This is a genomic window from Streptomyces sp. NPDC058525, from assembly GCF_042719495.1.
Lineage (GTDB): Bacteria > Actinomycetota > Actinomycetes > Streptomycetales > Streptomycetaceae > Streptomyces.
Window position 1 is genome coordinate 4,547 of record NZ_JBHXNP010000059.1, and the last position, 51,220, is coordinate 55,766.

The 51,220-nt window shown below is 72.1% G+C and carries 41 protein-coding genes, 2 tRNA genes and 1 riboswitch; of the genes, 20 read left to right on the top strand and 23 right to left on the bottom strand.

Annotation, left to right across the window (positions count from 1 at the left end; all coding sequences use genetic code 11):
* Positions 1-486: 486 nt before the first annotated feature.
* Complete coding sequence (locus ACFWP3_RS25415; RefSeq protein ID WP_384225224.1) at positions 487-1,317, top strand: hypothetical protein; 831 nt, start codon at positions 487-489, stop codon at positions 1,315-1,317.
* On the opposite strand, the gene ACFWP3_RS25420 is transcribed toward ACFWP3_RS25415, so the two are convergent.
* Positions 1,301-1,636, bottom strand: coding sequence for a hypothetical protein (locus ACFWP3_RS25420; protein WP_384225132.1), 336 nt, complete (start codon positions 1,634-1,636; stop codon positions 1,301-1,303). The genes ACFWP3_RS25415 and ACFWP3_RS25420 overlap by 17 nt on opposite strands.
* 101 nt (positions 1,637-1,737) lie before the next feature.
* Here ACFWP3_RS25420 and ACFWP3_RS25425 point away from each other — a divergent pair, with 101 nt between their 5' ends.
* Complete coding sequence (locus tag ACFWP3_RS25425; protein ID WP_069920555.1) at positions 1,738-1,968, top strand: DUF4287 domain-containing protein; 231 nt, start codon at positions 1,738-1,740, stop codon at positions 1,966-1,968.
* Between the two features lie 144 nt (positions 1,969-2,112).
* On the opposite strand, the gene ACFWP3_RS25430 is transcribed toward ACFWP3_RS25425, so the two are convergent.
* Complete coding sequence (locus ACFWP3_RS25430) at positions 2,113-2,967, bottom strand: Bax inhibitor-1/YccA family protein (RefSeq protein ID WP_384225135.1); 855 nt, start codon at positions 2,965-2,967, stop codon at positions 2,113-2,115.
* Positions 2,968-3,112: 145 nt separating this feature from the next.
* Positions 3,113-3,194, bottom strand: a tRNA-Leu gene (locus tag ACFWP3_RS25435).
* Between the two features lie 441 nt (positions 3,195-3,635).
* Here ACFWP3_RS25435 and ACFWP3_RS25440 point away from each other — a divergent pair.
* Positions 3,636-4,409: an ABC transporter ATP-binding protein gene (locus ACFWP3_RS25440; RefSeq protein WP_384225138.1), complete on the top strand. Its 774-nt coding sequence runs from the start codon at positions 3,636-3,638 to the stop codon at positions 4,407-4,409.
* Between the two features lie 56 nt (positions 4,410-4,465).
* Positions 4,466-7,018 (top strand): ABC transporter permease, encoded by a 2,553-nt coding sequence (locus ACFWP3_RS25445; RefSeq protein ID WP_384225141.1) that lies wholly within the window; start codon positions 4,466-4,468, stop codon positions 7,016-7,018.
* 99 nt (positions 7,019-7,117) lie between these two features.
* On the opposite strand, the gene ACFWP3_RS25450 is transcribed toward ACFWP3_RS25445, so the two are convergent.
* From ACFWP3_RS25450 to ACFWP3_RS25490, 9 genes are all read right to left on the bottom strand, one after another.
* The gene (locus ACFWP3_RS25450) at positions 7,118-8,452 is read right to left on the bottom strand and encodes a class I SAM-dependent methyltransferase (RefSeq protein ID WP_384225143.1); all 1,335 of its coding nucleotides are present in this window, start codon (positions 8,450-8,452) and stop codon (positions 7,118-7,120) included.
* 136 nt (positions 8,453-8,588) lie between these two features.
* A complete protein-coding gene (locus ACFWP3_RS25455; RefSeq protein WP_384225145.1) occupies positions 8,589-9,974 on the bottom strand; it encodes an NAD(P)/FAD-dependent oxidoreductase in 1,386 nt (461 codons plus the stop codon).
* Positions 9,975-10,410: 436 nt separating this feature from the next.
* Positions 10,411-11,352 carry an exopolyphosphatase gene (locus ACFWP3_RS25460; RefSeq protein WP_384225148.1) on the bottom strand — a complete coding sequence of 314 codons (942 nt, stop codon included), beginning with the start codon at positions 11,350-11,352 and terminating at the stop codon, positions 10,411-10,413.
* Positions 11,349-11,894, bottom strand: coding sequence for a DUF501 domain-containing protein (locus ACFWP3_RS25465; protein ID WP_384225151.1), 546 nt, complete (start codon positions 11,892-11,894; stop codon positions 11,349-11,351). The genes ACFWP3_RS25460 and ACFWP3_RS25465 overlap by 4 nt, the downstream gene beginning before the upstream one ends.
* Positions 11,895-11,997: 103 nt before the next feature.
* Positions 11,998-12,489 carry a septum formation initiator family protein gene (locus ACFWP3_RS25470; RefSeq protein ID WP_384225154.1) on the bottom strand — a complete coding sequence of 164 codons (492 nt, stop codon included), beginning with the start codon at positions 12,487-12,489 and terminating at the stop codon, positions 11,998-12,000.
* A gap of 90 nt (positions 12,490-12,579) precedes the next feature.
* Complete coding sequence (gene eno / locus ACFWP3_RS25475) at positions 12,580-13,866, bottom strand: phosphopyruvate hydratase (RefSeq protein WP_030156501.1); 1,287 nt, start codon at positions 13,864-13,866, stop codon at positions 12,580-12,582.
* Positions 13,867-14,148: 282 nt separating this feature from the next.
* Positions 14,149-14,853: a transglycosylase family protein gene (locus ACFWP3_RS25480; RefSeq protein ID WP_384225157.1), complete on the bottom strand. Its 705-nt coding sequence runs from the start codon at positions 14,851-14,853 to the stop codon at positions 14,149-14,151.
* Between the two features lie 3 nt (positions 14,854-14,856).
* Positions 14,857-15,029: riboswitch (cyclic di-AMP (ydaO/yuaA leader) on the bottom strand.
* A gap of 276 nt (positions 15,030-15,305) precedes the next feature.
* Positions 15,306-16,352: a transglycosylase family protein gene (locus tag ACFWP3_RS25485; RefSeq protein WP_384225160.1), complete on the bottom strand. Its 1,047-nt coding sequence runs from the start codon at positions 16,350-16,352 to the stop codon at positions 15,306-15,308.
* Positions 16,353-16,455: 103 nt separating this feature from the next.
* Positions 16,456-17,742, bottom strand: a complete 1,287-nt coding sequence (locus ACFWP3_RS25490) for a cytochrome P450 (RefSeq protein ID WP_384225163.1) — start codon at positions 17,740-17,742, stop codon at positions 16,456-16,458.
* Positions 17,743-17,863: 121 nt separating this feature from the next.
* Here ACFWP3_RS25490 and ACFWP3_RS25495 point away from each other — a divergent pair, with 121 nt between their 5' ends.
* Positions 17,864-19,084 carry a globin domain-containing protein gene (locus ACFWP3_RS25495; protein ID WP_384225166.1) on the top strand — a complete coding sequence of 407 codons (1,221 nt, stop codon included), beginning with the start codon at positions 17,864-17,866 and terminating at the stop codon, positions 19,082-19,084.
* Positions 19,085-19,116: 32 nt separating this feature from the next.
* Here the strand turns inward: ACFWP3_RS25495 and ACFWP3_RS25500 are convergent, their stop codons facing one another.
* Both ACFWP3_RS25500 and ACFWP3_RS25505 read right to left on the bottom strand, forming a co-directional pair.
* Entirely contained in the window at positions 19,117-20,178 is a 1,062-nt protein-coding gene (locus ACFWP3_RS25500) for a MazG family protein (RefSeq protein WP_384225169.1), read from the bottom strand.
* 28 nt (positions 20,179-20,206) lie between these two features.
* Positions 20,207-20,830 (bottom strand): SurA N-terminal domain-containing protein, encoded by a 624-nt coding sequence (locus ACFWP3_RS25505; protein ID WP_384225172.1) that lies wholly within the window; start codon positions 20,828-20,830, stop codon positions 20,207-20,209.
* 192 nt (positions 20,831-21,022) lie between these two features.
* Between ACFWP3_RS25505 and ACFWP3_RS25510 the strand changes: the two genes are divergently transcribed.
* The gene (locus tag ACFWP3_RS25510) at positions 21,023-23,371 is read left to right on the top strand and encodes a YfhO family protein (protein WP_384225175.1); all 2,349 of its coding nucleotides are present in this window, start codon (positions 21,023-21,025) and stop codon (positions 23,369-23,371) included.
* On the opposite strand, the gene ACFWP3_RS25515 is transcribed toward ACFWP3_RS25510, so the two are convergent.
* Together ACFWP3_RS25515 and ACFWP3_RS25520 are read right to left on the bottom strand one after the other, a co-directional pair.
* A complete protein-coding gene (locus ACFWP3_RS25515; protein ID WP_384225178.1) occupies positions 23,359-24,873 on the bottom strand; it encodes a protein kinase in 1,515 nt (504 codons plus the stop codon). The genes ACFWP3_RS25510 and ACFWP3_RS25515 overlap by 13 nt on opposite strands.
* Positions 24,870-25,502 (bottom strand): hypothetical protein, encoded by a 633-nt coding sequence (locus ACFWP3_RS25520; RefSeq protein ID WP_384225180.1) that lies wholly within the window; start codon positions 25,500-25,502, stop codon positions 24,870-24,872. The genes ACFWP3_RS25515 and ACFWP3_RS25520 overlap by 4 nt, the downstream gene beginning before the upstream one ends.
* A 207-nt stretch (positions 25,503-25,709) precedes the next feature.
* On the opposite strand from ACFWP3_RS25520, the gene ACFWP3_RS25525 reads away from it, so the two are divergent.
* Positions 25,710-25,883 (top strand): antitoxin, encoded by a 174-nt coding sequence (locus ACFWP3_RS25525; RefSeq protein WP_384225182.1) that lies wholly within the window; start codon positions 25,710-25,712, stop codon positions 25,881-25,883.
* 64 nt (positions 25,884-25,947) lie between these two features.
* Here ACFWP3_RS25525 and mfd read toward each other — a convergent pair whose 3' ends face one another.
* Positions 25,948-29,487, bottom strand: coding sequence for a transcription-repair coupling factor (mfd, locus tag ACFWP3_RS25530; protein ID WP_384225227.1), 3,540 nt, complete (start codon positions 29,485-29,487; stop codon positions 25,948-25,950).
* A gap of 209 nt (positions 29,488-29,696) precedes the next feature.
* On the opposite strand from mfd, the gene ACFWP3_RS25535 reads away from it, so the two are divergent.
* Genes ACFWP3_RS25535 through ACFWP3_RS25545 form a run of 3 tightly spaced genes read left to right on the top strand, consistent with a single transcriptional unit; the run spans position 29,697 to position 31,784 of the window.
* On the top strand, positions 29,697-29,966 hold the full coding sequence (locus ACFWP3_RS25535; RefSeq protein ID WP_384225185.1) for a type II toxin-antitoxin system Phd/YefM family antitoxin: 270 nt from the start codon (positions 29,697-29,699) through the stop codon (positions 29,964-29,966).
* Positions 29,963-30,337: a type II toxin-antitoxin system VapC family toxin gene (locus ACFWP3_RS25540; protein WP_384225188.1), complete on the top strand. Its 375-nt coding sequence runs from the start codon at positions 29,963-29,965 to the stop codon at positions 30,335-30,337. Before ACFWP3_RS25535 ends, ACFWP3_RS25540 begins: the two co-directional genes overlap by 4 nt.
* Before the next feature lie 25 nt (positions 30,338-30,362).
* Positions 30,363-31,784 carry a DUF2079 domain-containing protein gene (locus tag ACFWP3_RS25545; protein WP_384225191.1) on the top strand — a complete coding sequence of 474 codons (1,422 nt, stop codon included), beginning with the start codon at positions 30,363-30,365 and terminating at the stop codon, positions 31,782-31,784.
* 101 nt (positions 31,785-31,885) lie between these two features.
* Here the strand turns inward: ACFWP3_RS25545 and ACFWP3_RS25550 are convergent, their stop codons facing one another.
* Both ACFWP3_RS25550 and ACFWP3_RS25555 read right to left on the bottom strand, forming a co-directional pair.
* Positions 31,886-34,411, bottom strand: a complete 2,526-nt coding sequence (locus tag ACFWP3_RS25550) for an ABC transporter permease (protein WP_384225229.1) — start codon at positions 34,409-34,411, stop codon at positions 31,886-31,888.
* Positions 34,412-34,464: 53 nt separating this feature from the next.
* On the bottom strand, positions 34,465-35,271 hold the full coding sequence (locus ACFWP3_RS25555; protein WP_384225232.1) for an ABC transporter ATP-binding protein: 807 nt from the start codon (positions 35,269-35,271) through the stop codon (positions 34,465-34,467).
* 397 nt (positions 35,272-35,668) lie between these two features.
* Here ACFWP3_RS25555 and ACFWP3_RS25560 point away from each other — a divergent pair, with 397 nt between their 5' ends.
* Complete coding sequence (locus tag ACFWP3_RS25560) at positions 35,669-37,372, top strand: MFS transporter (RefSeq protein WP_384225194.1); 1,704 nt, start codon at positions 35,669-35,671, stop codon at positions 37,370-37,372.
* Positions 37,373-37,454: 82 nt separating this feature from the next.
* Positions 37,455-38,372 carry a hypothetical protein gene (locus ACFWP3_RS25565; RefSeq protein ID WP_384225197.1) on the top strand — a complete coding sequence of 306 codons (918 nt, stop codon included), beginning with the start codon at positions 37,455-37,457 and terminating at the stop codon, positions 38,370-38,372.
* 71 nt (positions 38,373-38,443) lie between these two features.
* Here the strand turns inward: ACFWP3_RS25565 and ACFWP3_RS25570 are convergent, their stop codons facing one another.
* From ACFWP3_RS25570 to ACFWP3_RS25580, 3 genes are all read right to left on the bottom strand, one after another.
* Positions 38,444-39,316 (bottom strand): cellulose-binding protein, encoded by an 873-nt coding sequence (locus ACFWP3_RS25570; RefSeq protein WP_384225200.1) that lies wholly within the window; start codon positions 39,314-39,316, stop codon positions 38,444-38,446.
* 124 nt (positions 39,317-39,440) lie between these two features.
* Positions 39,441-41,885 (bottom strand): SUKH-4 family immunity protein, encoded by a 2,445-nt coding sequence (locus ACFWP3_RS25575; protein WP_384225202.1) that lies wholly within the window; start codon positions 41,883-41,885, stop codon positions 39,441-39,443.
* Positions 41,886-41,892: 7 nt separating this feature from the next.
* Positions 41,893-42,900: an SMI1/KNR4 family protein gene (locus ACFWP3_RS25580; protein ID WP_384225204.1), complete on the bottom strand. Its 1,008-nt coding sequence runs from the start codon at positions 42,898-42,900 to the stop codon at positions 41,893-41,895.
* Between the two features lie 230 nt (positions 42,901-43,130).
* On the opposite strand from ACFWP3_RS25580, the gene ACFWP3_RS25585 reads away from it, so the two are divergent.
* Together ACFWP3_RS25585 and ACFWP3_RS25590 are read left to right on the top strand one after the other, a co-directional pair.
* Positions 43,131-43,763 (top strand): YwqJ-related putative deaminase, encoded by a 633-nt coding sequence (locus ACFWP3_RS25585; protein WP_384225207.1) that lies wholly within the window; start codon positions 43,131-43,133, stop codon positions 43,761-43,763.
* 2 nt (positions 43,764-43,765) lie between these two features.
* Positions 43,766-44,275, top strand: coding sequence for an SUKH-3 domain-containing protein (locus ACFWP3_RS25590; RefSeq protein WP_384225209.1), 510 nt, complete (start codon positions 43,766-43,768; stop codon positions 44,273-44,275).
* A gap of 273 nt (positions 44,276-44,548) precedes the next feature.
* On the opposite strand, the gene ACFWP3_RS25595 is transcribed toward ACFWP3_RS25590, so the two are convergent.
* Complete coding sequence (locus ACFWP3_RS25595) at positions 44,549-45,814, bottom strand: sensor histidine kinase (protein WP_384225212.1); 1,266 nt, start codon at positions 45,812-45,814, stop codon at positions 44,549-44,551.
* Between the two features lie 131 nt (positions 45,815-45,945).
* Between ACFWP3_RS25595 and ACFWP3_RS25600 the strand changes: the two genes are divergently transcribed.
* The 6 genes from ACFWP3_RS25600 to pth all read left to right on the top strand — a co-directional run bounded on the left by ACFWP3_RS25600 (position 45,946) and on the right by pth (position 51,098).
* Entirely contained in the window at positions 45,946-46,854 is a 909-nt protein-coding gene (locus tag ACFWP3_RS25600; RefSeq protein ID WP_384225214.1) for a hypothetical protein, read from the top strand.
* A 12-nt stretch (positions 46,855-46,866) separates the two neighbouring features.
* Positions 46,867-46,938, top strand: a tRNA-Gln gene (locus tag ACFWP3_RS25605).
* A 109-nt stretch (positions 46,939-47,047) separates the two neighbouring features.
* The gene (glmU, locus tag ACFWP3_RS25610; RefSeq protein ID WP_384225217.1) at positions 47,048-48,517 is read left to right on the top strand and encodes a bifunctional UDP-N-acetylglucosamine diphosphorylase/glucosamine-1-phosphate N-acetyltransferase GlmU; all 1,470 of its coding nucleotides are present in this window, start codon (positions 47,048-47,050) and stop codon (positions 48,515-48,517) included.
* A gap of 134 nt (positions 48,518-48,651) precedes the next feature.
* Positions 48,652-49,629, top strand: a complete 978-nt coding sequence (locus ACFWP3_RS25615) for a ribose-phosphate diphosphokinase (RefSeq protein ID WP_030716976.1) — start codon at positions 48,652-48,654, stop codon at positions 49,627-49,629.
* A 194-nt stretch (positions 49,630-49,823) separates the two neighbouring features.
* A complete protein-coding gene (locus ACFWP3_RS25620; protein WP_384225218.1) occupies positions 49,824-50,408 on the top strand; it encodes a 50S ribosomal protein L25/general stress protein Ctc in 585 nt (194 codons plus the stop codon).
* Positions 50,409-50,507: 99 nt separating this feature from the next.
* Entirely contained in the window at positions 50,508-51,098 is a 591-nt protein-coding gene (gene pth / locus ACFWP3_RS25625) for an aminoacyl-tRNA hydrolase (RefSeq protein WP_384225220.1), read from the top strand.
* The last annotated feature ends 122 nt before the right edge of the window (positions 51,099-51,220 follow it).

Genomic DNA, 51,220 nt, shown 5'->3' on the forward strand with positions numbered 1-51,220 from the left:
GAGCCGGAGCGGAGGGTAGGGGTCGCCCGAGGAACGAGGGCGGCACCTGCCCGCAGCGGTGGCGAGGCTCAGCGCGACCGAAGAAACGAGCGGCTGAGCTGAGCCGGAGCGGAGGGTAGGGGTCGCCCGAGGAACGAGGGCGGCACCTGCCCGCAGCGGTGGCGAGGCTCAGCGCGACCGAAGAAACGAGCGGCTCAGCTAGTTCGGGTCCTAGGCGCCGCAAGGGATCCTTCTTGATCCCTTGCGGCGTACTGACGGCGAATCTAACCCCGTCGCGGCCGACCTGTGACCGAATCTCCCCCAGGATGTGACCTATCTCCTGGGGGATCGGCATTTGTGCAGGTCAGACGATATGCGGACCGGACCTTCGGGACGAAAGGCCTGTCCAATTCATGACGTAATGCACTGCATGCCATTCCCAGGTCGGGTCAAGCTGATGTAGGAAGTCGGGGGATCGAATCAATCAGGAGTTAGTCAGTGAGCGCCATGTCTCTTGCCCTGCTGCTGACCACGGCCGCTGCCACGGCCGTGGGCGCTGCTGCGCTGCACGCCGTCCACGGTCTGCGTAAGCAGGTCACGGCCCTGCGCAGCGAGCTGGCGATGCCGGTCCACCCTCGCGGTGCGACCGTGCCCCACGCCCGCAGCGCCGTGCAGTCCCCCGCCGCCGAGATACGAGCCGCCGTGGCCGAGGCCCTCGCCGAGGAGCGCGAGCGCGAGCTGGCCGAGGCGCGGGCCTTCTGGGCCGCCCAGGAGGCCCGTGACGCCGCCGACGCCTCTCCGCGCCTCGCCGGGGAGACTCCCGGCGCCCTGCTGGGCGGTCTGCCCGGCCTGGGCGAGGACAGCCCGGTCTTCCTGCCCCGGCAGGCCGACCTGGTGGGTCTGGAGCCGGTGCTGGGCGAGGACGCGGCCGACGACTACCCGGAGGATTCGGCCGAGCTGGCCGCCGCCCGCCGGCGCCACCCCTCGCACCCCGACTTCGTACCGGTCCAGCCGCACCCCGGCGCGGACCACGAGCGCACCGTCAGCCGCCTCGAGGAGCTCGCCGAGGCCCGTACGGCCCTCGCGGACGTCCGCCCCGGCCCGCTGGGCACCCTGGACGTGTACGTCTTCACGGACGGCACCACGCTCTGCATGACCCCCGGACACCGGGAGACGGCGGAGCGGCTCGCCGAGGCCCTGCGTTCGGGCACCGCGCCGGTACTGCTGGGCGGCTCGGGCATCTCCGGCGCCTACGCGCTCACCTTCTCCTGCGGCGACGCCGAGGACCCGGACAGCAACGTCTACATCCTCGCGGACCGCGTCATCGCGTCGCTCTGACTTCCGCCCGCTCCACCAGCCGCACGGCCTCGTCCAGCATCCCGGACGGGGCCTTCGCGCTGTCCGGCTCCCGTACGGAGCGCAGCGCCTCGGCGAGGTCCCGCCCGGCCACGGCCACCTGGTCCCCGACGACGAAGATCCCCGCGTCCGGCATCTCCCGAGGCGGGAGGCCCTCCAGGCGGCGCGCCCGCGCCGCGAGCTCCCGGGCCAGCTCCAGCCCCGCGGCCGCGGCTCCCTGCCGGAGGCGGCTCTGCGGCGCGGCCCGCAGCCGGTCGGCGAAACGTTCCACGGCGGCGGTCAGGGGCGAAGTATCAAGCACCCGGCCGACCTTACGCGCCGTCCCGGCACCATTGCCAACGGGCGAACTCTCCGGCACGGTGGCGTGAAGAGAACAGCACGGCAATCCCTCCGGAGGCGCCCATGTCCGTAGAGTTCTCCGAGCAGACACACCGGAACATGATCGACAGAATCCCCCAGGCCACCGGTCGTGAGCTCTCCGACTGGCTCCGTACCGTGGACGAAGGCCCCTCCCTCGTCCGCTTCGAGGAGAAGGTCAGCTGGCTGCGCGGCGCGCACGAGCTGTCCTACGGCCAGGCCAAGGCGATCATCCACGAGTACGACCTGCGCAGAGCCGCCCGCCGCTTCGGCTGAGCTCCCCCACGATCCCTGTCCCCCCGAACGCGGGAAGGCCCCGCGAGCAGCTGCTCGCGGGGCCTTCCCCATGCTGTGGACGGACGGCCCGCGGACGGGCCGTGCACGTGCCGTGGCGGCAGCCCGAGGGGGCTGCCGGTCCTGCTAGTCGTCGCCCGAGAGGATCTGGAAGATGCGGAGCATCTCGAGGTAGATCCACACCAGGGTCAGCGTCAGGCCGAAGGCGGCCAGCCAGGCCTCCTCGCGCGGGGCGCCGTACGCCAGGCCGTCCTCGACCTGCTTGAAGTCCAGGGCGAGGAAGCACGCACCGAGGATGACGCCGATGGCGCCGAACAGCAGGCCGAGGCCGCCGCTGCGGAAGCCGAGGCCGTCACCGCCGCCGAAGATCGCGAACAGCGAGTTGGCGACCATGAGCAGGATGAAGCCCATGGCGGCGGCCATCACGAAGCCGGTGAAGCGCCGGTTGACCCGGATCCAGCCCATCTTGTAGGCGAGGAGCACGGCGGCGAAGACGCACATCGTGCCCATCACGGCCTGGATGACGACACCCGGGCTCAGGTAGGTGCTGGTGGCCGCGCTGATGACGCCGAGGAAGACACCCTCCAGCGCCGCGTACCCCAGGATCAGGGCCGGGACGGGCTTGCGCTTGAAGGACTGGACCATGGCCAGGACGAACGCGACGAGGGCCGCGCCGATGCCGATGCCGTACGACTTGCCCAGGTTGGCCGGGTCGACCGGCAGCAGGATCCAGGACAGGGTCGCCGTCAGGATGAGCACACCGAGCGTCATGCCCGTGCGGCTCACGACGTCGTCCATGGTCATCGCATTGGCACGCACCGGCGCCTGCGGCATGCCCGTGGCCGGGTCGGTCGCATACGGGTTCGTCGCATACGGGTTGGTCGCGGTCCCGGCCTGCTGGTGCTGCGCGTCAAACCCCGCGTAGCCACCGTTGTCGCGGCTGAACCCCCGTCGCGAGAAGACCGGGTTACTGCTCCTCATCTCACTCCTCCATGGCCACCGAGCGCGGCCTTGCATCAAGAGTAATGCGCTCGCAAAGAAAGCACCCTACTGCTGGAGGAGGATCTTAGGAGAAGGCACGGCAAAGCGCAGGGGATAAAGGGACCGGCCCGCGCGGCCTACGGAGTGCCCGGAGCCGGACTCGAACCGGCACGGCCCGAAGGCCAGCGAGGTTTAAGCTCGCCGTGTCTGCATTCCACCATCCGGGCAGGGCGTGGCGGCCCCCGTGGAAAAAGCCTTGAACGCTGCGCCGAGCCTATCCGGAACGACCTCGCCGACAACGGGGCGTCTATCCGATGTTGTCTGATTTTATTGGCGCTTGAGGGGTCGTCAGGCCCGAGAACGCACGGTCGGCCCGTTCTGGGAGACGATCATCCCCGAGCTGGGAATGACGGGATTTCGATGGCCCGCCACGGGCCCGCGCCACCCCGCGCGCCACCCGCTCCGCCACCCCGCGCCTCCACCCGGTCGTCAGGGCCCTGTCATACCAGAGGAGGAGACGGACGAGCCCCCGGTCAGACTCCAGTGGGCCAGTGAACGGGCACCTCGGCTGATCCCTGGCGGGGGTGGGCACGGCGACGATGGAAGCGTCCCGCAGACGGACGGCCCGCAGCCGTTCTCCCAGCCCCGCCCCGACAGGAGTCGCTTCCGTGACCACCACGAACTACGCCCCGCACACCACCCAGGCCGTGGCCGCCCGCGCCACCGGCCTCTCCAAGGTGTACGGCCAGGGCGAGACCCAGGTGGTCGCCCTGGACAACGTGTCCGTCGACTTCGCGCAGGGCCAGTTCACCGCGATCATGGGCCCCTCGGGCTCCGGCAAGTCGACGCTGATGCACTGCGTCGCCGGCCTGGACACCTTCTCCGCCGGCTCCGTGCGCATCGGCGACACCGAGCTGGGCTCCCTCAAGGACAAGCAGCTCACCCAGCTGCGCCGGGACAAGATCGGCTTCATCTTCCAGGCCTTCAACCTGCTGCCGACCCTGACCGCCCTGGAGAACATCACGCTCCCCATGGACATCGCCGGCCGCAAGCCCGACAAGCAGTGGCTGGACGCGGTGATCAGCATGGTCGGCCTCTCCGAGCGCCTCTCCCACCGCCCCACCCAGCTCTCCGGCGGCCAGCAGCAGCGCGTGGCCGTGGCCCGCGCCCTGGCCTCCCGCCCCGAGATCATCTTCGGCGACGAGCCCACCGGAAACCTGGACTCCCGCTCCGGCGCCGAGGTCCTGGGCTTCCTGCGCAACTCCGTCCGCGAGCTCGGCCAGACCGTCGTGATGGTCACCCACGACCCGGTCGCCGCCTCCTACGCGGACCGCGTCATCTTCCTCGCCGACGGCCGGATCGTCGACGAGATGATCAGCCCCAGCGCGGACGGCGTACTGGACCGCATGAAGGCGTTCGACGCCAAGGGCCGCACCAGCTGACCCGGGGTCTCCCCGAAGCCCTCCACCAGACTTCCAGCCCCAGGACTGAGACCCCCATGTTCCGTACCGCCCTGCGCAACGTGCTCGCGCACAAGGCCAGGCTGCTGATGACGGTGCTCGCCGTCACCCTCGGCGTCGCCTTCGTCTCCGGCACCCTCGTCTTCACCGACACCCTCGAGAAGTCCCTCTCCAGCCAGTCCGCCAAGAGCTACGACGGCGTGGCCGTCTCGGTCACCTCGTACGGCCAGAGCCGCGACGAGAGCGGCCAGAAGGAGGGCGAACCGGGGATCAGCCAGGCCACCCTCGACAAGGTCAAGGCCCTCGGAGGCGTCGACTCCGTCTCCGGCCGCGTCTCCGGCTTCGCCGGCGTGGGCGACGAGAACGGCAAGCTGATCGGCTCCGGCTGGTCGAACCGCGGCGCGAACTACACGCCCGTCAAGGACGGCAAGGACCCGCGCTACGCCTTCGTCCAGGGCGCCGGCCCGGTCAAGGCCGACGAGATAGCGCTCGACAAGGCCACGGCCGACGCGGGCTCCTACAAGGTCGGCGACAAGGTCCGCGTCGCCACCAACGGCCCGGTCAAGGAGTACTCCCTCGCCGGCGTCTTCACCACCGAGGACGGCGCCGTCCAGGCCGGCGGCAGCCTGGTGCTCTTCGACACCAAGGTCGCCCAGGAGCTCTACCTCAAGCCCGGCTACTTCCAGGAGCTGTCGGTCGGCGCCAAGGGCGGCGCCTCCGCCGACCAGCTGCTCGCCGAGATCAAGCCGCTGCTCGACGGCAAGAACACCAAGGCGCAGACCGGCGCCGCGCTCGCCGCCGAGCAGGCCAAGGACATCGAGAAGGGCCTGGGCCAGCTGGGCACCATGCTGCTCGTCTTCGCCGGCATCTCGCTCTTCGTCGGCGTCTTCCTGATCTACAACACCTTCACCATGCTGGTCACCCAGCGCACCAAGGAGCTGGCCCTGCTGCGCGCCGTCGGCGCCAACCGCGGCCAGGTCATGCGCTCGGTGCTCGCCGAGGCCCTGGTCGTCGGCGCCGTGTCCGCCGTCGTCGGCCTGATCAGCGGTGTCGGCCTGGCGGTCGCCATGCGCTCCGTGATCGGCTCCTTCGGCGCCAAGCTGCCGGGCGGCGACCTCGTGATCGCCCCGGGCACGATCATCGCGGCCCTGGTCATCGGCATCCTGGTCACCACGGTCGCCGCGGTGCTGCCCGCCTGGCGCACCGGCCGGATCGCCCCGGTCGCGGCCATGGGCAGCGCCCACCTGCCGGCCAGCGCGAAGTCCCTGGTGCTGCGCAACGTCATCGGCTGCGTCATCGGCGTCCTCGCCGTCGGCCTGGTCCTGCTCGGCGTGTCGATGGGCAAGAGCGAGGGCCGCATGGTCATCGGCGCGGGCGCGTTCTTCATCCTCATCGGCCTGATCGTGCTGCTGCCGCTGCTCTCCCGGCCGGTCATCGCCGCCGTCCGCCCGCTGCTCCAGAAGGTCTTCGGGGTCCCCGGCAAGCTGGCCGCGCAGAACGCCGTCCGCAACCCGCGCCGCACCGCCGTCACCGCCGCCTCCCTGGCGATCGGCCTGACCCTGGTCACCACCCTGTCGGTGCTCGGCATCACCGTGGGCCAGGTCGTCGACCGCATGAGCACCGAGAAGCTCAAGGCGGACTACCGGGTCTCCATGGCGGGCGACATGGGCAGCCTGGACAAGTCGGTGGCCGAGACCCTGGCCAAGGCCCCCGGGATCAAGGCCGTCTCCCCGCAGGCCGCGGGCTACTTCATGGTCGGCGAGGACTTCCGGTCCGCCTCCGGCGTCAACCCCGCCACCATCGGCCAGATGCTGAACATCGAGGTCACCGGCGGCTCGCTGGACAGCCTCGGCAAGGGCGAGATCGCGGTCGCCGAGAAGACCGCACAGAAGCAGAACCTGAGCGTCGGCTCCACCCTCGACGTCCGGTACGACGACGGACAGACGGGCTCCCTGAAGGTCGGCGCCGTCTACAAGGACATGGACGGCCTGCTCTCCCCGTACGTCATCGACAACAAGATCCTCAGCGAGCACAGCGAGGAGCAGTACGTCCGCGAGGTGTACGTCAACGTCGACGGCGGGGCCTCCGCGGCCGGCCAGCAGAAGGTCGTCGACGCCCTCGGCAAGAACCCGGCCATCACCGTCGCCACCCAGCAGGACATGCGCAACGAGATGGGCGGCATGATCAACACGATGCTGAACATCATGTACGGCCTGCTCGGCATGGCGCTGGTCATCTCGGTGCTCGGCGTGGTCAACACCCTGGCGATGTCCGTCTTCGAGCGGACGCAGGAGATCGGCATGCTGCGGGCCATCGGCCTGGACCGCGGCCGGGTCAAGAACATGATCCGCCTGGAGGCCGTGGTGATCTCGCTCTTCGGCGCGGTCCTGGGCGTCGCCATCGGCGTCTTCCTCGCCTGGGCCGTCGGCACCACGCTGGCGAACTCCATGCCGAACTACGAGCTGGTCCTCCCGTACGACCGGATCGGCATCTTCCTCCTGCTGGCCGCCGTGGTCGGCGTCCTGGCCGCCATGTGGCCGGCCCGCAGCGCCGCCCGGCTGAACATGCTCACCGCCATCAAGACGGAGTAGCACGCCAGGCCCCCCGACGGGGGACACCGCGGCCGAGGGGCCCGGGGCACACGCCCCGGGCCCCTCGGCCGTTCCGTACCCGCCCGCGGGTACGCGCGCCTACGCGCCCCAGGTGCGCAGCCGCAGCGGCAGCCCGGAGTCGCCGCCCGCGCCGGAGCGCACCGCGAGGACCTGGTTGACCCCGAGCCGGCCGTGCTCGAAGCCGAGCGCGGAGGCCGCCATGTACAGCAGCCACACCCGCGCCCGGCCGGGCGAGGTGAGGCGTACGGCCTCGTCCCAGTGGGCCTGCAGCCGGGACACCCAGGCCCGCAGCGTCAGCGCGTAGTGCTCGCGCAGCGCCTCCACGTCGCGCACCTCGAAGCCGGCCCGCTCCAGCTCGCCGACGGTGCTGCCGAGCGGCGAGAGCTCCCCGTCGGGGAAGACGTACGCGTCGATGAACTCGTCGATCCGGTGCGCCTCTTCGTCGGGCTCCGGGGGCCGGGCGATCTGGTGGTTCAGCAGGCGGCCGCCGGGGCGCAGCAGGGCGTGCAGGGTGCGGGCGTACTCGCGGTAGCGGTCGGAGCCGACGTGCTCGGCCATGCCGATGGACGAAATGGCGTCGTACGGGCCGTCCTTGACGTCCCGGTAGTCCTGGACGCGGATCTCGATCCGGTCGGCCAGGCCCTCCTCCGCGACCCGCTTGCGGGCGTACGCGGCCTGCTCGCGGGAGAGCGTGATGCCGGTGGCATGGACCCCGTACTCCCGGGCCGCGTGCAGGGCCATGGAGCCCCAGCCGCAGCCGACGTCCAGGAGCCGCGCTCCGGGCGTCAGGGCGAGCTTGCGGCAGACCAGGTCGAGCTTGTCGCGCTGGGCCTCCTCCAGGGTGGCCCCGGGGCTCCAGTAGGCGCACGAGTACACCATCGACGGGCCGAGGACGTGCCCGTAGAACTCGTTGCCGACGTCGTAGTGGTGGCTGATGGCCGCGCGGTCGCGGACCTTGGTGTGGACGGCCCCGCTGCGGCGGGGGGCCTCCTCGGGCGGCGGGGCGGGCGCGGGCCACGGCCGGGCCAGCGCGGCGAGGTCGCGTACGGCGGCCCGCGCTGCGGGGTCGCGCAGCAGCTCGAAGGTGCTGGTGGCGCGGGCGAGCCGGGCGTGCTTGACGGGCGCGGTGGGCTCGGTGGCGGGCTCCCGCTCCCAGAGCAGCCCCGCCACCCGGTCCAGCAGTTCGAAGAGGTCGCCCTCGACGGTCAGGTCCCCGGCGACCCAGGCGCGCGCCAGGCCCAGCTCGCCCGGCTTCCACAGCATGCGGCGCAGGGCCCGGCGGTTGGCCAGCACGAGGGTGGGGCCGGTGGGCGAACCGGCCTCGCTGCCGTCCCAGGCCCGTATGCGGACGGGCAGCGGGGAGCCCAGCAGGGTTTCGGCGAGTGCGGCCAGCCGCGGCGCGGCGTCGGTCATCGTAGGCACCTCCAGAAAGCTCCGACGCATCGGCCTACCCATTCCGGGGCCCGGACATGCCGAAGGGGCCGCCCGCACCACGGATGGCGGGCGGCCCCTTCGGGGACGTGCTGGGGGTGTCGCGGTCAGACCCGGGTCAGGAGGCCTTGGCCTTCTGGGCGGGTGCCGCGGCGGCGGCCGGAGCCGGAGCCGGCTTGGCGGCCTCGTAGAACTCCTCGCGGGGGGTCTCCAGCGCACCGAGGGAGACGACCTCGCGCTTGAGGAACATGCCGAGGGTCCAGTCGGCGAAGACGCGGATCTTGCGGTTCCAGGTCGGCATGGCCATGCCGTGGTAGCCACGGTGCATGTACCAGGCGAGCCGGCCCTTGAGCTTGATCTTCATCTTGCCCATGACGATCATCGCGACGCCCTTGTGGAGGCCGAGGCCCGCCACCGCACCCTTGTTGGAGTGCGAGTACTCCGACTGCGGGAAGCCGCGCATGCCGGAGATGACGTTGTCGCCGAGGACCTTGGCCTGGCGCAGCGCGTGCTGGGCGTTCGGCGGGCACCAGGCGTTCTCGATGCCGGCCTTGCGGGAGGCCACGTCCGGGACCTGGGCGTTGTCGCCGGCGGTCCAGATGTAGTCCGTGCCCGTGACCTGGAGGGTCGGCTGGGCGTCCACGTGGCCGCGGGGGCCGAGCGGCAGGCCGTAGCGGGCCAGCACCGGGTTGGGCTTGACGCCGGCGGTCCACACGATGGTGTTGGAGTCGACCTCGAGGCCGTTCTTCAGCACCACGTGGCCGTCCACGCAGGAGTCCATGGAGGTGTTGAGGTAGATCTCGATGCCGCGGGACTCGAGGTGCTCCTTGCCCCAGGTGCCGAGCTTGGGCCCGACCTCGGGAAGGATCTTGTCGGCCGCGTCGACCAGGATGAAGCGCATGTCCTCGCGCTTGATCGTGGCGTAGTACTTCGCGGCGTCGCGGGCCATGTCCTCGACCTCGCCTATGGTCTCCGCGCCGGCGAAGCCGCCGCCGACGAAGACGAAGGTGAGGGCCTTGCGGCGGACGTTCTCGTCCGTCGTGGACTCGGCCTTGTCGAGCTGCTCGAGGACGTGGTTGCGCAGGCCGATGCCCTCTTCGACGCCCTTCATGCCGATGCCCTGTTCGGCGAGGCCGGGGATCGGGAAGGTGCGGGAGACGGCGCCGAGCGCGATCACCAGGTAGTCGAAGGGCAGCTCGTACGCCTCGCCGACCAGCGGCGTGACGACGGCGACCTTGCGGTCCTGGTCGATGCTGGTGACCCGGCCGGTGAGTACCTCTGCCTTGGGCAGCACGCGTCGCAGCGGGACGACGACGTGCCGAGGCGAGATGCTGCCTGCGGCCACTTCGGGGAGGAAGGGCTGGTAGGTCATGTACGAGCGCGGGTCGACGACCGTGACGGTCGCCTCGCCGTAACGCATCTTCTTCATGATGCGCTTGGCTGCGTACAGGCCTACGTACCCACCTCCTACAACGAGGATCCTGGGACGCTCCGTGGTGCTCATGTGAACGAGTATCCAGCACCCGATGGGGTGTCGCTCGTGAGCCCCTTCACAAGGTGACCGAAGGCCTCTGCTACACTCCGCCGCCCACGTGACGGAGGTCATGGCGCGCAACGGGAACCACGGTGTAACGGGAGTCGTTGTTCACCCGTCCTGAACTGGCCTCCAGGCCCTCAACCGGACTGGACCACAGGGCTTCGTCCATACCTCCGACGCGGGACCCGTCGCGTCCGCCGATCGCACGAACGGCCGCGAAAAGGGGCCTGCGGGCCTCGGGAGGGGCCCGAAAGGCCCATCCGTCGGCCCGACAGGCCCCTTTTCCTTGTGAAGAACTTCACGAAGTTCGTGTGGATCACGGGACCAAAGACCCTCTCGGGCCCCTCCCGGGGCCCTTCCGGGCCCCTCCCGAGACCTCTACGGCCCCTCGCGCACCCGCCGTTCAGGCAGCGGACCAGGCGATGCCGTCGAGGATGTCGTGCTCCGAGACGACGACCTCCGAGGCGCCGGTGCGCTCCATGATCGCCAGCAGGACCAGGGCTCCGGCGCCGATCACGTCCACCCGGCCCGGGTGCATCACGGGGATCGCCGCGCGCTCGGCGTGGGTCGAGGTCAGCATGCGCTCGCTGATCTCGCGGACCTGCTCGTAGCCGATCCGGGAGTGGTGGATCCGCGAGGAGACGTACTCCGGCAGGCCGAGGGCGATCCCGGCGACCGTGGTCACCGAGCCGGCCAGGCCCACCAGGGTGCGGGCCTCGGCCAGCGGGACCGTCTCGGCGGCCAGGTCCAGCGCCGCCTCGATGTCGGCCCGTATGGCGGCCACCTGCGCCTCGGTCGGCGGATCGCTGACGACCCCGTCCACCACCAGGTGGCGCTCGGTCATCCGGACGCAGCCCACGTCCACCGAGCGGGCCGCGCGCACGTGCTCGTCGCCGACTACGAACTCGGTCGAGCCGCCGCCGATGTCCACCACCAGGAACGGCCGCTCCAGGTGCTCGTGGGCGACGAGCTCCTTGGTGGCGCCGGTGAAGGAGAACTCCGCCTCCTGCTCCCCGGAGATCACCTCGGGCTCGACGCCCAGGATGTCCAGGACGCCCCGGACGAAGTCGGCGCGGTTCTCCGCGTCCCGGGAGGCCGAGGTCGCCACGAAGCGGATCTTCTCCGCGCCGAGCTCCTTGATGACCGCCGCGTACTCCCGGCAGGCCGCGAAGGTGCGCTCCAGCGCCTCCGGCGCGAGCCGGCCGGTCTTGTCCACTCCCTGGCCGAGGCGGACTACCGTCATCCGCCGGTCCAGCTCGGTCAGCTCACCGGTGGCGGTGTCGCAGTCGGCGACCAGGAGGCGGATGGAGTTCGTGCCGCAGTCGACGGCCGCGACCCGGGTCACGCCGAGGGCTCCTCGTCCGCCTTGCCGCCGCACGGGGTGACGCAGGCGCCCTTGGCCCACCACTCCGGCAACATCGCGATGGCCTCGTCGCCGAGCGGGTTCACGCCCGGGCCCGCCGCCAGCGAGTGGCCGACCAGCACGTGCAGGCACTTGACCCGGTCCGGCATGCCGCCGGCGCTGGGGAAGCCCTGGAGCACCTCGATGGCGTCGCGGCGCCGGATGTAGTCCTCGTGCGCGGCCTGGTAGGCGGCGGCGAGCTCGGGGTCCTCGCCGAGCCGGGCCTGCATCTCCTTCATCACGCCGTTGGCCTCCAGCGTGCCGATCGCGGAGGCCGCGCGCGGGCACGTCAGGTAGTACAGCGTCGGGAAGGGGGTGCCGTCGGGGAGCCGCGGCGCGGTCTCGACCACGTCCGGCTGACCGCAGGGGCAGCGGTGGGCGATGGCGCGCAGCCCGCGCGGCGGGCGGCCGAGCTGCTGCTCGAACGCCTCGATGTCCGCGTCGGTCGGCTCGGTCCGGTCGGTCTGGGGCGGGGGCGTCTGCATGCCTGGAGGAAGTCTCTTCGTTCTCGTGGATGGGTACTGCGGTACGGATGCGGTGCGGTGCGGTGTGCGGTACGGATGCGGTGCGGTACGGGTGCGGACCGGCTCAGTCGCCGGGGCGGTCGGCCTTGTCCACTCCGTCCCACACGTTGGAGTACCAGGGGCGGTCGGAGCCGGCCTGGCCGGTCCGGTGCCGCTCGGCCGCCGCCTGGGCCCCCGGGTCGGTCATGATGTAGCCGATCTCCCCCGGGCGCAGGAAGTGCAGGTGCTTGCGCGCCTGCTGCTCCGCGTAGGCGTCGTCCTGCCAGCGGGCCTTCTCGTCGCGGAGCCGCTCCAGGCGCTCCCGCGCGGCGGCCGCGGCCCGCTGCTGCTCCGCGATCTCCGAGCGCTGGGACACGTACTGGCGCATCGGATACGCGAGGGCGACGACCAGGGTACAGAGGACGAGCACCAGGAGCGCGGCGCGGCCGGTGAGCCGGCTGCGGCGGACCTGGCGGCGCGACTGCGAGCGGTAGACATGCGCGGCGGTCCGCTCGCCGAGCTGCTTGAGCCTGGTCGCGGTCGAGAAGGTGGAGAACCGATCCCGGTTCCCGGCCATTGATCCGCCTCCCCTGTGTACGCACTACGCACTACGTCCCCGCACACGGTACGGGACCGAGTGCGGGGACGTACGGAGGCGAGAGCGTGGTTAGCCCTTGAAGCGGGGGAACGCGCTGCGGCCCGCGTACACCGCGGCGTCGTCGAGGATCTCCTCGATGCGCAGCAGCTGGTTGTACTTGGCGACGCGGTCCGAGCGGGCCGGGGCGCCGGTCTTGATCTGACCGCAGTTCACGGCGACGGCGAGGTCGGCGATGGTGACGTCCTCGGTCTCGCCGGAGCGGTGCGACATCATGCACTTGAAGCCGTTGCGCTGGGCCATCTCGACGGCGTCGAGGGTCTCGGTCAGCGAACCGATCTGGTTCACCTTCACGAGCAGGGCGTTCGCGGAGCCCTCCTCGATGCCGCGGGCCAGGCGCTCCGGGTTGGTGACGAAGAGGTCGTCGCCGACGATCTGGACCTTGGCGCCGAGGCGGTCGGTGATGACCTTCCAGCCGGCCCAGTCGTCCTCGTACAGCGGGTCCTCGATGGAGACGAGCGGGTACGCGGAGACGAGCTCCTCGTAGTACTCGGTCATCTCGGCGGCCGAGCGGGACTGGCCCTCGAACTCGTACTTGCCGTCCTTGTAGAACTCGGACGCGGCGACGTCGAGCGCGAGCGCGATGTCCTTGCCCGGGGTGTAGCCGGCCTGCTTGATGGCCTCGACGATGAGGTCGAGCGCGGCGCGGTTGGACTCCAGGTTCGGGGCGAAGCCGCCCTCGTCACCGAGACCGGTGGACAGGCCCTTGGTGTGCAGGACCTTCTTGAGGGTGTGGTAGACCTCCGCACCCCAGCGCAGCGCCTCGGAGAAGGACTCCGCGCCGATCGGGGCGATCATGAACTCCTGGATGTCCACGTTGGAGTCGGCGTGCGACCCGCCGTTGAGGATGTTCATCATCGGAACGGGCAGCAGGTGCGCGTTCGGGCCGCCGAGGTAGCGGAAGAGCGGCAGGTCCGAGGCCTCGGACGCGGCGTGCGCGACGGCGAGGGACACGCCGAGGATGGCGTTGGCGCCGAGCGAGCCCTTGTTGTCGGTGGCGTCCAGGTCGAACATGGCCTGGTCGATCAGGCGCTGCTCGGTGGCGTCGTAGCCGACGAGCTCCGGGCCGATCTGCTCGATGACGGCGAGGACGGCCTTCTCGACACCCTTGCCCATGTAACGGTTGGGGTCACCGTCACGGAGCTCGATGGCCTCGAAGGCACCGGTGGAGGCGCCGGACGGAACTGCAGCACGGCCGGTGCTGCCATCGTCGAGGCCCACCTCGACCTCGACCGTGGGGTTGCCTCGGGAGTCCAGGATTTCCCGGGCTACGACGACGTCGATGGACGGCACGAGCATCTCCTTCTGGGATGTGACGCTGGATGTGCGGTGGCATCAGGCCGTGGGATGGCCTTGCCGCCTAGAGCCTAACCGGCTCCGGGCACTGGGCCCGCCGACCGCTCGGGTCCTGGGACGAAAAAGGGTCCGAATACCCCTCTTCCGGGACATAGGACTCTTGATCATCACGGTTGCGCCCGCGCACGCGCCACCGCCCGGCGCGTGGGGGGAGACGCGCCGGGCGGTGTGGTGGTGCGTGGTGCTGCCTGTTGCTCTGCGATGCCGCGGCTATTGCCGCAGTGTTCAGCTGAGCTTCAGCTTCTGACCCGGGAAGATCAGGTCGGCGTCCGAGACGATGTCCTTGTTCAGCTCGAACAGCTTCTGCCAGCCGCCCTGCACGCCGTTCGCCTCGGCGATGGTGCCCAGGGTGTCGCCGGACTTCACCTCGTACGAGCCGTTGCCGGTCTTCGGGGCCGGGGTCTCGGTGCGCTCGGAGCGGGTGACCGGGGCCTCGGCGCGCTTCGGCTCCGTCTTCTTCGGCTCGGTCTTCTTCGGCTGGGTCTTCTTGGGCTCGGTCTTCTTCTCCTGCTTGGGGGCGGCCTCGGTCGCGCCGCCGCCGGTGTAGGAGGAGTTCGACAGGCCCTTGCCGCAGTGCGGCCAGGCGCCCTTGCCCTGGCCCTTGAGGACCTTCTCCGCGACGGCTATCTGCTGGGCCTTCGAGGCCTGGTTGGCCTGCGGGGCGTACGACTTGCCACCGAACGCGGCCCAGGTGGAGGACGAGAACTGCAGTCCGCCGTAGTAGCCGTTGCCCGTGTTGATGGCCCAGTTGCCACCGGACTCGCACTGCGCGACCTTGTCCCACTCGGACGCGGTGGCGGCGCTGGCGGTGCCCGCGGCCATCAGGGGAGCGGCGACGGCCACACCGGCGACACCGGCGAGCGTGACGAGGCGTGCCGTCCGCTCAATGGCGGTACCGCGGCGGTGCTTGCCCTTGCCGGAAAGCAGCATGGAGTTTCTCCTCACCGACGCCTACGAGGTGAGCTGTCGGGTTCGGGCGAGTGAGTTGCCCGGCCGTGCGACCTAGCGCACGTCTTAACCCCTAGCCGGTGGCGTGACCGTCTCTCAACGGCCGCTCCCGGCGCCTACCTTGGTTCCCCCGCTCCTGCCTTCGGCGCTTGACGCGACGACTGTTCCCCCCGTCCGCCGGCAGGATTCGGCGATGCGGTCGAAGGAGCTCGCGGTGGCGAGCGATTCAGAAGGTAGACAGGTCTCTCCCCGATGTTCAACGAGCGGCATCGGGGAGAAACGGGCCCTACTTGCGCTCCTCGTACGGGTGTTTGCGCAGGTGAGGGCGGGGTTTGCGGCAGCCCCCGGGTGGGACACGCCAGTTGACCGGAAGAGACACATGTCTCACTTACAGAAAACGGACAATCAGCTCTTTCCGGCCGCCCGAAGTGCCCTTATTCGGCAGTTAGATCCAGGTTCTGACCGGGCTTGATCAGATCGGCATCCTCGCCGATGACCTGCTCGTTGGCCTCGTAGAGGGCGTTCCAGCCGCCCTTGAGCCCCTTGGCGTCCGCGATGGCGGTCAGGCTGTCGCCCGCCTTGACGGTGTACGTGGGCTCCGACGGGGTGTCAGACGGGCCGGGGGCCTCGAGCGCGGGCGCACCGCGGTGCTTGCCGCTGCCCTCGGGGGCGGTCACGGGAGGCGCGGTGGGGTCGGGCGAGGCCTCGGGGGTTCCGGGGGCGGCCGGGGCCGTCGGGTCGGCCGGGGTCACGGGGGCGCCGGTGACCGGGGGCTGGCCCGGGGTGGTCGGCGGGGTGACGGGCGGCGTGGTGGGCGGCGTGGTGGGCGCGTCGGGGCTCACGGGGGCGGTCGGCTCGGTGGGCTCCACCGGGGCGGGCGCCGTGGACGGGTCGTCCGGCGAGGGCATGACGGGCAGTCCGAGGGAGGGCGCGAGCGGGCCGTCGGGGAGCGCGAAGGACGGGCTCGGCGCGGGCTGTGTGGGAGCGCCGAAGTCCGTGGACGGCTTGCCGGCCCCGGTGGTGGGCACGCTGTGGTCCGGGCGGGACGGCGCGGTGCCGGCCTGGGATCCGCCCGGCAGGCCGGGGTCGACCTCGGCGGCGGGGCCCTGGCCGTCCAGCCCGGCCGAGGCCGCGCACAGCGGCCAGGCCTGCGGGCCCTGGGAGGCCAGCACCCGCTCGGCCACGGCGATCTGCTGGGAACGGCTCGCCAGGTCGGCCCGCGCGGCGAAGTCGAGTCCGCCGGCGTTGCTCCACTGCTCCTGGGTGAACTGCAGGCCGCCGTACTGGCCGCTGCCGAAGTTCGCGCTCCAGGCGCCGCCACTCTCGCACTCGGCGACCTTGTCCCACGTGGACGTGTCGGCCGCACTGGCGTTGGTGGCGGCGAGCAGCGGCAGTGCCAGCGCGGAGCCTGTGACTCCGGCGGTGACGACTATCGCGGGCACCTGGCGGGGGCGTCTGTGGCGGCCGTTCCCGGAACGCATGATGCTGCACCTTTCGCATAACGGCGGGGTAACGGCAGAACCTAGCGGCCTTCGAACGATTGTCACAACTCCCGTCGGCGCCTGACTTCCGGTCAGTCGCCCTTCAGATGTTTCGGGGTGTGAAGCGCACGGGAAGGGTGCGCAGGCCACGCATGATCAGCCCGCCGCGCCAGCGCAGGTCTTCGGACGGAACGGCGAGTTCCAGATCTGGCAGACGCGTGAGCAAAGTCGCAAGCGCCGTCTGTCCTTCAAGTCGTGCGAGCGGAGCACCCAGGCAGTAGTGGATGCCGTGCCCGTATCCGAGGTGCTGGTTGTCCGTGCGGGAGAGGTCGAGGGTGTCCGGCTCGGCGAAGCGCGCGGGGTCGCGGTCCGCGGCCGCGAGGACGACCAGGACCGGATCCCCGGTGGCGACCCGCTGTCCGCCGAGGGTCAGCGGCTCGGTGGCGAACCTCCAGGTGGCCAGCTCCACGGGGCCGTCGTAGCGCAGGAGTTCCTCGATGCCGGTCTCCAGCAGGGCGCTCTCGCCGGCCGCGAGGGAGGCCTGGAGGCGCTCGCGCTCACCGGGGTTCATGAAGAGGGAGTGGACGCCGTTGCCGATGAGGTTGACGGTGGTTTCGAAACCGGCGAAAAGCAGGATGAAAGCCATGGCCGTGGCCTCGGCCTCCGTCAGGTGGTCGCCGTGGTCACTCGCCCGGATCAGATCGGAAATGAGGTCATTGCCCAGATCGTCCCGCTTGCGGTGGATGAGTTCCCCGAGATAGGTCCGCATCTGCTTCACGGAACGGGCCACTCCGCCGCGCGGACCTCCGCCGTGGCGGATCATCATCCCGGCCCAGTCGCGGAAGTCGTCCTGGTCCTCGCGCGGTACGCCGAGCATCTCGCAGATGGCGTAGATGGGGAGCGGGAACGCGAACTCGTGGATGAGGTCCGCCTCCCCCCGCTCCGCGAACCCGTCGATGAGGTGGTCGGTCAGCTCCTGCACCCGCGGGGTGAACTCGGCCACCCTGCGCGGGGTGAACGCCTTCGACACCAGCCGCCGCAGCCGGGTGTGGTCCGGCGGGTCGATGTTCAGCAGGTGCGTCATCAGCTCGGCCTTGCGCTCCCCCGGGATCCCGGTCTTGCCCTTGGCGTGCGCGGGCTCCGCGTGGTGCGCCGGGTTCTTGCTGAGCCGCTGGTCGGCCAGGGCCTGGCGGGCGTCGGCGTACCGGGTGACCAGCCAGGCCTCGACCCCGCTGGGGAGCTTGGTGCGGTGCACCGGCGCGTGCTCGCGCAGCCAGGCGTAGGCCGGATACGGATCGGTCGCGAACTCCCAGTCGAACAGGGTCGGGCCCGGGCCGGCGGAGGAGGCCGAAGGGGTGTCTGCGGGGTCTGCGGGGGTCTGCTCGTGCACCCGACGACCGTATCCCGGCTCCCGTCCCCCATCCCATATGGGTGCTTCGCCGCGGCTGTCCGCAGATCCGCCGTCACTTGACCTCGCCTTCCCCGGCATTCCTACTTTCGGTTTTGTGGATGTGAGGATCTTGAAAAGCAGCTTCGCGGTGGTGGAGAGACGGGCCGAGCACGCGGTCAAGTACTTCTACTCGCACCTCTTCTGGCACAACCCCGGCATCCGTGAGCTCTTCCCGGCCTCCTCCGAGGACATGGAACGGCAGCGGGACCGGCTCTTCGCCGCGCTCACCCACGTGATCGCCCACCTGGAGAACGACGGCCTCCTCCCCTATCTCCGCGACCTGGGCCGCGACCACCGCAAGTTCCGGGCCGGGCCCCAGCACTACGCGGCCGTGGGCGCCAGCCTGCTCGCCGCCCTCGCCGAGGCCTCCGGCGAGGCCTGGACCCCGCAGGTGGAGAAGGCCTGGGCCGAGGCGTACCAGGTGATAGCCGACTCGATGCTGGCCGGCGCCGCCGCGGCCGAGGAGCGGGAGCCGGCCTGGTGGGACGCGGAGGTCGTACGCCACCTCCAGTACGGGGAGGACATCGGCGTGCTGACCCTGAAGCCGCACGCCCCCTTCCCCTATCTCCCCGGCCAGTACACGAGCGTGAGCAGCGAACGCGTCCCGACGACCTGGCGCACCTACTCCATAGGCAACGCCCCCCGCCCCGACGGCACCCTGGACCTGCACGTCAGCCGGATCGAGCGGGGGCGGCTGAGCACCGCCCTGGTCCGCGACGTGCAGCCGGGCGAGATGCTGCGGCTCGGCGCCGCGGGCGGGCAGCTGACCTTCCGCCGCGGGGACCGTCCGGCCAGCCTGATCGCCGCCGGGACCGGCTGGGCGCCGGTCCGGGCCCTGCTGGAGGACCTCGCGGAGCATCCTCCCGACCAGGACGTGCGGCTCTTCGTGGTCGCGCGGGACGCCTCGTACCTCTACGACCGCCCGCTCATCGACGAGTACGCCGCCGCCTGCCCCTGGCTCGGCGTCACCTACCTCACGCCCGCCCCCGGGCAGCACCGCAACCAGGCCACGGACCGGCTGGCCACCGCGCTCGGCAACCGGGGGATGTGGCCCGAGCAGGACGTGTACCTGAGCGGACCGCCGCTGTTCATCGAGGAGACGGCCCGCCTCCTGGAGGAGCTGGGCGCCGTGCCCGGCCGGATCTTCCACGACTCCGTGCCCGCCGCCGGACGCGGCCACGGCCCGAACGGCCGCCCGCTGGGCTTCGGGGAGTGGTTCCTGAGCCGCCCCTCGCCGCACTGGCACAACCCCTCGGGGCGCGAGCCGAGGGACCGGGCCTAGGCCGTCCCAGCGGGGTCCGGTACCGCCGGGGGCTACTCGCCGACGCCCTCCGCGGCCCGGATCGCGGCCCGGTAGACGCGGGCCGCCGCGCGCAGCGCGGTCTCGGGGTCGGTCCCCGACGCCTCCGCGCGTGCCGCCAGCGCCAGCAGCTCGTAGCCGATGCCCTCGCCGCGGGGCAGCTCCACGGCCACCCCGCCCGTACGGGCCCGCCCGGCGAGCTTGGCCGCGAGCGCGAGCCCCGGCTGGCCCAGCGGGACCCCGTCCGTGACGGACTCGCGGCTCTTCTCCACCGCCTTGGTGCGCTGCCAGTGGGCGCTGACGTCCTCCGGGGTCTCGGCCTTCTCGTCGCCGAAGACGTGCGGGTGCCGGTGGATCAGCTTCTCCACCAGGGCCCCGGCCACGTCGTCGATGGAGAAGGCCCCGCCGGCGCGCCCGCCGTCTCCGGCCTCCCCGGCCTCCTCGTCGCCCTCGGCGTCCTCCGCCGTGCCGTCCGCGGCGCCCTCCTCCGCGATCCGGGCGTGGAACACCACCTGGAGCAGGACGTCGCCGAGCTCCTCGCGCAGTTCGTCCAGGGTCCCGTCCTCGATGGCCTCGACCAGTTCGTACGCCTCCTCGATCGCGTACTTGGCCAGGCCCCGGTGGGTCTGCCGGGAGGTCCACGGGCATTCGCGCCGCACCCGGTCCATCACCTGGACCAGGTCGAGCAGGCGGGCGCCCGGCAGGTCGTACGAGCCGGGCAGCAGTTCCAGGTCGGGCATCGCGACCCGGCCGGAGCCCGCGAGGCGGGCCAGCCCGTCGGTGAGCCGCTGGTCGCCCTCGCCGCTCAGCAGCACCACGACCGTGCCGCCCCCGGCGCAGGCCCCGACCAGCTCCTGCGCGTCCGGGCTGCCCTGCACCACCTCGACGCCCGCGTCCCGCAGGTACGGCAGCTGCGGGTGGGCCGGGTCGGCGCACAGCACCCGGTCCGCGGCGTGCAGGGTCTGCCACGCGGGCCAGGACAGCACGCCGGGGGCGACCCGGTGGCTGGTGGTCAGCAGGACGATGCGGCCGGTGGGCTCGGCCGCGGTGGACTCGGAGGGGGCGTGGTCGGTCACCCCCCGAACCTACCTCCGCGGGCGCACCTCAGGCTCCGGCGGGTGCCTGCTCGGGCCGGGTCCGCTGGGTGATCCAGGGGGTCTCGCCGGCGCCGAGCTTGATCTGCTCGACGTCGAAGGAGCCGTAGCGCGGGTTGACCTCGATGTGCAGGGCCTTCGCGGCGGTCCGGGCGGGCTCCTCCAGCTTCCCGTTGCCGTACTTGGCGGTCAGCTTGGTCAGGAGCGCCCGGTCGCGCAGCAGCCGGTCGGCCTGGCCGGGAGCCATGGCGCCCTTCTGCAGGAGGGCCGCCTCGAACTGCGCGGGCCCGCCCTCCGCCTCGACCAGGGTCTTGCGCTGCTCCTCGAGGTCCTTCTGGGAGACGGAGATCCCGGCGGTCTCGGCCATCTTGTCGATGATGCGGCTCTGGAGCATCGCGTCGAGCTTCTGCCGCTCCAGGTTGGGGGTGCTCGCGATGAGCTCGGCGGCGGCCTGCCCGGTGCGGTTCTGGGCGGCGCGCACCTCGTTCACCTGGGCCTGGACGGCGGAGGTGGTGATCCGTTCGCCTCCGACGACGGCCGCGGTGCCGGGGTGCGCCTGCCCGGAGCACGCGGACAGCAGGGGGGCCGCCAGCAGCAGGGCGGTGGAGACGGAGAGCGCAGTGCGACGGTGCAAAGGAGCCTCCAGGGCCGGGAGATTGTGCGTCGGTGCACAAGGGCCTTGCGATGATCGATGGTATGCAGTCAGGGTGATCCGAGCCACTGATTCGACCAACGATTCCCGGGGTGTTGGGGTGCGCCTCTGTTCGTGTCGCGGCCACCCCGCGGCCATCCTGCTGTCCTGTGGTGGTGCCAAGGTCGGCGCACCATGTCGACACCGCACCGCTCGCCGCGACGCCTGAGCCTGGCCGGCTCCGCGCTCGCCGCCCTGCTCACGGTGGTGGCCGTGGGTGCCGGGGACGCCGTCGCCCGCGTCTTCCCGTACGGACCGCGCCACCGCAGCATCAACGACCTCGGCAATCAGTTCGTCCCCTTCCACGCGCACCTGTGGGACCTCCTGCACGGGCGTGCGGAGGGCGGGCTGCTGTTCAACTGGCAGTCCGGCTACGGCACGAGCTTCCTGCCGGACCTGGGCACCTATCTGGCCAGCCCCTTCGCGGTGCTGGTCGGGCTGTTCCCGCGGGCCGACATAGACCTCGCGGTGTACGTGGTCACCCTGCTCAAGACGGCCGCAGCGGCGGCGGCCATGACCTGGCTGCTGCGCACGCAGCGCCGGGGGGCCTGGTGGGCGGCGGGGCTGCTCGGGGCCTCGTACGCGCTGTGCGGCTGGTCGGTGATCGAGGCCTCCTACAACCCGATGTGGCTCGACGGCCTGATCGCCTTCCCGCTGCTGTGCCTGACCGGCGAATGGGCGCTGCGCGGGCGGCGGCTCACGGCGGCCGTACTGATCGTGGCCGTGTGCTGGACGGCGAACTTCTACACCGCCTACATGGCGACCCTGGGCGCGGCGCTGGTGCTGCTGGTCCGGGTGGTGCTGACCCGGCAGGGCGTCAGGAGCCGGCCGGCCGTGGTGGGCCGGGCGGCCGGTACGACCGTGCTGGGGATCATGCTCGCGGCGCCGGTGCTCGCTCCCCTCTTCCTCAGCTCCGGGCAGGCCTATCCGGGCTGGGTCAAGGAGTTCCGGCCGGTGTCCTGGGCGGACCTGTTCGCGCGGCTGCTGCCGGCCACGTACTCCTTCTCCTCCCCCGCCGTCTTCGTCACCACCGGGACGCTGCTGCTGGTGGCCGCGCTGCCCTTCCACCGGGCGGTACCGCCGCGCACCCGGCTGGCGTGGGCCGGGCTGACCGCGGCCGTCGCGCTGTCCCTCCAGTGGGCTCCGACGCACCTGGCCTGGCACCTGTTCGCGACCCCGAACGGGAGCCCGTACCGGCAGACCTTCGTACTGGCCGGGATCGCCGTGATCGCCGCCTGGGCGGGCCTGTCGGCGGGGCTGCCGGGGCGGCGGGCGCTGGCGGCGGGGGCGGGCCTGCTGGCGGCGGCCGCCCTGTGGGCCGGCGGGAGCCGGCTTGCGACCACCTGGGGGTACGTGCTGTTCGCGGGCGGGCTGGCGCCGGCGGCCGGGGCCTGGTGGGCGCTGCGCCACCGCCGCCTGGTGCTCCCGGCGGCCGTACTGCTGGCGGCCGTACTGGTCGGGCAGGGCGCCGCGACGACCGCGTTCGGCCACAAGGGCAAGCTGGGCGGGCTCGACGACTACCCGTCCTGGGGCCGCGCGCACACCGCCCGCGCCGGGGCGCTGGCCGGCGCCGGGGGCTGGCCCGCCTACCGCACCGACCCGAGCCGGCCGGCCCTGACGGGCAACGACCCGATGCTGCTGGGCGGGGAGGGCGGCTCGTACTACAGCAGCCACACCCCGGAGGTATTCACGCGCACGATGGCCGCCCTCGGGGCGGGCTGGACCTCGCGCGGGCGCAACGTCCAGAGCATCGACAGCCCGGTGACGGACGCGGTCTTCGCGGTCGGCGCGCGCCTCCAGCCGGACGGCACGGTCCGCCGCGCCGAGGTCCCGCCGCTGGTGACGACCCGCCCGCCGGGCGCGCCCGCCGCCTACGGCGATTCGCCGTTCGCCAACCAGGAACTGCTGCTGGGCGCGCGGGTGTACGAGGACCCGCGCGCGCCCGGGGTCTGCCGCGCGGGCACGGAGGCCTACCTGTGGGCGCCGGAGTACAACGCGACGGCCCGCCTCGCGGACGGCCCGGCCTTCCGGCTGAACGGCAACGCCCCGCGCAACCGGGCGGCCGTCCAGCCGATGGGCGTCTCGCGGGGCGACTCCTCGGCGCTGGTCTTCGACCGGTCCGCGCCCGCCCGGTGGGCGCTGTCCTGCCTGGACCGCGGCCGCCTGGACACGGCGGTGGCCCGGCTGCGCGCCACGGCCGCCGACTCGGTCACGGTCGGCTCCTCGGGGGTGCGGGCGGTGCTCCCGGAGGGCAGCACCGGCACGGCGGTCCTCTCGGTGCCCGCGATCGCGGGCTGGACCTGCAACGGCCGGCCGGCGGCGGCCCACCTGGGCCTGGTGGCGGTCCCCCTGGACGGCCGGACCACCACGCTGGACTGCTCCTTCCGCCCGCCGGGCCTGCTGCCGGGCGCGGCGGCCGGCGCCTTCGCCCTCGCGGTTGTTCTCGGCCTCGCGCTCGCGCGCGGGCGGCGTCAGCGGACCTGACCGAGCCAGTGCAGGGTGCGGCGGATCTCCCCCGGGAACGGGTGGCCCGGCCCGTGCAGCCGCTCCGCGTCGAACAGCAGGCGGGCCAGGGTGTCGCGGGCCGCGGGCCGGTCGCCGAGGGAGAGCAGCAGGTGGGCTATCCGGCGGCGGACCTCCAGGGGCAGCCCGGGGTCCGGGTTGGCGTAGTGGTTCTCGAAGAGCGGGAGCAGCGAGCGGTACTCCGCCAGGGCCGCGGCCGGCTCGCCGAGCTGCTCCAGGCACTGCGCCGCGTCGTAGCGGAAGCGCAGCGACTGGGGGTCTCCGGCTGGGAACTGGTCGGCGAGGCGGCGCAGTTCGGGCAGGGCGCGGCGGTACTGGCCGTCGTCCATCAGCGTGGCGGCGTACTGCTTGCGCAGGGAGCGGACCACCGGCGAGTGCTCGCCGTGCTGGGCGGCCGCGGCCGGGAGGATGCCGCCGAGGATGTCGCCGGCCTGGGTCAGCCGGCCCTGGTCCAGCAGTTTGCGCGCCTCGTCCACCGCGCCGGGGATGTCCGGGCGGGCGGGTGCGGGCGTGGGCGGCGAGGTCGGCTGCGGGGGGATGGCGGTGGACCGGTCGGGCCACGGGGCCTGGGGGCGCAGGAAGGGGCGGGTGGGGTCGAGCGGGCCGGCGGGGGCGCGGCTCCCGCTGGCGGGCAGCAGCGGCGCGAGGGCCTCGTAGACCGCCTGCGCTGAGGACGGGCGGTCCTGCGGGTCCTTGGCGAGGAGGCGCAGCATGAGCGCCTCCAGCTCCGGCGGGATCTCCGGGCGCTGCGGGCGGACCGGGGCCGGGGGCTCGTACAGGTGGCGGTGGAGCACGCCGAGGGCGGTGGACCCGGCGAAGGGGACGTTGCCGCTGAGGAGTTCGTACAGCAGGACGCCCAGCGCGTACAGGTCGGTGTAGGGGCCCACGGCGCCGCTCATGGCCTGCTCGGGTGCCATGTACGCGGGGCTGCCGATGGGCGTGCCGGTGCTGGTGAGGCGGGTGGTGTCGGTGTCCATCACCGAGGCCACGCCGAGGTCGAGGACCAGGACGGTGCCGTCCGGGCGGACCATGACGTTGCGCGGCTTCAGGTCGCGGTGCACGATCGGCACCGCGTGCACGGCGGCGAGCACCGAGCACAGCTGCGCGACGACCGCGACCGCCCACGGCCAGGGGTACGGGTCGTGCGCGGCGAGGTGGTCGGCGAGGTCGGAGCCCTCCACGTATCCCATGACGAGGAAGAGTTCGTCGCCGTCGCTGCCCGCGTCGTGCACGGTGACCAGGCCGGGGTGGTCGACCTGGGCGGTGACCCGGCACTCGCGCACGAAGCGGCGGCGCAGTTCCTCGGCGACGGTGCCGGGGCCCGCGACCTTGTCGGGCCGCAGCAGTTTGACGGCGACGCGCCGGTCCAGCCGCCGGTCGTACGCCGTCCAGACCTGGCCCATGCCGCCCTGGCCGAGGATGGACGACAGTTGGTAGCGGTCTCCGATGAGCCGGTCGGTCACTGATTCGGGTCCTGGATCGCGGTCCGGTTCGGGTCCTGGTACGGGCCGCCGGGCGGCGGCGGGGTCTGCTTGCGCAGCAGTTCGCTGAGCTCGTCGAGTTCGGCGCGGACCTGGCCGATGCGCGGGGGCGGGGTCGGCTGCGGGGGCTGCTGCGGGACCTGCGGCAGCTGCACCGGGGCGGTGGTCTGGGCGGGCGGGTAGCCGTAGGAGGGTGCGGTCGGCTGCTGCGGGCCGGCGTACGGGGCGGGCTGCTGCGCGTACCAGTGCCCCTGCGGGCCGGCGGTCCGCAGGCGTTCGTGGTGGCGGATGTCGGCGACGAGGAAGTACACGCACGTGGCGAAGCCGGTGAGGACGATGCCGCCGGCCCCGGTGTTGCCCTGCCAGCCGTTGGTGTCCGGGGTCGGGTCGAGGCCGATCAGCACGACCGAGCCGACGGAGAGCGCGCCGCTCACGGCGAGCAGCGTCCAGTCGCGGGCCGCGCGGGTCACGATGGCGAGCCGCAGCATCGAGCCCCAGGCCAGGAAGCCACAGCTCAGGATCGGCAGCAGCGCGAAGACCACGCGCAGGGCCACCACGCCCCCGGAACTGGGCTGGTGGCCGTGCTGCGGCGGGATGCCGGGGGCGTGCATCGGTGCTCCTGACGGGCCGTGCGGAAAGGGTTTCGGGTAAGAGCGTATACAGCGATTCCGGCCATGGTGAGGGGATGTGCCCAACCGTTGTACGGTCGCCGCGCGATCGTCCGCAAGGCGGTCTGAGCAGCGGGTTCCGGACCCCGGCGAGCGAACCACCCCAAACGGGCGTAGCGTCGCAAACGGGATACGGAAGGAGCCCGCGACATGGGGATCTTCGACAGGTTCAAGGACCAGGCCAAGACCAAGGGCAAGCAAGTCTCCGACCAGGTCGAACAAGAGGCCAACGAGCGGACCGGCGGCAAGTACAGCGACAAGATCGATCAGGCCCAGCAGCAGATGGAAGACCGGCTGGGGATCGACGACGACCCGAACAAGTAGCCCGCCGCGCGGGCCGGGAGGCCGGAAGCCCGGAAGGGCTGCCGGCCTCCGCCCGTGTCACCCGTCAGGAGCCGAGGATCGTGGCGAGGAACTCGCCGGTCCAGGCCAGCAGTTCCCGCCCGACCAGCGGCTTCCCGCCGACCCGGGCGGTCTTCGGGCGCGGGATGAGGACCTGTGAGGTGGCGGGCTTGAGCACCGCGCCCGGGTAGAGCCGCTTGAGGCGCAGCTCCTGCGACTCGCGCAACTCCACCGGTCCGAAGCGGATGTTGCTGCCCTGCAGGGTGATGTCGGCGACCCCGCAGGCGCGGGCGAGCATCCGCAGTCCGGCCACCAGCAGCAGGTTCTCCACCGGCTCGGGCAGCTTGCCGTAGCGGTCGGTGAGCTCCTCCCGCACGGCCTTGACGTCCGCCTCGGAGTTGGCCGACGCGATGGACCGGTACGCCTGGAGGCGCAGCCGCTCGCCCGGCGCGTAGTCGTGCGGGACGTGCGCGTCCACCGGCAGCTCGATCTTCACCTCGAGCGGCGGCTCCTCCTCCACCCCGCCTTCGACGGCCGCCCGGTAGTCGGCCACAGCCTCGCCCACCATGCGGATGTACAGGTCGAAGCCGACGCCCGCGATGTGGCCGGACTGCTCGCCGCCCAGCAGGTTGCCCGCGCCGCGGATCTCCAGGTCCTTCATGGCCACGTACATGCCCGCGCCCATCTCGGTGTGCTGGGCGATCGTCGCGAGCCGCTCGTGGGCGGTCTCGGTCAGCGGCTTCTCCGGCGGGTAGAGGAAGTACGCGTATCCGCGCTCGCGGCCGCGGCCCACGCGGCCGCGCAGCTGGTGCAGCTGGGAGAGGCCGAAGTTGTCGCCGCGCTCCACGATCAGGGTGTTCGCGTTGGAGATGTCGATGCCGGACTCGACGATCGTCGTCGAGACGAGCACGTCGAACTTCTTCTCCCAGAAGTCCACCACGACCTGCTCCAGGGCCTGTTCGGACATCTGCCCGTGCGCCGTCGCGATCCGCGCCTCGGGCACGATCTCGCGGAGCTTGGCGGCGGCCCGGTCGATGGACTCGACCCGGTTGTGGATGTAGAAGCACTGGCCCTCGCGCAGCAGTTCACGGCGGATGGCCGCGCCGATCTGCTTCTCCTCGTACGGGCCGACGAAGGTGAGCACCGGATGCCGCTCCTCCGGCGGGGTGGTGATCGTCGACATCTCGCGGATGCCGGTCACCGCCATCTCCAGGGTGCGCGGGATCGGGGTCGCCGACATGGTGAGCACGTCGACGTTGGCGCGCAGCTTCTTCAGCTGCTCCTTGTGCTCGACGCCGAAGCGCTGCTCCTCGTCGACGATGACCAGGCCCAGGTCCTTGAACTTCGTCTCCTGCGAGAACAGCCGGTGGGTGCCGATGACCACGTCGACCGAGCCCTCGCGCAGGCCCTCCAGGGTGGCCTTGGACTCGCTGTCGCTCTGGAACCGCGACAGGGCCTTCACCTTCACCGGGAACTGGCTGTAGCGCTCGGAGAAGGTGCCGAAGTGCTGCTGCACGAGCAGGGTCGTGGGCACGAGCACGGCGACCTGCTTGCCGTCCTGCACCGCCTTGAACGCCGCCCGCACCGCGATCTCGGTCTTGCCGTAGCCGACGTCGCCGCAGATCAGCCGGTCCATCGGGACCGACTTCTCCATGTCCTCCTTGACCTCGGCGATCGTGGTGAGCTGGTCGGGCGTCTCCGCGTACGGGAAGGCGTCCTCCAGCTCGCGCTGCCAGGGGGTGTCGGGGCCGAAGACGTGGCCGGGGGCGGCCATGCGCGCGCTGTAGAGCTTGATGAGGTCGCCGGCGATCTCCTTGACCGCCTTCTTGGCCCGCGCCTTGGTCTTGGTCCAGTCGGCGCCGCCGAGCCGGTGCAGGGTCGGGGCCTCGCCGCCGACGTACTTGGTGACCTGCTCCAGCTGGTCGGTGGGGATGTAGAGGCGGTCGCCGGGCTGGCCGCGCTTGGCGGGGGCGTACTCGACGAGGAGGTACTCGCGGGTCGCGCCCTGGACGGTGCGCTGCACCATCTCGACGTAGCGGCCGACGCCGTGCTGCTCGTGGACGATGTAGTCGCCGGCCTCCAGGGTCAGCGGGTCGATCGTCTTGCGCCGGCGGGTCGGCATCCGGCCGAGGTCCTTGGTGGCGGTGCGCTGCCCGGTGAGGTCGGTCTCGGTCAGCACCGCGATCTTCAGGGCCGGGTCGACGAAGCCGGTCTCGACCGAGCCGCAGGCGACGTGGACGATCGACGGCTCCAGGGTGCGCAGCTCGGCCTCCAGCCGGGCCGGGATGCCCTCGCCGCCGAGCACCTCGACGGTGCGGGCGGCCGGGCCGTGGCCCTCGGTGAGGTAGACGGTGTGCCAGCCGTCGGCGATCCAGCCCTTGGTGTCGGCGAGCGCGCGGGCGGTGTCGCCGCGGTAGGCCTCGGGCGCGTGCATGCCGAGCTTCAGCGTGTCCCCGCCGGAGAGGTCCGCCTCTTCGGCGGCGAAGGGGGAGACGGACCACCACATCATGCCGAGCTCGCGGGCGTGGTCGCGTACGTCGGCGATGCCGCGCAGGGAGGCGGCGCCGACGTCGATGGGGGCCTCGCCGCCGCCCGCGGTGGCCGCCCAGGAGGCCATCAGGAACTCCTGGCTGGTCGCGACCAGGTCGGCGGCCCGGGTCCGGACCCGCTCGGGGTCGCAGACCACGGCCATCGCCCCGGCGGGCAGCACGTCGATGAGCAGTTCCATGTCGTCGACCAGGACCGGGGCCAGGGACTCCATGCCCTCGACGGCGATCCCCTCGGCGATCTTGTTCAGCAGCTCGCCGAGCTCGGGGTGGGCCTCGGCGAGCGCCGCGGCCCGCTCCCGCACCTCGTCGGTGAGCAGCAGCTCGCGGCAGGGCGGGGCCCACAGCCCGTGCTCGGCGATCTCCAGGGAGCGCTGGTCGGCGACCTTGAAGTAGCGGATCTCCTCGACCTCGTCGCCCCAGAACTCGATGCGCAGGGGGTGTTCCTCGGTGGGCGGGAACACGTCGAGGATCCCGCCGCGCACGGCGAACTCGCCGCGCTTCTCGACGAGCTCCACGCGCGCGTACGCGGCGGCCGCCAGCGCCTGGGTCACCTCGCCGAGGTCGACGCTCTGGCCCTGCCGCAGGGACACGGGCACCAGGTCCCCGAGCCCCTTGACCTGCGGCTGGAGCACGGAGCGGATCGGTGCGACGACCACGGAGACGGGCCCGGCGGCCGGGTCGTCCTTGCTCGGGTGCGCGAGGCGGCGCAGGACGGCGATCCGGCGGCCGACGGTGTCGCTGCGCGGGCTGAGCCGTTCGTGCGGGAGCGTCTCCCAGGACGGGTAGTCCACCACCTCGTCGGCCGAGGGCAGCAGCGACCGCAGCGCGGCGGCCAGGTCCTCGGCCTCGCGCCCGGTGGCCGTGACGGCGAGGATGGTCCGCTCGGTCCGCCGGGCCAGCGCCGCGATCGCGAAGGGCCGCGCGGCGGCCGGTCCGACCAGGTCCACGTGCATGCGGTTGCCGTCCCCGGCCGCGGTGACCGCCTCGGCGAGGGCGGGGTCCCGGGTGACGGCGTCGAGCAGTCCGTGCAGGCTCATGAAGAGGCTTTCCATCCGGTGAGGGTCGAGAAGGGGCAACGCGAAGGACCCGACACGTCGCACGGGCCGGGGCTCCCCACCCTACGACGGTCCCCTCCGCCACGCGCGGGGGATTCGGGTCACCCGCGGGAGTGAAGGAACTGGCGGGGGCCGCGCCGATCTGCATACGCTTAGCCCAGCCGTTAGTCCACTCCGGTCCCGGAGGACCCATGGAAGCGCCCCGGCAGTACAACGTCCACGAGGCGAAAACGAACTTCTCCAAGATCCTGGAGGCGGTCGCCACCGGCGAAGAGGTGATCATCAGCAAGGCCGGCGAGCCGGTCGCGAAGGTGGTCCCGCTCGCGGGGAAGGTCCTGCGGACCGCACGGGGCTCGGTACGCGAACCCGTGGTCTTCCGGGACGATTTCGACGACATGTCGGATGATTCCGGCTTCGCCGAGGCCTTCGGACTGACCCCGGGCAGCGGAGCAGAGGCATGAAGCTGCTGGCCGACACGCACGTCATCGTGTGGTGGCTCATGGACTCCCCGCAGCTGCCGGACGAGATCAAGGACCTGCTCGACACGGAGCGGCTCGCCTACGTCAGCGCCGTCACCCCCTGGGAACTCGCGGTGAAGCAGGCCCTCGGCAAGCTGGACGGCCCCGAGGACCTGCCCGAACGGGCCAGGGACTGCCAGCTCCGGCCCCTGCCCGTCACCGCCCTCCACGGCATCCGGGCGGGGCAGCTCCCCTTCCACCACAGGGACCCCTTCGACCGGATGCTGGTCGCCCAGGCCCAGTCCGAAGGGCTCACGCTCGTCACCCGGGACAAGTACATCCCCCTCTACGATGTTGCGGTACTGACCGTCTGAGCTCGCCGAGGGAGCACACGAGGCCGTGACGAGCGATGCGATAGCCCGGCCGCCCGAGGCCGAGGCCGAGGTCGGGCCGGTGCGCGGCGGCAGGGCGGGCCGGGGCCGGTGGGCCGGGCCGTACGCGGTGGCCGGCGGGCTGTTCCTCGTGTACCTCGTGCTGTCCGTCGGGCGGTTCCGGCGGATGGAGTGGGCCTCCTGGGACCTGGGGATCTTCGAACAGGCCATCCGCGCCTACGCCCACCTCCAGGAGCCCGTCGCGGACCTGAAGGGGCCCGGCGCCAACATCCTCGGGGACCACTTCTCCCCGATCATCGCGCTCATCGCCCCCGTCTACCGGGTCTTCCCCGGCCCCCTCACCCTCCTCGTCGCCCAGGCCGCGCTCTTCGCGCTGTCCGCGGTCCCCGTCACCCGTGCGGCCGCACGGCTGCTCGGCCGGCCCCGCGGGATCGCCCTCGGGGTCGCGTACGGGCTGTCCTGGGGCATCCAGCGGGCCGTGGAGTTCGACTTCCACGAGATCGCCTTCGCCGTGCCCCTGCTCGCCTTCGCCCTGGAGGCGCTGCTCGACCGGCGCTGGCGGGCCGCCCTGCTGTGGGGGGTGCCGCTGCTCTTCGTCAAGGAGGACCTGGGCTTCACCCTCGCCGCGCTGGCCGTGGTCGTCGCCTGGCGGGCCAGGCCCACCGACCGGCGGGCCGCCTGGACGGCCGTGGGCGTCGCCGTCGGGGCCACGGTCTTCGCGGTCCTCGTGTTCACCGTGTTCATACCGGCCTTCGCCACGGCGGGCTACGGCTACTGGGACAAGATCGACGGCGGGGGCCCCTTCGCCGGCCTCGGCACCAAGCTGGAGACCCTGGCCTGGGTGCTGATCCCCACCTCCGGGCTGCTCGCCCTGCGCTCGCCGCTGCTGCTGGTCGCCGCCCCCACCCTCGGCTGGCGGTTCCTGTCCGGGGACGACCACTACTGGTCCACCGACTGGCACTACAGCGCCGTGCTCATGCCCGTCGTCACCCTCGCCCTGGTCGACGCCATCGACACCGTCCGGCGCGGCGAGCGGCCCCGGCTGCGCTCGTACGCCCTCCAGCTGCCGACCGCCGTCCTCGCCGCGGGCCTCGCCCTGAGCGCGACCAGCCTGCCGACCGAGAAGCTCGCGCAGGCCCGTACGTACGAGAAGCCGGCCCGCGTCACCGCCATCGAGGAGCTCCTCGGCCAGATCCCCGACGGGGCGACCGTGGAGGCCGACACCGGCCCGCTGACCCGGCTGACCTCGCGCTGCCGGGTGCTCTGGATCGGCGGCAGCAAGGGCGTGGTCCCGGACTGGATCACCATCGACAACTCCTCCAAATGGGCCGGCGAGGACCCGACCGGCTACGCCCACCAGCTGCATCCCGGCACCCGGTTCACCCTGGTGGGCGAAGCGGAGGGCGTCGTCCTGATGCGCCGCGAGTGACCCGGCGGCCGCGGGGGGCCCGGGCGACGGCCGGACACGACGCCGGTCCGGAACCCCAAGGTCCCGGACCGGCATACCCCCGTTGACGAACGCGGGCCGTGCTACTCGCTCGCGATCGCGTTCAGAACGTTCATCCGCCCCGCCCGGAAGGCCGGGACCAGCGCGGCGAACAGGCCCACGAAGGCCGAGGCGGCGAACACCCCGAGGATCGTCGGCCACGGGATCTCCAGCACCTTCAGGCCCTCCAGGGCGAGGAGCTGCTGCGCGGTGGCGCCCCAGCCCATGCCCAGCCCGAGGCCGAGCAGGGCGCCGAAGAGGGCGATGACCACCGACTCCAGGCGGATCATGCGGCGCAGCTGGCGGCGCGAGAGGCCGATGGCGCGCATCAGGCCGATCTCGCGGGTCCGCTCGACCACCGACAGCGCCAGGGTGTTCACGACGCCCAGGACCGCCACGATGATCGCGAGGGCGAGCAGCCCGTAGACCATGTTCAGGAGCTGGCCGACCTGGTCCTTCAGGGACTTCTTGTAGTCGGCCCGGTTTTGCACCTGGTACTGCGGGTACTCCGCCAGCGCCGCCTTGACCGCCGCGTACGCGGCGTCGGACTGCCCCTCCTTCGCGCCGGCCAGCAGCATGAAGGGGCGCGGCATCCGGTCGGCCGGGACGTTCGCCTCGGCGACCGCGGTGCTGATGTACTTCATCCCCTTGTCGAGGTTGCCCTCGTCGCTGGTGATCGCCGCGACCCTCAGCAGGACGGTGTTGCCACCGGTGAAGGCCACCTTCAGCTCGTCACCGACCTTGACGCCGTGCTTGGCCGCGTACTCCGAGCCCACCGAGATGGAGTCCTTGCCGTACGCCGCCGCGTGCTCCCCGGCGATCATCTTGCGCCGGATGTCCTGGGCGTACGTCGGGTCGGTGGCACCGAGTCCTTCCGTCTCGGTGGAGCCGTCGGGGGCGGTGAGCGTCGCCTCCACCTGGCGGTAGGCGGTGACGTGGTCGAGGTCGCGGACGGACTTCAGCGCCTGCTCGGCCTGCGGCATCACCGGCTGCTGGGTCTGCGAGGCGATCATGTAGTCCGCTCCGACCGACTGGTCGAGCTCGTCGGTGGCGGAGGCCACCATCGAGGAGCCGACCACGGACAGGCAGGCGACCAGCGCCAGGCCGATCATCAGCGCGGCGGCGGTGGCGCCGGTACGGCGCGGGTTGCGCAGCGCGTTGCGCTCGGCGAGCCGGCCCACGGAGCCGAAGGGGCGCAGCACCACGCCGGAGAGCACCCGCACCACGCCCGCGGCGAGCAGTGGGCCGATCACGATGAAGCCGATGAGGGTGAGTACGACGCCCAGGCCCAGCCAGAGCGAACCGGGGCCGGCCTCGTCGGCGGCGGAGGCGAGGTAGAGGGCCGCGCCGCCGATGCCGGTGAGCACCAGGCCCAGGACGGCGCGGATGACGCCGGCCTTCTTGTCACCGGGGGTGCCCGCCTCGCGCAGGGCCGCCATCGGGGAGACCTTGCCGGCCCGGCGGGCCGGGACGAAGGCGGCGACGACGGTGACGACCACGCCGAGGAAGACGCCGACGACCGGGGTGGTCCACACGACGGTGAGGTCATCGGTGGACAGGTGCATGCCCATCTGGCCCATGAGCTCCATGAGCCCGACGGCCAGCCCGACGCCCGCACCGACGCCCAGCACCGAGCCGACGACGCCGAGGAGGAAGGCCTCGACCACGACGGACTTCAGCACCTGGCCGCTGTCGGCGCCGATGGCACGCATCAGGCCGATCTCACGGGTGCGCTGGGCGACCAGCATGGAGAAGGTGTTGAAGATCAGGAAGATGCCGACCAGGAAGGCGATGCCGGCGAAGCCGAGCATCACGTACTTCATCACGTCGAGGAAGGAGCCGACGTCCTCGCGGTTCGCGTCCGCGGCCTCCTTGGCGGTCTGGAGCTTGTAGGTGTCCGCGCCGACGGCGGAGGCGATGCTCTGCTTGAGCTGCTCGTCGCCGACCCCGTCCTTGGCGGTCACGTTGACGTGCGTGAAGGCACCCGGAGCGCCGAGCAGGTGCTGCTGCGCCGTGGGGGTGTCGAAGTAGACGATCGCCGCGCCCGGGTTGGTCACGGTGAAGGTGGCGATGCCGCTGATCCTGGCGCGGAGGTCGCCGGTGACGGCGATGGTGCGCAGTTCGTCACCGAGCCCCAGGTGGTGCTTCTGCGCGGTGTCGGCGTCGACCATCACCTCGGTGGGGCCGCGCGGGGCGTGACCCGAGGTGATCTTCATGGACTTGAGCTCGTTGTCGTTCCAGTTGCCCGCGATGGTCGGGGCGCCGGTGGTCGAGCCCATGTTCTCGTTCTTGGAGTTGACCACCGTGACGGACATCGACAGGACCGCGCCCTCGGCGCCGGCCACGCCCTCGGCCTTCGCGACCTGCTCGACGACCGAGGCGTCCAGCGTCTCCGGCTTGCCGCGGTCCGGGATCTCCTCGCCGCTCTTCGCGGCCTTCGGGCTCACCGTCACATCGGAGCTGGTGACCGCGAACAGTTTGTCGAAGGTGGTGTTCATGGTGTCGGTGAACACCAGGGTGCCGCAGACGAAGGCGACCGAGAGCATGACCGCGACGGCGGAGAGCGCCATCCGCCCCTTGTGCGCGACGAAGTTGCGCCGGGAGGTCTTCAGGACGGTGTTGCTCACGAGGTCCGCCCGCGCGCGTCGACGTCGGGGGTCTGGGGGCGTCCCCCAGAAAAACACAGCATGCGGTCGAGGACCTGCTCGGCGGTGGGCCCGTACATCTCGTCGACGATCCGGCCGTCGGCGAGGAAGATGACGCGGTCCGCGTAGGAGGCGGCGACCGGGTCGTGGGTGACCATCACGATGGTCTGGCCGAGCTCGTCCACCGAGCGGCGCAGGAAGCCGAGGACCTCGGCGCCGGCCCGCGAGTCCAGGTTTCCGGTGGGCTCGTCCCCGAAGATGATCTGCGGGCGGGCGGCGAGGGCGCGGGCGACGGCCACGCGCTGCTGCTGGCCGCCGGAGAGCTCGGTGGGGCGGTGCTTGAGGCGGCCGGCGAGGCCGACGGTCTCCACGACCCGGTTCAGCCACTCGGCGTCGGGCTTGCGGCCCGCGATGTCCATGGGGAGCGTGATGTTCTCGAGGGCGTTCAGCGTGGGCAGCAGGTTGAACGCCTGGAAGATGAAGCCGATCCGGTCTCGGCGCAGCTGCGTGAGCTTCTTGTCCTTCAGCCCGGTGATCTCGGTGTCGTCGAGGTGGATCTGCCCGCTGGTCACCGTGTCGAGACCGGCGAGGCAGTGCATCAGCGTGGACTTGCCGGAGCCGGAGGGACCCATGATCGCGGTGAACTGGCCGCGGTGGATGTCCACGTCCACGTCGTCCAGGGCGACGACCCGCGTCTCGCCGGAGCCGTAGGCCTTGACGACCTTCCGCGCCCGGGCCGCGACGGCAGCATGCCCTCCAGTACCCCCGTGCCTGGTTTCGGTCATAGCCGTTGTCACGGTCTTTCTCCTTCTCGGTGTCCTGCTCGAAGTTGCTCGAAGTTGCTTGGAGTACTGCACGGAGTGCTGCTCGCGGTACTGCTCGGCGTGCGTGCGGCGCCGCGCCCAAAGTCTGTTGCGGACCGGGCTCCGGCGCGCTGGTGCCCATCGCCGTATCCGTCCGGGGGTTAACCCCACCCCCGGGGCTTCCGGCCCATGTGAACCAGTTAAAGACGCGCCGCGGACTTCCTCCTCCTCCGCCGGGACGAACGGCCCCTGGGCCGTTGTGCGGAGGGTCCCCTAGGGGTTCTCCACCCTTCGGCGGAGCTGCCGTGGGGGATACCGCCGGGCAGGGCAGCGGTGAGAAGGTGTTCCCCGCGAGTACGTGCAGGGGGAAGGAATCTCGGTGGGCGCAGCGGAGAGCGCGGCAGGAAGACCCGACGGCATACCCGGCGGCGTCCCGGCCCGCACGGCGAGCACGCCGAGCACGGCGGGTGCGACGGGTGGGCCGAGCAGGGGAGCCGCCGACACCGCACCCGGCAAGGGCTCCGCACCCGGCAACGGCTCCTCATCCGGCAAGGGCTCCTCATCCGGCAACGGCTCCGCGGCGAAGCCGGCCGGGCGGCCGCCCCGCGCCGTGGTCGCCTCGCTGATGCTCGGCACGTCCCTCGTCGCCATCGACAGCACCATCGTCGCCACCGCCGTCCCCCAGATCGTGGGCGACATCGGCGGGTTCTCCGTGTTCTCCTGGCTCTTCTCCGGCTACCTGCTCGCCGTCACCGTCACCCTGCCCGTCTACGGGAAGCTGTCCGACTCCTTCGGCCGCAAGCCCATGCTGCTCTTCGGCATCGGCCTGTTCGTCGTCGGTTCGCTGCTGTGCGCGCTCGCCTGGAACATGGCGGCCCTCATCGCGTTCCGGATCGTCCAGGGCCTGGGCGGCGGCGCCCTCCAGGGCACGGTCCAGACGCTCGCCGCCGACCTCTACCAGCTCAAGGACCGGCCCAAGATCCAGGCCCGGATGTCCACCGTGTGGGCCACCTCGGCCGTGGCCGGCCCGGCGCTCGGCGGGCTGCTCGCCTCGTACGCCCACTGGCGCTGGATCTTCCTGATCAACCTGCCGCTGGGCGCCCTCGCCCTGTGGATGATCTCCCGTCACCTGAAGGAGCCCGTACGGTCGCCCGGACGCCGCGGCCCCGTCGACTGGGCCGGGGCCCTGTCGATCTTCGCCTGCGGCGGGCTGCTGCTCTTCGCTCTCGTCCAGGGCGGGGTGGCCTGGCCCTGGCTGTCCGCGCCCTCACTGGCACTGCTCGGCGCGTCCGCACTGCTGGCCGCGGTCGTGGTACGGGTGGAACGCCGGGCCGAGGAACCGATCCTGCCGGGCTGGGTGTGGCGTCGGCGCACCATCGCCGCCGTCAACCTCGCCATGGGGGCGCTCGGCCTGCTGATGGTCGCCCCGATGGTGTTCATGCCGACGTACGCCCAGTCCGTGCTCGGCCTCGGACCCATCGGCGCCGGACTGGTCATGTCCGTGATGACCCTGAGCTGGCCGATCAGCGCCGCGCTCAGCCAGCACGTCTACCGGCGCATCGGATTCCGCCGGACCGCGGCCCTCGGCATGGCCATGGCCGCGGCGATCCTGTTCTCCTTCACCCTGCTCCCGTACCCCGCCCAGCCCTGGCAGCCCGCACTGATCATGCTGCTGCTGGGCGCCGCCCTCGGCCTGTTCCAGCTGCCGCTGGTCGTCGGGGTCCAGGCCACCGTGGGCTGGGCGGAGCGCGGGACCGCGACCGCCTCGATCCTGTTCTACCGCCAGGTCGGCCAGAGCGTCGGCGCGGCCCTGCTGGCCGCCGTCGCCAACGCCACCATCGCCGCCCGCCTCGCGGACGCGCCGGTACCCGGACTGCCCACCGCCCTCGACGACGTGACCAAGGCCCTGGACCAGCCGGGCCTGATCTCCCTGGCCGCGGCCGACTACCTGCGCGAGGCCGTGGCCGCCGCCGTGGAGCACATCTTCCTCGGCGCGACGGTCGCGGCCGTGGTCTCCGTACTGGTGCTGCTGCTGGTGGCGCCGCGCAGGTTCCCGGTGCTGCCGGAGCACGCCGAGGAGTAACCGCCCGGAACGGGCCACGACTTGTCATGCTCGGGATCAACGGGTTAAGTCGGAGCCAGGACCGTTTCCGGGGGGACGACGCATGGCTTCCGCATTACTCGCACTGCTCCTGCTGGCCGCACTGGCCGGCCCGCTGCTCCTGCGGCTGCGCCGCGACCCGGCCTTCGTCACCGGCCGCGACGGCCGGCTCTCCACCTCCACGGCACTGGCCCTGGCCTGGACGGTGATCCTGGTCTGGCTGCTGCTCGCCACCCTCGGCTTCGGACTCACCGCGGGCGGCGGCGCCGACTGGTTCCAGGGCGAGCACGGCCCGCTGTCCCCGCTGACGACCGTGTACCTGCCGCTGCTCGGCGGCCCGTACGTGGCCATGATCGCGGCGAAGACGGTGGTCGGGCTGCGTGTCGAGAACGGCAGCATGGCCAAACCGGCCGCGAAGTCCACGCCGTCGGGACGGCGGCCGCTGCGCGAGCTCATCGCGAACGACAGCGGGCGCACGGACCTGGTCGACCTCCAGTACGTCGTCCTCAGCGCGGTCACGATGCTCTACGTCGTCCTGTTCTTCCTCTCGGACGTCGGCGCCGGACTCCCCCGCCTGCCCTCCGAGATCTGGGCGCTGACGGGCGCACCGGCCGGGGCCTACCTGGTCAACAAGATGGCCGTCCGCCCGAACCCGGTGATCACGGACGTCACCGTCGACGAGGGCCGCCTCACGGTCAAGGGCGGCGGCTTCACACCCCCCGACCCCACCAAGCCCGGCCCCGCCGCACCCGCCCTCACCGTGAACGGCTCCCCCGTCCCCGCGGACCCCGACCCCACAACCGGCACCCTCACGGCCCCCCTCTCACCCACGGCAACACCCCCGTTCACGGTGGTGGTAACCACCCGAGGCCTCCGCAGCGACCCGTACGAATACAACCCCCCAGCCCCGCCTGGGGGTCCCCCCGGACGGAGTCTGGGGGAGTTTGAGGCGCGGGGCCCGGGGCGGAGCCCCGATCTTTAAGCCGCACCGACACCCCCAGCCCCGCCGGAGCTTGAGGCGCGGAGCCCAGCGGCAGCGAGCCGGCACCCGCATCAGCCCTCGGCAGGAGCCCGCCCCGTCAACGCCGCAAGGCTCGAGCGGACATGGTTCATATGGGCCCGCATCTCCTCCTCCGCCTCCGCATGCTCCCGCAGGACCCGCTCCGTCTCCCGCCCCACCCGCTCCTCCGCCACCCGCGCCTCCGCGATCAGCTCGGCCGCCAGCGCCTCCGCGTCCTCCTGGCCGTGCCGCGCCGCCTCCTCCGCCTCCGCGAAGCCCCGGCGGGCCTCTGCCAGCCGGGACTCGGCGTAGCGTTCCAGCTCGGCGTGGCGCGCCTCCAGCTCCGCCTCCCGCTCGGCCAGCTCCCGCTCCGCCGCCTCCCACCGCTCCCGCTGCTCCTGCTCGCGCTCCGCCTGCTGCGCCTCCGCCCGCCGCCGCGTCTCCGCCAGCCCGGCCTGCGCCTCCGACCGCCACGCCTGCGCGTCCTCCCGGGCCTCCGCCCGCGCGTCGTCCGCCTCGCGCTGCGCCCGCAGCAGCCCCTGCCGGGCCCGTACCTCGGTCTGCTCGCCCACCGCCGCCGCGTCCTGCCGGGCCAGCTCCGCCACCCGCTCCGCGTGCGCCTCGGCCGCGCCCATCGCCTCGGCCGCGTCCACCCGCGCGTCGCCCCGCAGGATCTCCGCCTCCTCCTGCGCCAGCAGCAGGATCCGGCGGGCTCGCTCGCTCAGGTCCTCGTACGTCTGCGGAGCCAGCGCGGACACGGCCTCGCGCAGCCGCGCCGCCTCGCCCTCCATCTGCTTCGCCAGGACGGTCAGCCGTGCCACCCGCTCCCAGGCCTCGTCACGGCTGCCGGACAGCCGGGCGAGATACCGGTCGACCTGATCCGCCCGGTAGCCACGGCCGCGCACAGTCGCAATGGGTGCACTCATCCTGGAAGCGCCTCTCTCGCGGGGATTCCTGTCAAGGATGCGTCATTTGCTCCCAGAAGCCTGAATGGCCGGGCCGAGACCCTGTTCGAGGGGTCTCGGCCCGGCCATTCAACCGATCATCCGATCAGAGCAGTCCGTCCCACATCTGCTCCACCAGCACCGACCACCAGCTCTCCGGCGAGGCCAGCGCCGCGCTGTCGAGCCCGGCCAGATTCGCCTGGAAATCGACGGTCCAGCGACCCGCCTGCTCCGGCGTCAGATGCTGCCTCAGCCGCCACATGTGACCCAGCATCGCCAAGGACCGGGCGAACTGCGGCAGGCTCGAGTTCACGAACTGCGGGGGCACCGGAGCGCCGCCCGGGCCGCCCTCCACCGGCACCGCCACGATGTTCGCCGTGCCGTACTGCACGCACAGCGCCTTGCCGAAGTCACTGCCGACGACGAGGTACGAACCCGCGTCCGACGCCGGCTGCACCTGCCGCTGCGCGGCCAGCTCGGCCAGCGTCGGCACCGGCTGGCCCGGTACCGCCTGCGCCCAGAAGAACGGCCCGAAGTCGACGGGCAGCCCCGACCACATCAGCGTCTGCGCCACGAGGTCCGGCACGCCCTGACGGGACACGGCCCGCTGGTCGAAGCGGAACACGCCCTGCGGCCCGAACGCGCCCGCCAGCTCCTGCCCGATCGCGTCCAGCGGGATCGCCGGCTGGAGCGGGACCTGCGGCAGGGGCGCCCGGACCGGCGCGGGGCGCGCCGGGCCGTCCGCCACCTGGTGCAGCTCCCCCTGGTGGGTGAGCAGGTGCCGCATGCCCTGCTGACGGCCCGCGTGGTCCTTGCCGTACGGGGCCACGCTGGTGATCCGCACCTGCGGCCACGTCTCCCGGATCATCCGGGCGCAGTAGCCGCCGGGCAGCTCGCAGGACTCCAGCTCGGTGTGCAGCTCCAGCACCTGCTGCGGCGGCACGTTCATGGCGCGCAGCTCGTACAGGATCTGCCACTCGGGGTGCGGGGTGCCGGGCGCCGAACGGCGGATGAGCTGCTGCTCGGAGCCGTCGGGTGCCCGGTAGCGGAGCACGGCCTGGTAGCCGGGGCCGACCGTGGGCACGCCGCTGGGCGCCGGGGCCTGCGGCACGGGCGCGACGGGTGCGTTCGGCGGCGGGCCGGGGGGCGCCGGCGGCTGACCCGTCACAGCCGGACCGGCCAGCATCGTCGCGGCATGGTCCAGCCCACCACCGAGCGAACCCGGAACACCGGGCGGACCGGGCGGCTGCGGCGCACCGCCACCCGGAGCACCGGGCGGACCCGGAGGCGCCGGCGGCTGACCCGTCACAGCAGGACCGGCCAGCATCGTCGCGGCATGGTCGAGGCCACCCCCGAGCGAACCCGGAGCACCGGGCGGACCGGGCGGCTGGGGTACGCCGGCACCCGGGGTGCCGGGCGGACCGGGAGGCGCGGGCGGCCGGCCCGTCACGGCCGGACCGGCCAGCATCGTCGCGGCGTGGTCGAGGCCACCCCCGAGCGAGCCCGGAGCCCCGGGCGGGGTGGGCGGACCGGGCGGGGTCGACGGCCGGCTCCCGCCGGGCGCGGGCTCGGCGGGCCGGGACACCTGGGCCTTGCTGGTCGGCTCGTCGGCGATGGAGCTCGCGTCCGGCGCCAGCGCCGGGACGACCGCGGTCCTCGGCAGCCGGCTGCCGCCCGGCATCAGCGTGGTCTTCGCCTCCGGAGCCACCGCGGACGGCGGCGCCTCGTCCAGGTCCGACCCGGACAGCGGCGGCGCGAACACCGTCGCGGGCAGCGGTACGGACGCGTCGTCCGCACCGGAGTTCACATCGGTCCCGGCCCACGGCGTGGACCCGGCCGGCACCCCGTCGTTGGCGGTCGGCTCGTACGGGATCTCGCCCCCGCGGCGCAGCGGCACCGCGTCGACGGACGCCGGAGCGGCAGCGGGCTCGGGAGCGGACGCGGGCTCGGGAGCGGACGCGGCGTCGGCCGCCTCCGCGGAAGCCGAAGCGGAGCCCGAAGCGGAAGCGGAAGCGGAGGCCGAGGCCGGGGCGTCCACCGGCTCCGGCACGACCGGAGCAGTAGCGTCCACAGCGGCGGGCACGGGCTCGGGCAGGGGCGCCGGGTCCGGCGCCGGGGCAGCCGGGGCGGCCGGGGCAGCCGGAGCGGCCGGGGCCACGGACACGGCCGGCGGGATCCCCGCCCGGTCCGCCGCCTCCTGCAGCCACTCCGGCGGGCTCAGCATGAACGACGTCTGCTCGGAGTCGATCCGCGGCGGCGGAACCGAAGCCTCCGAAGCCGTGGCGGCAGCCGCCGCCCCGTACTCCTCCTCGTACCGGCGGATCACCTCACCCACCGGCAGCCCCGGCCACAGCGTCACCTCGCCGCTGTCCCGCGCGATGACCAGCCGCTGCCGCCCGCCACCGGACACGGGACCGGCCGCGCGGTCCTCGGCCCACACCACGAACCCGAGTCCGAACTCCCGCACCCGCACCTCGCGGTGCTGGTACGCGGGCACGTCGCCGTTGATCCATTCCTCGGCGCGCTCCTGCGCCTGCGCGAACGTCACCACCGCGCCATCACCCCTCATCCGAACCGGCACGGGAACCCGGCCCCGCCACGGGAACCGGGCGTGCGAATCCGCCGTCCACCATCAGACCGGCCACCGCCTCCAGCTCCGGCGGATTGCCCGCCAACCGCTCCAGAAAGGCGTCGAAATCACCGCCGCACGGCAGCAACAGCCGCTCCACGCGCTCCTGCACGGACCAGCCGTCCTGATCGCGCGCGTCGTCGTACGGCGAGAACCACACCGAACCGATGCCCTCGCCCTTCACCTTCAGGGCGAGCAGCCCGCCCTGGACGAAGGCCACGCACAGGTAGTCCTTCGTCAGGTGGTCCCGCAGACACTTGTTGACGTAGACGAGGTCGTTGACCGCCGCCTCCTCGCGCACCGTGAAGAACGGCTGGTCCACCAGCAGACCGAGGTCCACGTCGAGCCCCGCGCCGACCGGCGCGCAGCCGCCCGCCGCCTTGAGGAACGAGCGGTACGCCTCCGGCAGCCGGTAGCCGAGGTCCTCCTCGACGCCCTGCACCTGCTCCTCCGCGACCGACACCACGGACTTCGGCAGCCCCATGTGCGCCGGGCGCACCTCCTGCAACGGCCGCGTCCCGCGCTTGGCGTGGTCCACCGGCGCCGTCGCCAGCCCCGCGTGGTGCCGCAGCAGCGCCTTCACCTCGACGGGGACCAGCTCCATGCGGCGCGAACCCGCGACGTGGTGCCAGGTCCAGCCGTGCGGAGTGGCCACCGGTCCGACCGTGTCCCACAGCTCGTGCCCGGAAGCCCGCATCGCCGCGTTCGCGGAGACGTAGTCCGTCAGCCGCAGCTCGTCCACGCCGAAGCCCTCCGGCGGCTCGGCGATCTCCACCGCCGCGCGCGCGTACGCGGAGAAGTCCGGATGCCCGTTGCCGTCCATCCGCACTCCGTGGGGATGCCGAGCGGCCCGGACCGGGTCCGGGAAATGCACGACCTGCCCCGAATAAGCGGCGTTGGGTGGCGCGGCCTGCTGCCCGAGCCGACCTGTCGTCATGGCGGTAGCCCCCTGCTGGATCTGGCTGGTTCACCACAGCCTATGCGCTGGGGCAAGGGGCTCACCCGCCCGCGACCCGCACGCCCGACCGGGGGCCTGGAACATCCGAATTGATACGAATATTCGACCCCGCTTCCGCATGACAGGTGACATTTGGCAGGCTGTCCCCGCGGCACGGGGGCGTGCGCGACAGCGGCCACCACCGCCGCCACGGGAGGGAAAGCACGACCATGCAGAACACGGCGACACGCACGAACCCGGGCGACTCCACCCCGGAGGACACGGGCACCCCGGACACCCCGGGAAGCCCCGCAACCCCTGGAGGCCCCGGCGGACCGGAAACCTCCGGACCGTCAGGAGCCGCTCCCGAAGCGGGCGGCCCCGCGGGCGACCCCCGCCTGCGCTGGAGCAGCACCGACGGCCGCCCCGCCGTACCCGTCCTGCGCTTCCGCCGCGACGGCATCCTGCCCACCGTCGCCGCCGCCCTCTCGGTACGCGGCGAAACCCTCACCGGCACCGCCGGCAAAGCAGACCAGCCGCCCGCGCTCCACCCCCTCGTACAGGACTTCCTCGACACCCTCACGAGCGGCCAGCGCGAACGTTTCACCGGCCGATGTCCCGAGGCGATCCTGCTCTCCCGCCACCTGGCCGCCGTAGAAGGAGCCCGCTCCCGGCGCGCCTCCCGCAAACCCCTCTCCCCGAGCGAAGCCCGCCGCTCCCTCAAGCACGCGAAGATCACCGCCCGCCGCATCCGCGAGGACGGCGACCCCCTGCACGGCAGCTACGCACCCCCGTGCCGCTCCTGCGACGCACTCCTCGCCCACTTCGGCGTACGCCCCGTCGACCTCACCCCCTCCGAGTAGCCATGACCACCGCCTCAGCCTCCTACGACCGCTCCTCGGCGACCCGCTTCCCCGTCGCCGTGGACTCCGCCCTGCGCACGGCCGGCTGGGAACCCGGCCGCTGGGACATCAAGCAGGCCGAGTTCTGGGCCGACGCACTGCGCGACCACACCACCCCCGCCGGGCACCGGCACACCGTCTTCCCCGCGGCCGTCGAGGCCTGGGCCGAGTTCGGCGGCCTCACCGTCGCCGCCCCCGGACCGGGCCGGCAGATAGCGCCCGTCACGGTCCGGCTCGACCCGCTGACCGGCCTGCACCTGGCCCGCACCTTCGCCGACCTGGGCCGCGCGCTCTCGACACAGCTGTGCCCCCTCGGCACCGAGGCCGACGGAGGCTCCCACCTCGCGCTCGACCGCGAGGGCCGGGTCTACGGCATCGACCACACCGGCGACTGGTACCTCGGCGGAGGCATCGACGAGGCCCTGACCCTCCTCCTCACCGGCCTCCAGCCAACCCGCCTGACAACGACCTGACGACACCGCCCCCGGCACCACCGGCCACCGGGCGCCGACCACCGGCCTGCGACCCGCGACCACCGGGCACCGGGCACCGGGCGCCGACCACCGGCCCGCGACCACCCGGCACCGACCCACCGGCCCCCGACCACCAGGCACCGGCCCGCGACCGCCGGGCACCGGGCACCGGGCACCGGGCACCGACCCGCGACCACCGGCCCGCGCCCCGCGACCCCCAGCCGTCTACCCAGCTACCCAGCTACCCAGCTACCCAGCTACCCAGCTACGGGACTACCCGGCCGGAAGCACCGCCGACACCTTGAACCCGCCCTCGTCGGTCGGCCCGGATACGAACACCCCGCCCAGGCCCAGCACCCGCTCCCGCATCCCGACCAGCCCGTTGCCCCCGCTCGGCAGCCCGGGCTCGGCGGCCTTCCCGTCGCAGGGCCCGTTCTCCACCTGCATGGCCACCTCCCGGTCGCGGTGCGCGAGGCGTACGGTCACCTGCGCGCCCGGAGCGTGCTTGTGGCAGTTGGTGAGCGCCTCCTGCACCACCCGGTACGCCGTCTGCTCCACCTCCGCCGCGTACGCCGCCCCCTGACCGTGCACGACCATCTCCACGGTCATCCCGGCCGCCCGCGACTGCCCGACCAACACCTCCAGCGCGTCGAGCGAGGGCCCGTCGTCGAAACTCCCCACCAGCGCCACGGCCACCGGCCGCACCCGCTCCCGCTGCTCCACCGGCCTCGCCGGCTTCTCCGCGGCGCGCAGCACGCCGAGCATCTCGCGCAGCTCCGTCAGCGCCTGCCGGCCCATGTCACCCACCAGCGCCGCGTTCTTCGCCGCCCGGGCCGGATCCTTGGCCGCGATCGCCTCCAGCGCCGCCGCGTGCACCACCATCAGGGACACCCGGTGCGCCACGACGTCGTGCATCTCCCGGGCGATCCGCGTGCGTTCCTCCTTGCGGGCCCACTCGGCCCGCTCCTCGGCCCGGTCCGCCAGCAGCGACAGCTCCCGCTCCAGCGAGTCCGCCCGCTCCTGGAGGCTCTCCATCAGCCGCCGCCGCGCTCCGATGTACAGCCCGAACAGCACCGGCGGCACGGTCAGCGCCACCGCCACGAACCCGGACAGCGACACCACGAGCAGGTGGTCGGCCTCGACGTCGCTCCTGGTCCGCAGGTACATCACCACGAAGGTCGCGGCCAGCGTCATCGAGGCCAGCGTCGCGGTGATCCGCCGGGGCACCTCGGAGGAGGCCAGCGTGTACAGGCCCACCACCCCGAGCAGGAACCCCATCGCCGCGGGCGCCACGGCGATCCCCACGAGCACCACGGCCACCGGCCACCGGCGCCGCAGCACCAGCGTGGCCCCCACCAGGAACCCGAACAGCACGCCGACCGCGGTCGGCACCCCCGCCTCACCGGCGAAGGCCACGCCCTCCCACGCGCACTCGACGGCGGACACCACGCCGAGCCCCACGTCCACCACGGCATCCCGCCGCCGCGCCCACCACAACGGCGGCCCAGCGCGGCCTTCCACATCCCCCGTACTGGTCATGCCGTCCAGCGTACGCAGGGGCCCCAGCACACGGTCGAACGAAAATCCCGAGAACCGGCAGTAATCGCACGTACGACCGAATCACCCACGGACCGAGACCTGAATTCCACATTCCGGACGACATTGGCGACATGCCCGAAATCCAACGTCGCCCAGGCGACGGCACCGGCGGCCTCCGCACGGGGACCGCGACCTTCGAGTCCCTCCGCGAACAGGCGGTGACCCTCCGCCGCGAGGGGCTCAGCCGCCGCCAGATCCGCGACCGCTTGGCCGTCCACAACAACGACATCCTGAACCGCCTCCTGGCGGACGAGCCGGCACCGGAATGGACGAAGCGCCCAAACGCCAAGGACGACCTCCGCGCGAAGGCCCGGGAACTCCGCCTCCAGGGCCTCACCTACGACCAGATCCAACTGGAGCTGGGCTGCTCGAAGAGCTCCATCTCCCTCTGGGTACGGGACCTGCCGAAGGTCGACCACCGGTCCCCGGCCGAGCAGGGCCGGGACGCCGCACTCAAACGCTGGGCCCACGAAGGCCCGCGCCGAGAGGCCGCGCGGGACGCGGCCATCGACTCCGCACGACAGGTGGTCGGCCCGCTCAGCGATCGCGAACTCTTCTTGACCGGCGTCGCCCTGTACTGGGCGGAGGGCTCCAAGAGCAAGCCGCACCGGCGCGCCGAAACCGTCACCTTCATCAACAGCGACCCGGGCGTCATCGACGTCTACCTGTCCTGGCTCCGGCTCATCGGGATTCCGCACGACCGGCTCAGATTCCGCGTGATGATCCACGAGTCCGCGGACGTCGAGGGCGCGGAGCAGTACTGGGCGGACCGGGTGGGGGTCGATCGCACCGCCCTGCAGAGGACGACACTCAAGAAGCACAACCCGCAGACGGTCAGGAAGAACACCGGCGCCGACTACCGGGGGTGCTTGATCGTTCGAGTCTCCGCCAGTTGCGACTTGTACCGTCGCATTGAGGGCACGTGGTGCGGCATAGTAGGTGCCGTCGACGCGATCAACAGAGGCGAATGTCCGATTTAGTCGGCTTTGCTATCCCCTGTGGTGTAATTGGCAGCACTGGGACCTTTGGAGTCCTATGTCCGGGTTCGAGTCCTGGCAGGGGAGCAAAGGAAGTTCGGGTCCCGACCGCCTCGGTCGGGACCCGGCCTCGTTTCGGGGTGATACCGCCCCGGTATCCTTCAGGCGTCCACCCCCGAAGCCGAAGGGCATCCCCGTGAGCGCCAACCGCCCGGCAGCCGTCGTCGTACTCGCAGCGGGTGAAGGCACCCGCATGAAGTCGGCCACTCCCAAGGTTCTGCACGAGATCTGCGGGCGCTCGCTCGTCGGTCACGTCGTCGCCGCCTCCCGTGAGCTGGACCCCGCCCACCTCGTCGTGGTCGTCGGGCACGCCCGCGAGCAGGTCACCGCCCACCTGGCCGGGATCGACGCCGATGTGCGCACGGCCGTCCAGTACGAGCAGAACGGCACCGGGCACGCCGTCCGGATGGCCCTCGAAGAGCTCGGCGGGGTCTGGGGGTCCCCCCGGACGGAGTCTGGGGGAGGGACCGTGATCGTCGTCTGCGGCGACACTCCCCTGCTGACCGGCGAGACCCTCGCCCGGCTCGCGGCCACGCACGAGGCCGACGGCAACGCCGTCACCGTGCTCACCGCCGAGGTGCCCGACTCCACCGGCTACGGGCGCATCGTGCGCGACGCCGGCGGCGCCGTCACGGCCATCGTCGAGCACAAGGACGCCAGCGACTCCCAGCGCGCCATCCGCGAGATCAACTCCGGCGTCTTCGCCTTCGACGGCACCCTGCTCGCCGACGCCCTCGGCAAGGTGCGCACCGACAACAGCCAGGGCGAGGAGTACCTCACCGACGTGCTGGGGATCCTGCGCGAGGCGGGGCACCGGGTCGGCGCGGCCGTCGGCTCCGACCACCGCCAGATCCTGGGCATCAACAACCGCGTGCAGCTCGCCGAGGCCCGCGCCCTGCTGAACGCGCGGCTGCTGGAGCAGGCCATGCTCGCGGGCGTCACGGTCGTCGACCCGGCCGGCACCTTCGTGGACGTGACGGTCACTTTCGGCCAGGACGCCGTGATCCACCCGGGGACGCAGCTGCTGGGCGCCACCCACGTGGCCGAGGGGGCCGAGGTCGGCCCGAACACCCGGCTGAAGGACACCCGGGTGGGCCGGGGGGCCCGCGTTGACAACACAGTGGCCGATGGCGCGGTGATCGGCGACGCGGCCTCCGTGGGCCCGTTCGCGTACCTGCGCCCCGGCACGGTCCTCGGCTCGAAGGCCAAGGCCGGCACGTACGTCGAGATGAAGAACGCGACGATCGGCGAGGGCACCAAGGTGCCCCACCTGTCGTACGTGGGCGACGCGACGATCGGCGAGTACACCAACATCGGTGCGGCGAGCGTCTTCGTGAACTACGACGGTGAGCACAAGCACCACACCACCGTCGGCTCGCATTGCAAGACGGGCTCGGACAACATGTTTGTGGCGCCCGTCACCATCGGAGACGGGGCCTACACGGCCGCCGGGTCCGTGATCACGAAGGATGTGCCGCCCGGCGCGCTGGCCGTGGCCCGCGGCCAGCAGCGGAATATCGAGGGATGGGTGGCCCGCAAGCGTCCGGGAAGCGCTGCCGCGACGGCGGCCCAGTCGGCGGTCCAGGTGGACTCCGACGGCCGTTGAGGTGAACTGACCGGAAACGAGTACGTCAACGACGGCGTACCGTGATAGGTGCACGCAATTCGGCTGGCTCACCGTGTGCGGGACGGACGCACATGGGGGCGAGCAGCTTTCAACACGTCTGAGGAGACAGTGCTGTGACCGGGATCAAGACGACCGGCGAGAAGAAGCTGATGCTCTTCTCCGGCCGCGCCCACCCCGAGCTGGCCGAGGAGGTCGCGCACCAGCTGGGAGTCGGCCTCGTGCCGACCAAGGCTTTCGACTTCGCGAACGGCGAGATCTACGTCCGCTTCCAGGAGTCGGCTCGCGGCGCGGACTGCTTCCTGATCCAGAGCCACACGGCTCCGATCAATAAGTGGATCATGGAGCAGCTGATCATGATCGACGCGCTGAAGCGCGCGTCGGCACGCTCCATCACCGTGATCGTCCCGTCCTACGGGTACGCCCGTCAGGACAAGAAGCACAAGGGCCGCGAGCCGATCTCGGCCCGTCTGGTCGCCGACCTGCTGAAGACGGCGGGTGCCGACCGGATCCTCACGGTGGACCTGCACACGGACCAGATCCAGGGCTTCTTCGACGGCCCGGTGGACCACCTGTCGGCCCTGAACGTCCTCGCGGACTACGTGGGCGCGAAGGTGGACCGGACCAAGCTGACGATCGTCTCCCCGGACGCCGGCCGCGTGCGCGTCGCCGACCGCTGGTGCGACCGTCTGGACGCGCCGCTGGCCATCGTGCACAAGCGCCGTGACAAGGACGTCGCCAACCAGGTGACCGTCCACGAGGTGGTCGGCGAGGTCAAGGGCCGGGTCTGTGTCCTGGTCGACGACATGATCGACACGGGTGGCACCATCTGTGCCGCGGCCGACGCGCTGTTCGCGCACGGTGCCGAGGACGTCATCGTGACGGCCACGCACGGCATCCTGTCGGGCCCGGCCGCGGACCGTCTGAAGAACTCCAAGGTCAGCGAGTTCGTCTTCACGAACACCCTGCCGGACCCGTCCGATCTGGAGCTCGACAAGATCACGGTGCTGTCGATCGCCCCGATGATCGCGCGCGCCGTGCGCGAGGTCTTCGAGGACGGCTCGGTCACCAGCCTCTTCGAGGAGCAGCAGTAGGCGGGTCCGCGTAACGCGGACCACAGAAGATCCTTTTGAAAGTGCGGCCTTCCCGCCGGTAGACTCATCGAGTTGCTCGGCGAGGGAGGCCGCACTTTCGTGTGCGGACGCTCCGTTATCGACGCGCTCTTCGTAGCAGGCCGTTCCGGCCGGGTGACCGTTGTCCTTTTTCCGTCACCCCACGAGGAGTGAGCATGTCCGAGGTCAAGCTTTCCGCGAAGGTCCGCACCGAGTTCGGCAAGGGCTCCGCCCGTCAGGCGCGTCGTGACGCCCTGACCCCCGCCGTCATCTACGGCCACGGCACCGACCCGAAGCACGTCAACGTCGACGCCCACGCCCTTCAGCTGGCGCTGCGCACCCCGAACGTCCTGATCTCCCTGGACATCGCGGGCGAGGGCACCGAGCTGGTCATCCCGAAGGCCGTGCAGAAGCACCCGCTGAAGCGTTCGGTCTCGCACGTCGACTTCCTGATCGTCAAGAAGGGCGAGAAGGTCACCGTCGACGTCGCGATCGTCACCGAGGGCGAGCTGGCCGCGGGCGGCAACATGCTGGAGACCCTCCAGAACACCATCTCCGTCGAGGCCGAGGCCACCCACATCCCGACCGAGGTCACCGTCTCGATCGCGGGCCTCGAGGCCGGCACCACCATCCACGCGAAGGACCTGGTCCTGCCGGCCGGCACCACGCTGGCCGTCGACGGCGAGATCGCCGTCCTGCAGGTCGTCGCCCCGCAGGCCGAGGAGCCGGCCGCCGAGGCGGCCGAGGGCACCGAGGCCTGAGCCTCGCCCCGTCCCCTCAGCAGTTGCTGACCGACCGCCGTCCGGCTCCACTGGAGCGGGACGGCGGTCGTCTTCGTTCAAGGCCTTAAGGAGCTTTTGATGTCGGACGACGCGGCACCCTGGCTGATCGTCGGCCTCGGCAACCCGGGACCGGAGTACGCGGGCAACCGCCACAACATCGGCTTCATGGTGGCCGACCTGCTGGCGGAGCGGATCGGCGGGAAGTTCAAGGCGCACAAGGCGCGGGCGCAGGTGGTCGAGGGCCGCATCGGTGCGCCCGGTCCGGCGAACCGCCGGGTGGTGCTGGCGAAGCCGATGACGTTCATGAACCTCTCCGGCGGTCCGGTGACGGCGCTGCGCGACTTCTACAAGGTTCCGCTGGACCGGATCGTCGCGGTCCATGACGAGCTGGACATCGACTACCCGACGCTGCGGCTGAAGCTGGGCGGCGGGGACAACGGCCACAACGGGCTGAAGTCGATGACGAAGTCGATGGGCGCGGACTACCACCGGGTGCGGTGCGGCATCGGCCGGCCGCCGGGCCGGATGCAGGTGGCGGACTTCGTGCTGAAGGACTTCTCCTCCACGGAGCGCAAGGAGCTGGAGTGGTTCGTGGACCGGGCGGCGGACTCGGTGGAGTGCCTGATCCAGGAGGGTCTGGAGCGCGCCCAGTCGGCGTACAACTCCTGACGGACGTGACGGAGCCCCCGCACCGGCCGGATGCTGTTGGTTTATTCGGGGGCTCGCGTGACGTCGGCCTTCAAGACCCGGTTGTGGTCTTGAAGGCCGACGTTGTCGTTTGGGGTGGGTGT

Bases quoted from the DNA above. Each gene is read 5' to 3' on its own strand.
- ACFWP3_RS25415 (WP_384225224.1), top strand. From the start codon at position 487: ATGTCTCTTGCCCTGCTGCTGACCACGGCCGCTGCCACGGCCGTGGGC.
- ACFWP3_RS25425 (WP_069920555.1), top strand. From the start codon at position 1,738: ATGTCCGTAGAGTTCTCCGAGCAGACACACCGGAACATGATCGACAGA.
- ACFWP3_RS25430 (WP_384225135.1), bottom strand. From the start codon at position 2,967: ATGAGGAGCAGTAACCCGGTCTTCTCGCGACGGGGGTTCAGCCGCGAC.
- ACFWP3_RS25445 (WP_384225141.1), top strand. From the start codon at position 4,466: ATGTTCCGTACCGCCCTGCGCAACGTGCTCGCGCACAAGGCCAGGCTG.
- ACFWP3_RS25450 (WP_384225143.1), bottom strand. From the start codon at position 8,452: ATGACCGACGCCGCGCCGCGGCTGGCCGCACTCGCCGAAACCCTGCTG.
- ACFWP3_RS25455 (WP_384225145.1), bottom strand. From the start codon at position 9,974: ATGAGCACCACGGAGCGTCCCAGGATCCTCGTTGTAGGAGGTGGGTAC.
- ACFWP3_RS25465 (WP_384225151.1), bottom strand. From the start codon at position 11,894: ATGCAGACGCCCCCGCCCCAGACCGACCGGACCGAGCCGACCGACGCG.
- ACFWP3_RS25470 (WP_384225154.1), bottom strand. From the start codon at position 12,489: ATGGCCGGGAACCGGGATCGGTTCTCCACCTTCTCGACCGCGACCAGG.
- eno (WP_030156501.1), bottom strand. From the start codon at position 13,866: ATGCTCGTGCCGTCCATCGACGTCGTCGTAGCCCGGGAAATCCTGGAC.
- ACFWP3_RS25480 (WP_384225157.1), bottom strand. From the start codon at position 14,853: ATGCTGCTTTCCGGCAAGGGCAAGCACCGCCGCGGTACCGCCATTGAG.
- ACFWP3_RS25485 (WP_384225160.1), bottom strand. From the start codon at position 16,352: ATGCGTTCCGGGAACGGCCGCCACAGACGCCCCCGCCAGGTGCCCGCG.
- ACFWP3_RS25510 (WP_384225175.1), top strand. From the start codon at position 21,023: ATGTCGACACCGCACCGCTCGCCGCGACGCCTGAGCCTGGCCGGCTCC.
- ACFWP3_RS25520 (WP_384225180.1), bottom strand. From the start codon at position 25,502: ATGCACGCCCCCGGCATCCCGCCGCAGCACGGCCACCAGCCCAGTTCC.
- ACFWP3_RS25525 (WP_384225182.1), top strand. From the start codon at position 25,710: ATGGGGATCTTCGACAGGTTCAAGGACCAGGCCAAGACCAAGGGCAAG.
- mfd (WP_384225227.1), bottom strand. From the start codon at position 29,487: ATGAGCCTGCACGGACTGCTCGACGCCGTCACCCGGGACCCCGCCCTC.
- ACFWP3_RS25535 (WP_384225185.1), top strand. From the start codon at position 29,697: ATGGAAGCGCCCCGGCAGTACAACGTCCACGAGGCGAAAACGAACTTC.
- ACFWP3_RS25540 (WP_384225188.1), top strand. From the start codon at position 29,963: ATGAAGCTGCTGGCCGACACGCACGTCATCGTGTGGTGGCTCATGGAC.
- ACFWP3_RS25550 (WP_384225229.1), bottom strand. From the start codon at position 34,411: ATGGCGCTCTCCGCCGTCGCGGTCATGCTCTCGGTCGCCTTCGTCTGC.
- ACFWP3_RS25555 (WP_384225232.1), bottom strand. From the start codon at position 35,271: ATGACCGAAACCAGGCACGGGGGTACTGGAGGGCATGCTGCCGTCGCG.
- ACFWP3_RS25565 (WP_384225197.1), top strand. From the start codon at position 37,455: ATGGCTTCCGCATTACTCGCACTGCTCCTGCTGGCCGCACTGGCCGGC.
- ACFWP3_RS25570 (WP_384225200.1), bottom strand. From the start codon at position 39,316: ATGAGTGCACCCATTGCGACTGTGCGCGGCCGTGGCTACCGGGCGGAT.
- ACFWP3_RS25580 (WP_384225204.1), bottom strand. From the start codon at position 42,900: ATGACGACAGGTCGGCTCGGGCAGCAGGCCGCGCCACCCAACGCCGCT.
- ACFWP3_RS25585 (WP_384225207.1), top strand. From the start codon at position 43,131: ATGCAGAACACGGCGACACGCACGAACCCGGGCGACTCCACCCCGGAG.
- ACFWP3_RS25590 (WP_384225209.1), top strand. From the start codon at position 43,766: ATGACCACCGCCTCAGCCTCCTACGACCGCTCCTCGGCGACCCGCTTC.
- ACFWP3_RS25595 (WP_384225212.1), bottom strand. From the start codon at position 45,814: ATGACCAGTACGGGGGATGTGGAAGGCCGCGCTGGGCCGCCGTTGTGG.
- ACFWP3_RS25600 (WP_384225214.1), top strand. From the start codon at position 45,946: ATGCCCGAAATCCAACGTCGCCCAGGCGACGGCACCGGCGGCCTCCGC.
- ACFWP3_RS25620 (WP_384225218.1), top strand. From the start codon at position 49,824: ATGTCCGAGGTCAAGCTTTCCGCGAAGGTCCGCACCGAGTTCGGCAAG.
- pth (WP_384225220.1), top strand. From the start codon at position 50,508: ATGTCGGACGACGCGGCACCCTGGCTGATCGTCGGCCTCGGCAACCCG.